This window comes from Bacillus sp. GW823-FHT06A10, assembly GCF_058795375.1.
The window spans coordinates 173015-230685 of sequence record NZ_JBXAHT010000004.1 but is presented as its reverse complement, the minus strand read 5'-3'; the positions used below and the strand labels follow the sequence as shown (position 1 = coordinate 230685).

General features: G+C 35.1%; 57 protein-coding genes and 1 pseudogene (2 of these 58 running past the window's edge). 18 read left to right on the top strand and 40 right to left on the bottom strand.

The genetic code is table 11. The features are described 5' to 3' along the window. Positions 1-97 carry the 3' portion of a YpzG family protein gene (locus AC1Q8M_RS24865; RefSeq protein WP_000122093.1) on the top strand. It extends 56 nt beyond the left edge of the window, so only the last 97 of its 153 coding nucleotides appear in the window; its start codon lies off the left edge, out of view; the stop codon is at positions 95-97. 64 nt (positions 98-161) lie between these two features. Here AC1Q8M_RS24865 and AC1Q8M_RS24860 read toward each other — a convergent pair whose 3' ends face one another. Both AC1Q8M_RS24860 and recX read right to left on the bottom strand, forming a co-directional pair. Next, positions 162-479, bottom strand: coding sequence for a YfhH family protein (locus tag AC1Q8M_RS24860; protein WP_001057023.1), 318 nt, complete (start codon positions 477-479; stop codon positions 162-164). A gap of 10 nt (positions 480-489) precedes the next feature. Next, positions 490-1302: a recombination regulator RecX gene (gene recX, locus AC1Q8M_RS24855; RefSeq protein ID WP_000268513.1), complete on the bottom strand. Its 813-nt coding sequence runs from the start codon at positions 1300-1302 to the stop codon at positions 490-492. An 81-nt stretch (positions 1303-1383) separates the two neighbouring features. Here recX and AC1Q8M_RS24850 point away from each other — a divergent pair, with 81 nt between their 5' ends. From AC1Q8M_RS24850 to AC1Q8M_RS24835, 4 genes are all read left to right on the top strand, one after another. Then, positions 1384-2289, top strand: a complete 906-nt coding sequence (locus tag AC1Q8M_RS24850; RefSeq protein WP_000684406.1) for a TIGR01777 family oxidoreductase — start codon at positions 1384-1386, stop codon at positions 2287-2289. A 139-nt stretch (positions 2290-2428) separates the two neighbouring features. Next, entirely contained in the window at positions 2429-3559 is a 1131-nt protein-coding gene (locus tag AC1Q8M_RS24845) for an amidohydrolase (protein WP_098361327.1), read from the top strand. Between the two features lie 241 nt (positions 3560-3800). Next, positions 3801-4358 carry a GNAT family N-acetyltransferase gene (locus tag AC1Q8M_RS24840; protein WP_000914737.1) on the top strand — a complete coding sequence of 186 codons (558 nt, stop codon included), beginning with the start codon at positions 3801-3803 and terminating at the stop codon, positions 4356-4358. 109 nt (positions 4359-4467) lie between these two features. Further along, entirely contained in the window at positions 4468-4587 is a 120-nt protein-coding gene (locus AC1Q8M_RS24835) for a YfhE family protein (RefSeq protein ID WP_000358482.1), read from the top strand. 374 nt (positions 4588-4961) lie between these two features. Here AC1Q8M_RS24835 and AC1Q8M_RS24830 read toward each other — a convergent pair whose 3' ends face one another. From AC1Q8M_RS24830 to AC1Q8M_RS24770, 13 genes and pseudogenes are all read right to left on the bottom strand, one after another. Continuing rightward, entirely contained in the window at positions 4962-6128 is a 1167-nt protein-coding gene (locus tag AC1Q8M_RS24830) for a diglucosyl diacylglycerol synthase (protein ID WP_000594694.1), read from the bottom strand. Positions 6129-6541: 413 nt separating this feature from the next. After that, entirely contained in the window at positions 6542-7273 is a 732-nt protein-coding gene (gene pflA / locus AC1Q8M_RS24825) for a pyruvate formate-lyase-activating protein (protein WP_098400399.1), read from the bottom strand. Between the two features lie 69 nt (positions 7274-7342). Next, positions 7343-9592, bottom strand: coding sequence for a formate C-acetyltransferase (gene pflB, locus AC1Q8M_RS24820; protein WP_000195468.1), 2250 nt, complete (start codon positions 9590-9592; stop codon positions 7343-7345). A gap of 152 nt (positions 9593-9744) precedes the next feature. After that, positions 9745-9966: a hypothetical protein gene (locus AC1Q8M_RS24815; protein ID WP_002094217.1), complete on the bottom strand. Its 222-nt coding sequence runs from the start codon at positions 9964-9966 to the stop codon at positions 9745-9747. Beyond that, positions 9935-11479 (bottom strand): glycosyltransferase family 2 protein, encoded by a 1545-nt coding sequence (locus tag AC1Q8M_RS24810; RefSeq protein ID WP_001130009.1) that lies wholly within the window; start codon positions 11477-11479, stop codon positions 9935-9937. The genes AC1Q8M_RS24815 and AC1Q8M_RS24810 overlap by 32 nt, the downstream gene beginning before the upstream one ends. Then, positions 11472-12437 carry a UDP-N-acetyl-alpha-D-glucosaminuronate decarboxylase gene (locus AC1Q8M_RS24805; protein ID WP_000037053.1) on the bottom strand — a complete coding sequence of 322 codons (966 nt, stop codon included), beginning with the start codon at positions 12435-12437 and terminating at the stop codon, positions 11472-11474. Before AC1Q8M_RS24805 ends, AC1Q8M_RS24810 begins: the two co-directional genes overlap by 8 nt. Further along, the gene (locus tag AC1Q8M_RS24800; RefSeq protein WP_000994262.1) at positions 12434-13678 is read right to left on the bottom strand and encodes a nucleotide sugar dehydrogenase; all 1245 of its coding nucleotides are present in this window, start codon (positions 13676-13678) and stop codon (positions 12434-12436) included. Before AC1Q8M_RS24800 ends, AC1Q8M_RS24805 begins: the two co-directional genes overlap by 4 nt. Continuing rightward, the gene (locus AC1Q8M_RS24795; RefSeq protein WP_025118422.1) at positions 13668-15215 is read right to left on the bottom strand and encodes a glycosyltransferase family 2 protein; all 1548 of its coding nucleotides are present in this window, start codon (positions 15213-15215) and stop codon (positions 13668-13670) included. Before AC1Q8M_RS24795 ends, AC1Q8M_RS24800 begins: the two co-directional genes overlap by 11 nt. A 13-nt stretch (positions 15216-15228) precedes the next feature. Continuing rightward, positions 15229-15423 (bottom strand): LSm family protein, encoded by a 195-nt coding sequence (locus AC1Q8M_RS24790; RefSeq protein WP_000899476.1) that lies wholly within the window; start codon positions 15421-15423, stop codon positions 15229-15231. 16 nt (positions 15424-15439) lie between these two features. Then, the gene (locus tag AC1Q8M_RS24785) at positions 15440-15841 is read right to left on the bottom strand and encodes an LSm family protein (protein WP_000335542.1); all 402 of its coding nucleotides are present in this window, start codon (positions 15839-15841) and stop codon (positions 15440-15442) included. 154 nt (positions 15842-15995) lie between these two features. Next, a complete protein-coding gene (locus AC1Q8M_RS24780) occupies positions 15996-17243 on the bottom strand; it encodes a serine hydrolase domain-containing protein (protein ID WP_000371817.1) in 1248 nt (415 codons plus the stop codon). Positions 17244-17495: 252 nt separating this feature from the next. Next, positions 17496-18998 carry an N-acetylglucosamine-specific PTS transporter subunit IIBC gene (nagE, locus tag AC1Q8M_RS24775; protein ID WP_000938908.1) on the bottom strand — a complete coding sequence of 501 codons (1503 nt, stop codon included), beginning with the start codon at positions 18996-18998 and terminating at the stop codon, positions 17496-17498. A 141-nt stretch (positions 18999-19139) separates the two neighbouring features. Then, positions 19140-19252: pseudogene (locus AC1Q8M_RS24770) on the bottom strand (transcriptional regulator). Positions 19253-19321: 69 nt separating this feature from the next. On the opposite strand from AC1Q8M_RS24770, the gene glsA reads away from it, so the two are divergent. Together glsA and AC1Q8M_RS24760 are read left to right on the top strand one after the other, a co-directional pair. Beyond that, a complete protein-coding gene (gene glsA, locus AC1Q8M_RS24765; RefSeq protein ID WP_001149850.1) occupies positions 19322-20251 on the top strand; it encodes a glutaminase A in 930 nt (309 codons plus the stop codon). Between the two features lie 174 nt (positions 20252-20425). Further along, the gene (locus AC1Q8M_RS24760) at positions 20426-20767 is read left to right on the top strand and encodes a DUF3969 family protein (protein WP_000766603.1); all 342 of its coding nucleotides are present in this window, start codon (positions 20426-20428) and stop codon (positions 20765-20767) included. A 118-nt stretch (positions 20768-20885) separates the two neighbouring features. On the opposite strand, the gene ytaF is transcribed toward AC1Q8M_RS24760, so the two are convergent. Further along, complete coding sequence (ytaF, locus tag AC1Q8M_RS24755) at positions 20886-21497, bottom strand: sporulation membrane protein YtaF (RefSeq protein ID WP_065481910.1); 612 nt, start codon at positions 21495-21497, stop codon at positions 20886-20888. A 130-nt stretch (positions 21498-21627) separates the two neighbouring features. Between ytaF and AC1Q8M_RS24750 the strand changes: the two genes are divergently transcribed. Next, complete coding sequence (locus AC1Q8M_RS24750; RefSeq protein ID WP_001262770.1) at positions 21628-22281, top strand: DUF1232 domain-containing protein; 654 nt, start codon at positions 21628-21630, stop codon at positions 22279-22281. A gap of 99 nt (positions 22282-22380) precedes the next feature. Here the strand turns inward: AC1Q8M_RS24750 and AC1Q8M_RS24745 are convergent, their stop codons facing one another. From AC1Q8M_RS24745 to AC1Q8M_RS24735, 3 genes are all read right to left on the bottom strand, one after another. After that, positions 22381-23655, bottom strand: coding sequence for an acetylornithine deacetylase (locus tag AC1Q8M_RS24745; RefSeq protein WP_098855527.1), 1275 nt, complete (start codon positions 23653-23655; stop codon positions 22381-22383). A 95-nt stretch (positions 23656-23750) separates the two neighbouring features. After that, positions 23751-25172, bottom strand: coding sequence for an amino acid permease (locus AC1Q8M_RS24740; RefSeq protein WP_097946541.1), 1422 nt, complete (start codon positions 25170-25172; stop codon positions 23751-23753). 106 nt (positions 25173-25278) lie between these two features. Beyond that, positions 25279-25533 carry a biotin/lipoyl attachment domain-containing protein gene (locus AC1Q8M_RS24735; protein ID WP_000859489.1) on the bottom strand — a complete coding sequence of 85 codons (255 nt, stop codon included), beginning with the start codon at positions 25531-25533 and terminating at the stop codon, positions 25279-25281. 293 nt (positions 25534-25826) lie between these two features. Between AC1Q8M_RS24735 and AC1Q8M_RS24730 the strand changes: the two genes are divergently transcribed. Both AC1Q8M_RS24730 and AC1Q8M_RS24725 read left to right on the top strand, forming a co-directional pair. Then, entirely contained in the window at positions 25827-27230 is a 1404-nt protein-coding gene (locus tag AC1Q8M_RS24730; RefSeq protein WP_089170367.1) for a sigma-54 interaction domain-containing protein, read from the top strand. An 83-nt stretch (positions 27231-27313) separates the two neighbouring features. Further along, the gene (locus AC1Q8M_RS24725) at positions 27314-27517 is read left to right on the top strand and encodes a hypothetical protein (RefSeq protein WP_000063861.1); all 204 of its coding nucleotides are present in this window, start codon (positions 27314-27316) and stop codon (positions 27515-27517) included. A 45-nt stretch (positions 27518-27562) separates the two neighbouring features. Here AC1Q8M_RS24725 and truA read toward each other — a convergent pair whose 3' ends face one another. The 6 genes from truA to AC1Q8M_RS24695 form a co-directional block, all read right to left on the bottom strand. After that, positions 27563-28300, bottom strand: coding sequence for a tRNA pseudouridine(38-40) synthase TruA (truA, locus tag AC1Q8M_RS24720; protein ID WP_097946539.1), 738 nt, complete (start codon positions 28298-28300; stop codon positions 27563-27565). 56 nt (positions 28301-28356) lie between these two features. Beyond that, entirely contained in the window at positions 28357-29736 is a 1380-nt protein-coding gene (gene rlmD / locus AC1Q8M_RS24715) for a 23S rRNA (uracil(1939)-C(5))-methyltransferase RlmD (protein ID WP_097946537.1), read from the bottom strand. 10 nt (positions 29737-29746) lie between these two features. Then, positions 29747-30610 carry a DNA-3-methyladenine glycosylase family protein gene (locus AC1Q8M_RS24710; protein ID WP_065481908.1) on the bottom strand — a complete coding sequence of 288 codons (864 nt, stop codon included), beginning with the start codon at positions 30608-30610 and terminating at the stop codon, positions 29747-29749. Positions 30611-30669: 59 nt separating this feature from the next. Further along, entirely contained in the window at positions 30670-31452 is a 783-nt protein-coding gene (gene pdaA / locus AC1Q8M_RS24705) for a delta-lactam-biosynthetic de-N-acetylase (protein ID WP_492334205.1), read from the bottom strand. 125 nt (positions 31453-31577) lie between these two features. Beyond that, entirely contained in the window at positions 31578-33098 is a 1521-nt protein-coding gene (gene fumA / locus AC1Q8M_RS24700) for a class I fumarate hydratase (protein WP_000413530.1), read from the bottom strand. A 206-nt stretch (positions 33099-33304) separates the two neighbouring features. Continuing rightward, the gene (locus AC1Q8M_RS24695; RefSeq protein ID WP_000513558.1) at positions 33305-33487 is read right to left on the bottom strand and encodes an SE1561 family protein; all 183 of its coding nucleotides are present in this window, start codon (positions 33485-33487) and stop codon (positions 33305-33307) included. Between the two features lie 213 nt (positions 33488-33700). Between AC1Q8M_RS24695 and yfkAB the strand changes: the two genes are divergently transcribed. Further along, positions 33701-34828 (top strand): radical SAM/CxCxxxxC motif protein YfkAB, encoded by a 1128-nt coding sequence (yfkAB, locus tag AC1Q8M_RS24690; RefSeq protein ID WP_000156025.1) that lies wholly within the window; start codon positions 33701-33703, stop codon positions 34826-34828. A gap of 35 nt (positions 34829-34863) precedes the next feature. Here the strand turns inward: yfkAB and AC1Q8M_RS24685 are convergent, their stop codons facing one another. Both AC1Q8M_RS24685 and cax read right to left on the bottom strand, forming a co-directional pair. Continuing rightward, complete coding sequence (locus tag AC1Q8M_RS24685) at positions 34864-35661, bottom strand: YfkD famly protein (protein WP_002098868.1); 798 nt, start codon at positions 35659-35661, stop codon at positions 34864-34866. A gap of 81 nt (positions 35662-35742) precedes the next feature. Continuing rightward, entirely contained in the window at positions 35743-36798 is a 1056-nt protein-coding gene (gene cax / locus AC1Q8M_RS24680; protein ID WP_000482136.1) for a calcium/proton exchanger, read from the bottom strand. Between the two features lie 179 nt (positions 36799-36977). On the opposite strand from cax, the gene AC1Q8M_RS24675 reads away from it, so the two are divergent. From AC1Q8M_RS24675 to AC1Q8M_RS24665, 3 genes are all read left to right on the top strand, one after another. After that, on the top strand, positions 36978-37394 hold the full coding sequence (locus tag AC1Q8M_RS24675; RefSeq protein WP_000550219.1) for a pyridoxamine 5'-phosphate oxidase family protein: 417 nt from the start codon (positions 36978-36980) through the stop codon (positions 37392-37394). A gap of 156 nt (positions 37395-37550) precedes the next feature. Next, complete coding sequence (locus AC1Q8M_RS24670) at positions 37551-37697, top strand: BH0509 family protein (RefSeq protein ID WP_000817786.1); 147 nt, start codon at positions 37551-37553, stop codon at positions 37695-37697. Positions 37698-37906: 209 nt separating this feature from the next. Further along, positions 37907-38335, top strand: a complete 429-nt coding sequence (locus AC1Q8M_RS24665) for an EamA family transporter (protein ID WP_000100295.1) — start codon at positions 37907-37909, stop codon at positions 38333-38335. 11 nt (positions 38336-38346) lie between these two features. Here AC1Q8M_RS24665 and AC1Q8M_RS24660 read toward each other — a convergent pair whose 3' ends face one another. Continuing rightward, positions 38347-38940 (bottom strand): DedA family protein, encoded by a 594-nt coding sequence (locus AC1Q8M_RS24660; protein WP_000434876.1) that lies wholly within the window; start codon positions 38938-38940, stop codon positions 38347-38349. A 475-nt stretch (positions 38941-39415) separates the two neighbouring features. Here AC1Q8M_RS24660 and AC1Q8M_RS24655 point away from each other — a divergent pair, with 475 nt between their 5' ends. After that, positions 39416-42178: a tetratricopeptide repeat protein gene (locus AC1Q8M_RS24655; RefSeq protein ID WP_097946533.1), complete on the top strand. Its 2763-nt coding sequence runs from the start codon at positions 39416-39418 to the stop codon at positions 42176-42178. Positions 42179-42214: 36 nt separating this feature from the next. Here AC1Q8M_RS24655 and lepB read toward each other — a convergent pair whose 3' ends face one another. The 3 genes from lepB to AC1Q8M_RS24640 form a co-directional block, all read right to left on the bottom strand. Continuing rightward, positions 42215-42751: a signal peptidase I gene (gene lepB, locus AC1Q8M_RS24650; protein ID WP_000983310.1), complete on the bottom strand. Its 537-nt coding sequence runs from the start codon at positions 42749-42751 to the stop codon at positions 42215-42217. 177 nt (positions 42752-42928) lie between these two features. Further along, positions 42929-43609: a lysoplasmalogenase gene (locus AC1Q8M_RS24645; RefSeq protein WP_098855526.1), complete on the bottom strand. Its 681-nt coding sequence runs from the start codon at positions 43607-43609 to the stop codon at positions 42929-42931. A gap of 121 nt (positions 43610-43730) precedes the next feature. Further along, positions 43731-44681, bottom strand: a complete 951-nt coding sequence (locus AC1Q8M_RS24640) for a DMT family transporter (RefSeq protein ID WP_098361333.1) — start codon at positions 44679-44681, stop codon at positions 43731-43733. A gap of 271 nt (positions 44682-44952) precedes the next feature. Here AC1Q8M_RS24640 and AC1Q8M_RS24635 point away from each other — a divergent pair, with 271 nt between their 5' ends. Continuing rightward, positions 44953-46878, top strand: coding sequence for a heavy metal translocating P-type ATPase (locus AC1Q8M_RS24635; protein ID WP_098361334.1), 1926 nt, complete (start codon positions 44953-44955; stop codon positions 46876-46878). A 186-nt stretch (positions 46879-47064) separates the two neighbouring features. Here AC1Q8M_RS24635 and AC1Q8M_RS24630 read toward each other — a convergent pair whose 3' ends face one another. Genes AC1Q8M_RS24630 through AC1Q8M_RS24620 form a run of 3 tightly spaced genes read right to left on the bottom strand, consistent with a single transcriptional unit; the run spans position 47065 to position 48971 of the window. Beyond that, positions 47065-47931, bottom strand: coding sequence for a YihY/virulence factor BrkB family protein (locus tag AC1Q8M_RS24630; RefSeq protein ID WP_001226536.1), 867 nt, complete (start codon positions 47929-47931; stop codon positions 47065-47067). Positions 47932-47937: 6 nt separating this feature from the next. Next, the gene (locus AC1Q8M_RS24625) at positions 47938-48453 is read right to left on the bottom strand and encodes a DUF4075 domain-containing protein (RefSeq protein WP_001085387.1); all 516 of its coding nucleotides are present in this window, start codon (positions 48451-48453) and stop codon (positions 47938-47940) included. A 53-nt stretch (positions 48454-48506) separates the two neighbouring features. Then, a complete protein-coding gene (locus tag AC1Q8M_RS24620; RefSeq protein ID WP_000250916.1) occupies positions 48507-48971 on the bottom strand; it encodes a low molecular weight protein-tyrosine-phosphatase in 465 nt (154 codons plus the stop codon). A gap of 174 nt (positions 48972-49145) precedes the next feature. Between AC1Q8M_RS24620 and AC1Q8M_RS24615 the strand changes: the two genes are divergently transcribed. Beyond that, positions 49146-49370 (top strand): DUF1128 domain-containing protein, encoded by a 225-nt coding sequence (locus AC1Q8M_RS24615; RefSeq protein ID WP_000366196.1) that lies wholly within the window; start codon positions 49146-49148, stop codon positions 49368-49370. Between the two features lie 192 nt (positions 49371-49562). Continuing rightward, complete coding sequence (locus tag AC1Q8M_RS24610; protein ID WP_098365605.1) at positions 49563-52229, top strand: cation-translocating P-type ATPase; 2667 nt, start codon at positions 49563-49565, stop codon at positions 52227-52229. Positions 52230-52265: 36 nt separating this feature from the next. Here the strand turns inward: AC1Q8M_RS24610 and AC1Q8M_RS24605 are convergent, their stop codons facing one another. The 6 genes from AC1Q8M_RS24605 to AC1Q8M_RS24580 all read right to left on the bottom strand — a co-directional run. Then, the gene (locus AC1Q8M_RS24605) at positions 52266-53348 is read right to left on the bottom strand and encodes a toxic anion resistance protein (protein WP_001064413.1); all 1083 of its coding nucleotides are present in this window, start codon (positions 53346-53348) and stop codon (positions 52266-52268) included. An 18-nt stretch (positions 53349-53366) separates the two neighbouring features. Beyond that, positions 53367-54998 (bottom strand): YceG family protein, encoded by a 1632-nt coding sequence (locus AC1Q8M_RS24600; protein WP_065229695.1) that lies wholly within the window; start codon positions 54996-54998, stop codon positions 53367-53369. 109 nt (positions 54999-55107) lie between these two features. Further along, the gene (locus tag AC1Q8M_RS24595) at positions 55108-55899 is read right to left on the bottom strand and encodes a TerC family protein (protein WP_023520991.1); all 792 of its coding nucleotides are present in this window, start codon (positions 55897-55899) and stop codon (positions 55108-55110) included. 72 nt (positions 55900-55971) lie between these two features. Next, positions 55972-56550: a TerD family protein gene (locus AC1Q8M_RS24590; protein ID WP_000236648.1), complete on the bottom strand. Its 579-nt coding sequence runs from the start codon at positions 56548-56550 to the stop codon at positions 55972-55974. Positions 56551-56635: 85 nt separating this feature from the next. Next, the gene (locus AC1Q8M_RS24585; RefSeq protein ID WP_000146729.1) at positions 56636-57220 is read right to left on the bottom strand and encodes a TerD family protein; all 585 of its coding nucleotides are present in this window, start codon (positions 57218-57220) and stop codon (positions 56636-56638) included. A 22-nt stretch (positions 57221-57242) separates the two neighbouring features. Then, on the bottom strand, positions 57243-57671 hold the 3' portion of the coding sequence (locus AC1Q8M_RS24580) for a TerD family protein (RefSeq protein ID WP_001121581.1). The gene runs 168 nt beyond the window's last position; 429 of the gene's 597 nt are visible here — the last part of the coding sequence; its start codon lies beyond the right edge, outside the window — the gene reads right to left on this strand; it ends in the stop codon at positions 57243-57245.

Here is a 57671-nt window from a genome sequence, read left to right as displayed (position 1 = left end):
TCGTCCAAAACATGCGAAAGCGCAAGTTAACGGACAGACGCAACAAACCCAGTCTCTCATTATATTGGCAAATGAATGTAAAAAACGCCAATTTTAGAATCTCCTATCTCCTTTAACGCCTACCAAAGATGAAAACCAGAGAGATATGTGCTCTCTGGTTTTTATTTTTCTTGCAATAAGGAAATTGGTATGCCAATCTCTTCATTATCATTTTGCTTATATCCCCAAGCAAATACCCCATTGAAATACGTAATTTTAAATAATACACCAGGTTCTTCTACTAATTCATATATTTCACCAATACGGAACTTGTTTATATCCGTCATATAAGCACGAGCCATTGCCATTTTTCTCATTAATACATCAAATTCATTGACAATCCCAAGCTGCTCAGCTTTTACTGCTTGCTCCTTCAAAGCGCCAATTTCTTCCCTTAGCTCATGCGGTGTCATTTCACTGTAGCGTTTTGGCATATTCATCTTATTCTCCTCATTCCTCTTCGCGTTTCATTTGCAAAAATATCTCAATTTCATCAATAGAGAATCCTTTTCTATATAACGCTTGCTTCATCTTGTTTTCAAATGTCCATCCATCATGCTTCTTATATTTCTCATAATATTTATTCCCATGATAGTGTAACGCTTCTTGTTGCTTTTCGTCATCTCTTTCGTCTTTCAATTCTTCCAAACAAATTTGAATTACTTCTCTAGAATATCCTTTTCGAACAAGCATCTCATCTAACTTTAGCTTCATTTGTAAAAAAGAATGCTTTTGATAAGATTTTTTCTTCTTTTCTATGAGAAACAAGGCATTCTCAATTTGCTTTTCCTTCGGATATTCTTGTAAACTGTGCATAATAAGTAAATCTTGAACACCTTTATTTAACAACTCTCTTTTAATAACAGTTGGACCTTTTCGATTCACATTACTTTGCGTTCGCGTATATAAAACAGCGTACTCTTTATCATTAATATATCGGTCATGTAATAATTTCGAAACGACTTCAGAGATGATGGCCTGTCCCACTTCTTTTTTTCGTAAAAAATCTTCTATTTCTTGTTTTGTTCTCATTTGATAGGATAAATAGGAGATTGCTTGTAAATATGCTTTTTGTACCTCTTCATTGTACAAAATATTTCCTAACTCTATTTCATCAATTTCTAAGCCTTTTTGTAATCCATGTTTCATTAAGATTACTTGATCCACACTAAACCCGTACTCTTCACCTTGGCCTTTATCAATATAAATATTAAATCGTTCTTTCGATCGTTTTTGTACTTCTATTTTTGTAATGACAGCCATACTCTCACCTCTCTATTATTTTAACATAGTCGAGGAACATTTTTTCTTTTCAAGAATATATATAATGAGGAGGAAATACTTGTGAAAATCGCAATTTCTGGTGGTACAGGCTTTATCGGTAAATATCTTTCTACTTTTTTTGTTCAAAAAGGATATACTGTTTACATCCTCACACGAAAAAAAACTACTGAAACTTCCGACCCTAAACTTCAGTATGTTCAATGGACACCAGATTTACAAACCTTCCCCCTCTCTTCTATTGATGTAGTTATTAATCTAGCCGGAGAGTCTATTAATAGTAGATGGACAAAGAAACAAAAGAAAGCCATTTTAAACAGTAGAATTCAAACAACAAAAGGACTCATTAAACAATTGCAGGCACTCCATAAAAAACCACATACATTTATTAATGCAAGTGCTATTGGATACTACGGAACATCTGAAGTAGAGTCTTTTACTGAGCAACAAGAAACGCCTGGAAATGACTTTTTAGCAGAAACAGTATTTTTATGGGAACAAGAAGCAGCTAAAGCATGTTCTCTCGGAATAAGAACAATTTACACAAGATTTGGCGTTGTATTAGGTGCAGATGGCGGAGCCTTGCCAAAAATGTTACTTCCCTATCAATTCTATATCGGCGGCACCATTGGTTCTGGGAAACAATGGTTATCATGGATTCATATAGACGATGTCGTTCGTATGATGGATTTCATCATACACAAAAAAGAAATTGATGGTCCTCTTAATATGACAGCACCAACACCTATAAGAATGAAGGAATTTGGAAAGACCATCGCTGCTGCAACGAGAAAACCACATTGGCTGCCTGTCCCTTCATTTATGCTTCACGCCTTATTAGGTGAGATGAGCATACTTGTACTAGAAGGGCAACATGTATTACCTAGTAAAGCAATTAAACATGGATACCAATACACATTTCCGGCAATAGACCATGCATTACAAAATATACTTTCGCATACAATGTAGTACTTCTAAAACACAATTTTACATGGGCCCTTTTAAAACTTTCATTTTCTAGGATCCGAAGCATTACCATACAAATAACCTTTCAGTTACTTTCCCTTAACTTCCATTAGCATTATAAAGTAACAGAAATGAGGTACCTATGAAAATATTGCTCAAACAAGCCATTGTATACCCTATTACATCTCCAAAGTTTCAAGGTGATGTACTCGTTACAGGAGAGCGAATTACCGAGGTCAAACCTTTTATTCAACCTACTCAAGATATGACCGTTATAGATGCACGAGCACTCCATCTCTTACCTGGCTTTATTGATGTCCATACTCACCTTGGTCTCTATGATGAAGGTACTGGTTGGGCTGGAAATGATGCCAATGAAACATCTGAAGTTTCAACACCACATATTCGTTCTTTAGATGGAATCCATCCTCTCGATATCGCCTTTCAAGACGCTGTACAACATGGAATTACAACCGTTCACGTTATGCCTGGCAGTCAAAATATTATCGGGGGTACTACTTGTGTAATAAAAACAGCTGGAACTTGTATTGATCATATGATTATTCAAGAACCTGCTGGTTTAAAGATTGCCTTTGGAGAAAACCCTAAAAAAGTCCATAGTAATGGAACAAAAGAATCCATAACACGTATGGGGATTATGGGGTTACTTCGGGAATCATTCTATGAAGCACAACACTACGGGCACGAAGCTGATTTTCGAATGCTTCCTATTTTAAAAGCATTACGTCGTGAAATACCCGTACGTATCCACGCCCATCGAGCAGATGATATTAGTTCTGCGCTACGCTTTGCAACGGAATTCAACCTCGATCTACGTATTGAACATTGTACAGAAGGACACTTTCTTGTTGAAGAGCTTTCGAAACACAATTTGAAAGTTTCAGTTGGTCCCACTCTGACACGCCGTTCTAAAATCGAACTAAAAAACAAGACATGGGATACTTACCATATATTATCCAAAAATGGTGTGGAAGTTTCTATAACAACAGACCATCCTTATACACCCATTCAGTATTTAAATATTTGTGCTGCTGTCGCAGTAAGAGAAGGGTTAGACGAGAAAACAGCACTAGAAGGAATCACCATATTCCCAGCGCGAAATTTGCGGTTAGAGGATAGAATTGGAAGCATCGAGGTTGGAAAAGACGCCGATCTCGTGTTATGGACTCATCATCCTTTCCATTATTTAGCCAAGCCTGTACTAACTATGATTGATGGAAAAATAATTTACAAAAAAAATAAAAAAAACTAGTTTATTTTTTTGACTAGATAAAGTATTATACGATTATAAACTGAATGAAACCATAATCAATTTGTGTCGTGATTATCATTTTCAAATTGATGAATGGGGAAGGCAAATGGTGCGCCACCAGCGTTAGAAACTGGTTCTAGTGGGTTCGATTCCCACCCCGAAATTTTTTAAAGATTGATATAAAAATTTCGAGGGTGGGGTGTTTTTTCGTCATGCTACCCTCGTGTGAGGAGGAGTTAGTATGTTGAAAAAACGCGACTTACACGACAGCCACGTTCTATACGAGTTAATGGTGGATCCAGCTGTCTTCCCTTTTGTGCGTCAAAAGGCTTATTCTTATGAAGAATATTTATTCTTAACGAAACAAACGATTGAAGCTGAAGAGCGTGGTGAATTAATTTCACGCACAATTTTAGATGAATGGGGTAACCCTATCGGAACAATTACTTTATTTGATGTGCAAGAAAAAGCTGGATTTCTCGGGACATGGCTTGGCAAACCATATCATGGAAAAGGCTATAATAAATTGGCAAAAGATTCATTTTTTAGTGAACTTTTCTACGAATTAGATATTGAAACAATTTTCATGCGTATTCGTAAAATAAATATTCGTTCTATTAAAGCTGCAGAAAAACTGCAATATGTGAATCTAGCAAACGAAACAAGAAAAGCCGTATATGATGAAATTAACGCAAACGAAGAAGTATATAACTTATATGAAATTCCAAAAGATCAATACACACTTGCTACAATGCGAGATACAACCTTCCAAGATGCTCATCAATTAAAAGAAGCATAATCTAAATTTTCTGAAATGATAATCAATCATTAACATTTTCCATATGCGTATATCCCCTCATGTCTTTGGAAACGATAAATAGTAACTTTAAGACACGAGGTGATTTGTAATGGATAAAAAGAAACGTGATAAAGCAAAAAACACATTATCTAGTACACAAGAAGTTCTCTATCAACGCGAATTTCAAAAAGCAGATCGTGCAGCAGGATATCGCTCGAAAAGCATTTAAAGTGAAAATGAATAATTAGAAGTTTCCCCCCTAATTATTCATTTTCATTACATAATTTTCTCGACTGATAGAAGTAAGCAAAAAGACCCCTTATGCTTATGCATAAGGGGCCTTTTTGCTGTGGACAACTTTATCCACAAAACTGATGCAATTGTTAGTAATTTTCAAAAACACTTAATATTTTTCTATATTAAAGCATATATCAGCTGTTTTAATTGTGGATATTTTTCTAAAAATTGTGGACAATGTGGATATAGTTGTTAATATTCCGACTTTACTGTTTAATGAAAGCGCAATTACTTTGTGGATAACTGGCTAAATTTTCTTTAAAAATAATAAAGAACCCTCTTTACATATACAAAGAGGGTTTCATATTAAGTAAAAGATTGTGCAAGAGCAGGTGATTTAATAGGTATATGACGCGGTTCTGCATGATTTTCTGCCAAAATTGCATCTACAATATGACCAGCTGGCTCTGGAAGATAGATGCTTTTCATTGCTTCTTTCATTTGAAGAAGCTTCACATCATCTTGTAATAATGCCTCTGTTTTTGCGAAAACCTCACTATCATCGCGAATGACAACTGCTGCTCCTTTTTTTTCAAAGTACATCGCATTTTCATTTTCTTGTCCTGGAACAGGCTTATATAAAATGACAGGTACTTGCAACGCTGCTGCTTCACTTAATGTTATTCCGCCTGGCTTCGTAATCATACAAGAAGTAACTCGGAATAATTCATCAATATTTTCAACATACCCAAACACTTTTAATGCATCGGAATTTTGCTTCTGTAAACTTAATAAATCATGTTTTAAAGCTTCATTTTTTCCACAAACGACAACTACTTGTAAATTAGGCACTGACATAAATGATTGGCATAGTTCTTTTACATTTCCTAATACCCCATGAGCACCTGCTACAATTAGTAAAATCTTTTTATTCTTACATAACTGATATTTATTATATATGATGTCTGAATTTACCTTTAACTCAAAACTACTCCGAATTGGAATTCCTGTTTCAACAATTTGTTCCGCAGGTACACCGATATCAACCATCAATTCTTTCACGTGATCCGTTGCAACAAAATAACGATCTACTTCTCGATGAATCCATATTTTGTGCACGCAAAAATCCGTTAATACGTTATAGACAGGAATTGAAATCCCCGTTTGTTTTTTCAATTCTGGTACAGCAATAATTGGAAATGTATTAATTACAATATCAGGTTTCTCCACCTGTAACAGTGTTTTCAAACGTTTTCTTCCAAAGTTCGCATACCAAGATGCTATTTTCTTATCATAAATTTTTTCTACCCCGTAATAAAACAAACGATATAATTCTTTTCCTATTGTATAACTTTTTAAATATAGATATTTTGTAATGTCAGTTATAAATGGATGTGATTCTCCAAACAAGTCGCATACAATAACATCTTCAATTCCTTTTTGGCGAAATGTTTGTTCTAATGTTTTTGCTACTTGCACATGACCATTACCGTAATGTGCAGTTAATATTAAAACCTTGGGGTTTTTTATCAAACAAATCCACTCCTAGCTTTTTGTTTCTCCATATTGCATATACGACAATAGGAAAAACATTTTCCTTAAAAATTACATAAACAGATTCTAATAATTCCCTTTTCAGCTATGTACCTGTCGTGGATATGCAAAGCATATAAGATTGACCCCTTAATCCTATCTGTGCTCATATCTTTACATTATACTTTCCTATAAGAGCTTTCGCAATAACTTACAAATCTTCTCTATTCCATGATACTCACTCTTTTACTTCTTAATTCTTTTTACTATTTTGATTTCCCTTTACAATTATGTAAATTTATCCACTTAGTCCGTACAAAATTATGGATATTCTACTTTCAGTATACTCTTTTATCAATATATACTCTAGATTTTATTGTAAAGAAAGCAAAAAGCCTAATCCAATATTTGGATTAGACCGCTTGTAAAATATGTTTAGCATGTTCTACATTTTTCTCAGTAGGTGGTTCTACATTTGCGAGTGGGTACTTGTGTCCAAGCGCCTCCCATTTATATACACCAAGCTTATGATATGGTAACACTTCAACTTTTTGAACATTAGACAGACTTTGAATAAAGCTAGATAGTTTTTGTAGATCCTCTTCATTATCCGTAACACCAGGAACTAATACGTGTCGTACCCAAATCGCTTTATTCTTATCCGATAAATAACGAGCAAATTGTAAAATATGTTCATTTGGTTTCCCTGTTAATTTACGATGCTTTTTGGAATCGATATGTTTCAAATCCAATAAAACTAAATCTGTATAATCCATTAAAATATCTAGCTTATTTTGGAATTCTGGTTCCTCAGAATAACACCCACCAGAAGAGTCGATTGTTGTATGGATACCAGCCTCTTTACACTTTTTAAACAACTCAATTAAAAAGTCTAGCTGTAATAATGGCTCTCCACCGCTAACTGTTATACCGCCTCCGGAGGCTTCAATAAATGGAAAGTAACATGTCACATCCTGCATCACTTCTTCAACTGTTATTTCTTTACCTTTACCGATTTCCCACGTATCAGCATTATGACAATATTGACAACGTAATAAACACCCTTGTGTAAATATGACATAACGAATCCCTGGGCCATCAACAGTACCACAAGACTCTACAGAATGTATTCTTCCTTTTACCATGTTACTTCCTCCTTTATTGAAACAGCCTCCCTTCGCTATGTATTAAAAGCGAAGGGACACTTTTTTCATTTACATGCTTTCATGCATTGTACGGTTAATTACATCAATTTGTTGTTCACGAGTTAATTTAATAAAGTTTACAGCGTAACCAGATACGCGAATTGTTAATTGTGGATATTTCTCAGGATGTTCCATTGCATCCATTAATGTTTCACGATTAAATACGTTAATATTTAAGTGATGGCCTTCTTTTACTGCATAGCCATCAAGCATAGATACTAAGTTACGTACTTGTACATCATCTTCTTTACCAAGTGCTTTTGGAATAATAGAGAATGTATTAGAAATACCATCTTGTGCATCTTCATATGGTAATTTAGCTACAGATAATAATGAAGCTAATGCACCTTTTGTATCACGTCCATGCATTGGATTTGCACCTGGTGCAAATGGTTCTCCAGTACGGCGTCCATCTGGAGTGTTACCAGTTTTCTTACCGTATACAACGTTAGATGTAATAGTTAAAATTGACATTGTATGAACGGAATTACGATATGTTTTATGTTTACGCAGTTTATTCATAAATGTTTTCACGAGATTTACAGCGATCTCATCTACACGATCATCATTGTTACCGTATTTAGGGAAGTCCCCTTCAATTTCGAAGTCGACTGCAATACCATTTTCATCACGGATTGGTTTTACTTGTGCGTATTTAATTGCACTTAATGAGTCTGCTACTACAGATAGACCCGCGATACCTGTTGCCATTGTACGAAGAACATTTGTATCATGAAGTGCCATTTCAATACGTTCATAACTATATTTATCATGCATATAATGGATAACATTTAATGTGTTTAAATATAGACCCGCTAACCATTCCATTGTCATATCAAACTTATGCATAACTTCTTCGTAATTTAGTACTTCAGAAGTAATTGGTGCGTACTCAGGACCAACTTGTGCTTTTGATTTTTCATCTTTACCACCGTTAATTGCATATAATAATGCTTTCGCTAAGTTTGCACGAGCTCCGAAGAACTGCATTTGCTTACCGATTCTCATTGCAGATACACAACAAGCAATTCCGTAATCATCGCCGTAATCAGCACGCATAATGTCATCATTTTCATATTGAATTGCTGATGTTTTGATGGACATTTTCGCACAGTAGTTTTTAAAGTTCTCTGGTAATTGTTTAGACCAAAGAACTGTTAAATTCGGTTCTGGAGCTGGTCCTAAATTATCTAATGTATGCAAGAAACGGAATGAGTTCTTTGTTACTAATGGACGACCATCTAATGCCATACCACCGATAGATTCAGTTACCCAAGTTGGGTCACCAGAGAATAATTCATTATAATCAGGTGTTCTTGCGAATTTCACAAGACGTAATTTCATAATGAAGTGATCTACAATTTCTTGTACTTCTTCTTCTGTTAAAGTACCATTTGCTAAATCTCTTTCAATGTAAATATCTAAGAATGTAGAAGTACGTCCAAGACTCATTGCAGCTCCGTTTTGCTCTTTAATCGCTGCAAGATATGCGAAGTATAACCACTGGAATGCTTCTTGTGCATTTGTTGCTGGTTTAGAAATATCGAAACCATGAGAAGCAGCCATTTGTTTTAGTTCTTGAAGTGCACGCATTTGCTCAGATAACTCTTCGCGTAAACGCATTGTATCTTCGCTCATTACACCACCAGTTAAATTCAAATCAGCTTTTTTCGCTTCAATTAAATGATCAATACCATATAATGCTACGCGTCGATAGTCACCGATAATGCGTCCACGACCGTATGCATCTGGAAGACCAGTAATAACACCTGATTTACGTGCATTTCTCATTTCTGGTGTATAAGCATCAAATACACCTTGGTTATGAGTCTTTCTCCAATCTCTAAAAATACGACTAAGTTCTTTGTCCATTTCGTATCCATAAGATTCACAAGCTTGTTCTGCCATACGAATACCACCATATGGTTGTAAAGAACGTTTAAATGGTTTATCAGTTTGGAAACCGACTACTTTTTCAATATCTTTATTTAAGTATCCTGGGTCATGTGATGTAATAGAAGAAACAATTTTTGTATCCATATCAAGAACGCCACCGTTTTCACGTTCTTTTGTTGTTAAATCCATTACTTGATCCCAAAGTTGTTTCGTTGCTTCAGTTGCTTCTGCTAAGAAAGATTCGTCTCCTTCGAAAACGTTTACATTATTTAAAATGAAATCGCGAACATCAATCTCTGCTTTCCATTTTTCACCTTTAAAGTTTTCCCATGCGTTTTTAACATTTTCTAATACTTGAGTCATCCTAATCTCCTCCATTTTTGATTAGTACAGGACTAAGATTTTTTATATAACAGCTTACACACTTAGAATACTACTTTTTTACGAAAGTGAACGAAATAGTTGTGACATGTTTGTGAAATGTTGAGCAAACTACTATATATATAGTGTTAACTTCATTTAAAAGTCTTTAAAATTAACCCTTTCCTTAATTGTATTTTTTTGGTATCCTTATATACGAGTCCTATTTTGTAATATAAGAACAATACCCATTGTAGAGCTGTAATACTCTTATCTCCTAATCTGTTATAGTTTTTATAACAGAACAAAAAAGTGTACACATGTTGTACACTTTTTTTGTTACTTCTATAAAACATCTCTTTTTCTATTGCCATCATAGAATCCGCCACGATTGTCTGTTGATGCAATTATTTGCTCTAGTCCTTCTATATGATCACCTATAATTCGAAGTACAGCTGGAGGATGACCTATTTTTGCAAAATGTTCACTGGGACGAATACGGTTCATCTTATCAACCTCAACACGACATACACATGCAATTTCAAATCCAGAAAGAAGAGCCTTCACCTGTGCTACACAAGGTGACAATAAAGATTTGTATCCAATTGCTTTCAAACACTTGTGGCTAAATGCATTAGGTACCGCAATAAGTGAGCCTACCCCTAAATCCTTTCTATCACAAGCTAAATTTAGTGCATACTTAAATGCAGTTACAAGATGAAGTGGTACTCTTAAATCTAAATAATGATTTAAATCATTTAATGCGACGTCCTTTCCATCTGCAATAGCTTTTGCAAAAGGATATAGTTCACTAGCTGGAATAACAAAATCACCATCTATAAATAACACAATTTCTCCTTTTGCAAAATAAGTTCCAAGTGAACGCCCTACATCGTTTCCAAGGGCTTCTTTATATACAATGGTTGTTGCGCCTTTGTCTTTTGCAATCGTTGCTGTTTTATCTGACGAACCATTTACGACAACGATGATTTCAAAAGGTTCAATTTTACGAAGCTCTTCTATAACCTTTCCAATTGTTTTCTCTTCATTTTGTACAGGAATAACAACCGATAGTTGCTTTTCTCTATACAAATTGGATGTAACGCCCCATCCTTGATAAAAATCTTCGAAATTTAAAGTATGATAGACGCTATCCCTTTTCCTATTTCCATCATAATATCCCCCGCGTATATCACTGCTTACTATTCGTTCTGCAACTGCTTCTATATGATCACCTATCATTCGTCTTTCAGATTGAGAAAGGTTCGTTCCATATGCAGCATGTTCAATCGGTCGAAATTTATTCGGCGTAATAACATCAATAGCACAATGACGGTTAATTCTCCATTTACTTTGTGCTATACGTAAATGAGCTACAATAGGATTAACTAAACATTCATATCCAATACTTTGGACGACTTCTTTCGTCAACGCATGAGGTACAGATAATAAAGAATCTATCTTTAATTCTTCACGCTCTAACATTGCATTTAATATTTGACGCCACACTGTAACGGAATGGGGTTTTTGTTTCTTTAAAAACAATGCGTCCAAATTATTTAAAACGATGTCAGTCTGATCATGTAAAATTGGATTAAGAAACAATTGTAATTTGGAAGTTGGAATAGCAAAGTCCCCATCTATAAATAGTAATACATCACCTATCGCATGTTTTGCGCCAACTGCACGCCCAACATCGTTTCCTAATAGTTCTGTATACCTGATTACTTTACAACCTAACCGATTAGCAACCTCTTCTGTACCATCATTACAACCATTTGCTATGACAATAATCTCTACTGGATTTAACGGTTTGACCGATTGAATAACGTCTGAAATCGTATCTACTTCATTACTTGCAGGAATAATAACTGATAGCGACTTAGCCATTGTTTTCTTCACGAAACCATTTAATAGTTTCTTTCAATCCTTGTTCCCACGTTACTGTCGCTTGAAATTGAACAAGTTCTCTTAACTTCTTTACGTTCGGCCTTCTATTCGGAATTTCTTCAAAGCCATGTGGATATACTTCCTCAAAAGGAACTTGTACAATTTTCGAAGAAGATTTCGTTAGTTTTTTAATTGTTTCTGCTACTTCTTTTATACTCTGTTCGTTCTCAGAACCTATATTAATAATCTCACCATTTACCTTCTCATCCATTGCCCGAATTGTTGCTTCTACCGCATCACTCACATACGTAAAGCAACGTGTCTGCTTTCCATCTCCATATACGAGAATGTCTTCTCCTTGCAAAGCTGCACGGATAAATCGCGGGATTACCCCTGCATATGGACCATCTTTCGCTCTTGGACCATAAATATTAAAATAACGAACAATCGTTACAGGTAAGCCTTCTAATGCGTATCCTAAACATAATGTTTCTTCTAACGTTTTACAAACTGCATAACTCCAACGAATTTTAGAAGTTGCCCCATACAATCGATCTCCTTCTTCAGAGAAAGGCGGTTTGCCTTTACCATACACTTCTGAAGTAGATGCAAAAACTACTTTCTTCTTTCCTTTTAATGCTGCTTGTAAAATATTTCTCGTTCCGTCAAAATTCGTTTCAATGAGCTCTATACTTTTTTCCATTGTCGTTTTAACACCTAAAATTGCTGCTAAATGAAACACTACATCATGTTGATTTACTAATTCATAAATAGAATTTTTATCTAAAACACTTATTGGAATAACTCGAATCTCTCTCATTAGCTCATTATGATACTTATTTTTCCCTTTATAGAAGTTATCCACAATTGTGACTTTATAACCCCTTCTCACCAACTCTTCAGCTAAATGAGATCCAATAAATCCGGCCCCACCTGTAATTAAACATTTCTTACTCATACACTCACCTTCTTTATAATTCCCCTTGTATCTATTACTCGGTTCATTCCTTTAAAAAGCTTCCAATCGATATTAGAGTGGTCAGTTAAAATTAAAATACAACCTGCCTCTTTAACTGTTTGTTCATCCAAAGCAACAGATTGATACACCTTATCTCCAATTTCCGCGGAAGAAATATATGAATCATGGTATTTTATCTCGTATCCTTCTTTTATTAGTAATTGAATAATTGGCAAAGCCGGTGATTCTCTCAAATCATTTACATCTTTCTTATATGCGATTCCTACAATTAAAACTAGTCCGGGTGATTGCACCATACCCTTTACTTTCCGGACTATTTTCTCTGGCATTTCTTCATTAATTACATGTGCCGCCTCAATTAATTGACTAATTGCCCCATTCTTTTTTATTCTCCATTGAAAATATAAGGGGTCTACGGGAATACAGTGCCCCCCTATCCCTGGTCCTGGCCAATACGGAGTAAATCCAAAAGGTTTTGTAGATGCCGCTTCAATGGCCTCATAAAAATCAATCCCTAAACTTTCACATAATGTGTTTAACTCATTTACTAAAGAGATGTTAACTAAGCGCTGAATATTTTCAAATAGCTTACACATCTCTGCTACTTTCGGCGAACTAACAGGTACAACTACGTCAAAAATGGTACTATATAAATCCTGTACTTTTTGTTTACACTTTTCTGTTTGTCCACTAATAACTTTTGGAATAGATTGAACTGAATATTGACTATTTGCTGGATCAATTCTCTCAGGGGAATATCCGATATAGAAATCTTCTCCTACCTTTTGGCCAGCTTGAGAAATAATAGGAATAATAACTTCCTCAAGTGTGCCTGGATATGTGGAACTTTCAAAAATGAAGGTTTGTCCTTTTTGGAGATTTTGTTGTATATAATGCGAAGCTGAAATGAGGGCACTTAAATCTGGTTCTCTTCGTTCATTAATTGGAGTTGGGACAGTAACAATAACATAATCACTACTTTGGAAATCAGTAATACCTTTATCTGGTGTATTTACTATTAATTTATTTTTAGTCAATAAACTTTGCAACACTTTAGAAGAAACATCTGGAATATAACTTTCTCCTTTTATAATCGATTCTATTTTTCTAGTATCTTTATCTAATCCAAGTACGGTATGTCCTCTTTCTGCAAAATGTACTGCCAAAGGAAGACCAACATACCCTAATCCAATAATAGCTACTTTACTACTAGCATTCATCTGTATTCTTTTCTTCCTTTCTCAATTGTTGAATAGTGTCTCTATCGCGATCTCCATCTGTAAAACTCCCACGTTCGTCTGTATATTGTAATAGATAAGCAATCGCCTCAAGTTGATCACCGAAAATACGGTCAAATGCCGGAATACGTCCATTTACAAATCCATGTTGCTCCGGGCGTACCCGATTGGTTTTTATAACATCTACAAATTCTACTGCTGTAATAGAAAAAACCTCCAAAATAGCTTTCATTTGAGCTAATGGCGGAATAACAAGCGAGTCATATCCTATTTTCTCTATTACCCTTTTATGCATAGCATGTGGTACTGCCGTTAATGAGTTATTCCATAAATCCGGTCTTTTCGCTACTAAATTCACAAAATATTTCCCCATACTAATTGGATCTGCAGGATGAAACATATCTAATAAGCATTGTAAATCATTTAAAACCACGTCACTTCCATCTTCAACAGCTTGCAAAAATGGAGTGAGCTTTTTTGCTGGAATAACAAAATCACCATCAACGAATAAACAAATATCTGCCGTAGCATGCATGGCACCTATCGCTCGTGCTACATTATGTCCAAGCGCCTCCCCGAATTCAACAACAATAACATTCTCTAGCTTTGCCTGTTTAACAGTCTCAAAATCTGCTCCATTCGCGACAACAATAATTTCATCTACCCCTGCTTTTTTTACTTCTTGTATAACAAATCTTATCGTCATTTTTTCTTCTGACACTGGTATAATCGCACTATATTTCGCTTTTTCCTTCTTTAATACAACTGGTTTATAGTTCCCTATAAACTCCCTATCCCTGTTTCCCTCCGAAAAACCGCCGCGTTTACCATATGTTTCGATTACATATTGCAAAGCACGTAAATGATCACCCATAATACGGCTAGTCGCTTTCGGATAAGGAGAACCAGGTGATGTTCCTGTATGCACAGGACGAACCTTATTTGTGTGAATTACATCGACCGAAGCCGTATCAACAATATCTACTCCTCTAGACATCGCTATCGCTTGAAATAGTGCTGGATCTGCTAAATTCCACCACCCAAGTTTCTCGATAACTTCCCTGCTCATCGCATGTGGAATTGCAATTAAAGATCCAACAACAAGCTCCTTTTTATTCAAATAACGATTCAACATGAACTTTCCAACTGTCGTATAATGTGGTCTCATCTTTAAATAAACCGACCATGTTAAATTATTCACAACAATTTGATGCCCTTGTCGAATTCCTTTCACGAAACGTTGTAACTCTTTACTATCAATAACAATATCACCATCTAAAAACAAAACAATTTCACCTTTTGCTTCTCTAGCTCCAATAGCCCGTCCAACATCATTGCCAAGAGAATGTTTATAATAAATCACGTGACAATGATGTTGTAACGCTATGTCTTTCGTTCCATCTGTCGAGCCATTATCTACTACAATAATTTCGTAAGGCTTGAGCTTCTCCACTTCTACTAAAACTTGTGATAAAGTACTCGCTTCATTGTGCGCTGGAATAACAACTGATACTCTCATACTTGTATCACGCTTACCCTTCCAAGCGAACATAAGCAATAATAGGAGTACGCACAATTACATCTTCCGGTGGTCCATAAGAAGGAGAAGTACGAACACTTACCGCCCCATCTGTCACAGATAAAAGAATGCCTGTAACAATTTCTACAGCTGTCACAACTTGCACTAATTCACCAACATGGTTACGTAATTCATCAGTAAATAACATATATAGCTCTCCTTTCTTACACTTCTTTAATTGATATAATACTTGTAAATGGTAATAAAACTTCAGTTCCTATACCTTCTTGCAATGTTAAGAAATCATCACCGACTGCTACAATAACGCCTGTTAATTGTCCAACTGTCACCGTAATTTCAACATTTTTACCTAAATACTGCTTTGCAATTTCTTTAAAAGGTGATGTATTGCATTCTTTTAAAATGTTGCAAATAATAGATTGAAATTGGCTTGATTTTATAAATTCTTCCGTAGCTTGCTTAGAGTTTCTTTGAATAAACCTTGCAAAGTTTTGCGAAAATAAAAGTCGTTCCACAGCAGGCAATAATTTATCATCTAAAAAATAGCTTAATTGTCTATTAAACAATCTTGATAATTTATGCCAATATTTTCTGAACAGACACATACACTTCTCCTCCTATTATTTTTAGATTATAAAATTTTACATCCATACATCTTAATGTATACAAAATAGATATTTTTGTGATAGGTAAGGCATACATTTTCTAAAAGAAATATTTGTTTCAGGGCAAAAAAAAACTATCCAAAAGGATAGTTTCTTACACTTCAATATTTCGCAACATCGTATAAATGTCATTATTCACTTTACCAAATGATTTAATGTTGTTTTGAATGTTAGATAATAAAACAACATACACACTACCATTTTTACTAAATCCATTTAAACAATTCCAACCTGGCATTACACCGTGATTCGAATAGCTTCCTGGGTCTACGTACCAGCCAAATCCGTAATCTTTTTTCACGGCTGTAAACATTTGATCATAACTCGCTTTTGAAATTAACTTTCCAGAGTATAACGCTTCGTTAAATAAATATAAATCATGTGCACTCGTATATATATCACCACAACCATATAGTTGTGACATGCTCGGAATATTAGGTGTTGTCATATTATTATTTACTATTTTATAACCCGTTGATGGGAATCTTGTTTGTTCTAACGCTGTGCCAAAACCAGAATGTTTCATACCGGCAGTAGCAAAAATATGTTGTTTAATATATTCTTCAAGCGACTGTCCACTTACCTTCTCGGCAATGTATGCAAGTATAGAGTAGTTCGAATCGGAATACTTCCACTTCTCTCCTGGACCACCAATACGCTTTTGATTTCCTATCCGCTTTATCAGTTCTTCATGGGAAATATCTTCTTTTCCTTGCTCATATTCTGGAATCCCTGATGTATGTGTTAATAGATGTTTTAGCTGAATACTATTACCTTGTGGAAAATCTGGAATATACTTCGCAACAGTATCTTCAACTTGTAATTTATTTTGATCTTTCAATTGCATAATAGCAGTTGCTACAAACGCCTTTGAAATAGAACCAATATAAAAAGTCGTCTCTGAATTATTCGGTACTTGCTGCTCTTTATTTGCCATACCGTACCCTTTATTCAGAAGAACTTTTCCGTTCTTCACAATAACAGCTGTCCCGCTAAATCCTGCGTTTTGTAAATACTGGTCCAATTGAGCGTTTTCATTAATTTCTTGAGGTGGTCCTTCAACAGGCTGTTCCGCAGCTTGCGCTTGCTTCACTTGTTCTTCCTGCTCTTTTTGTTTTTGCTTTTGTACTTCTTGTTTCTTTTTTTCTTCTTTCTTTTTTAGCTCTTCTTGTTTCTTCATTTCTGCTGCCGCTTTTAAAGTTTCTTCTTTCTTATTATGCGCAACAATTTTTGTATACATGAAATATACAAGTGATAATAGTAAGACGAAAATGATTGTCCTTTTTATGTATACAATCGGCCGATTTGCTTTCCCATTCGCATTATTTTTTTCCTGATCCATAATTGCTTTTTTCCCCTTACTCACCAATAATTTAATTCCTCTACTAAAGATTTATTTTAGTAGATTATGGATAATCCATTCTATATCATCCCTACTTTATCACGCACTACACATATTACCAACCCATATGTACAAAAAAGAAAAAGAAAATTTACAAAAGTAAGATTCCCGTTAAATTGTTAACAAAAAAAGAGGATATCCTGTAAAAAATTGATGTTATCAATCTTTTTGGACATCCTCTTATCTCATTATTTATACGTGTTTTTTCATATCATCGGCAACAGATTCAACATTTGTACCTACGATAACTTGTACACTTGTATTACTTAATTTCATAACACCTTTTGCACCAGCACGTTTTAATGCTGCTTCATTTACTTGACCAGCATCTTTTACTTGTAAGCGTAGACGTGTTGCACAGTTATCAATAACTGTTAAGTTTTCTTTTCCACCTAAAGCTGCTACGTAAGTTTCACCAATTGAACCTGCAACTGGAGCTTCTTCACCTTCAGCTACTTCCTCTTCGTCTTCACGACCAGGAGTTTTTAAATCGAACTTCTTAATTAAGAAGTAGAATACAACGAAATAAATTACTGCGTAAATTAAACCGACTCCCGCAAGTAATACTGGTTTTGTTGCAATACCAAAGTTTAAGAAGTAATCGATTGCACCGGCACTAAATGTGAAACCATCGTGAATGCCAAGTGTTGTTGTAATGAATAGAGACAGACCTGTTAATACAGCATGAATACCATATAATACTGGTGATAAGAACATGAATGAGAATTCAATTGGTTCTGTAATACCAGTTAAGAATGAAGTTAATGCTAGACCACCTAACATACCTGTAACCATTTTACGTTTTTCTGGTTTAGCAGCCGCAATCATTGCGAAACATGCAGCTGGTAAACCGAACATCATAACTGGGAAGAAACCAGTCATAAACATACCCGCTGTTTTATCTCCGGCAAGGAAGCGAGCAATATCACCGTTTACAACATTACCTGCTGCATTTGTAAAGTCACCAAGTACGAACCAGAAGTATGTGTTCATTACATGATGTAAACCGATTGGAATTAATAGACGGTTTAATAAACCAAATAGACCTGAACCAACTGCCCCTAAATTAACAATTCCATGAGCTAATGCATCGATAGCATTTTGAATTGCTGGCCAAATTTGTGCGAATAGAATTCCTAATATTAACATCACAACCGATGTAACAATTGGGACGAAACGTTTTCCAGCAAAGAACCCTAACCATTCTGGAAGTTTAATCTTATGGAATTTATTATAAAGAAGTCCCGCTATAACACCAACAATAATACCACCTAAAACTTTCATATCCACTTTAGTCGATAATTCGGCTGCCTTAGATACTTGTGTCATTGTATCTGCAAGCTTAGATGGATCAACATTAGCGCTATTACCTATTAAATCTTGGACTTTGCCTAATTTATCTTGTAATTCTACAGTAGAATATCCCTTACTAAGTGCATCAATACTGTTTTTCATAACTAGATAACCAATTGCACCTGCAAGACCTGCTGCACCACTACCATCAACTGAAAGACCGATTGCAATACCAATTGCAAAAATGAGTGCTAAATTATCAAAAACTGCTGCACCGGCCTGTGCCATAACAGGAATATCAAATACATCTGGTTGCCCTAAACGAAGCAATAATCCTGCTGCTGGTAGTACGGCGATTGGAAGCATTAACGCTTTACCAATACGTTGTAAAAACTGCAACATTTTAATTCCCCCTATCAAATTTATGAAATCGTTATCATTATAAGTACGCCTTAGAAAACGCTTTCTATTTACATAACCATAATAACATATAGTTGTATAGATGTGTAGTTTTTATTTTCGAATTTTTTATGGATAAATCTCCTATTTCCAAACTGTTATATAAAAGGGAAATTCTCCTTTTTTAATACAAAGGACTTGAAAGAACGACCTACTATAGAACATATAACTTTCGTTTTATCATTCCACTTTTTCATGTTATTATTTATTTCCGAGCATATCGGGAAAAGTAAACTTAGTTAATTCGAAATAGGAGCGTTGGTACTATGCAGTGCATTGAAACAAACAACTTACAACAGTTGTTAGAACAAGTAAAACCATATACGAAAAAAGGAAAACTTGCTACTTATATCCCCGAACTAGGAAATGCAAATCCAGACGATTTAGGGATTGCCATTTTCCATAAAGAAACAGAATATATCCATGCAGGCAACTCACAAACACTATTTACTCTTCAAAGTATTTCCAAAGTAATTACACTTGCCCTTGCCCTTTTAGACCGTGGTGAAGAATATGTATTTTCTAAAGTTGGAATGGAACCAACGGGTGACCCATTTAATTCTATTATTAAGTTAGAAACGACAAGTCCATCCAAACCCCTTAATCCAATGATAAATGCAGGAGCATTAGCTATTACAAGCATGTTAGCAGGAAAAGATAACGAGGAAAAAATGGAACGTATTCTTCATTTTGTACGTGAAATAACAGATAACCCTACTATTAATTATTCCTCTAAAGTTGCCGATTCAGAATTAGAGACAGCTTATCTAAATCGTTCGCTTTGCTATTATATGAAACAAAACGGTATTATCGATTGTGATATTGAAGAACTTATGGATTTATATACTCGTCAATGCGCAGTTGAAGTAAACTGCATTGATTTAGCACGTATCGGCTTAATTTTTGCAATGGATGGATATGATCCATATAAAAAGAAACAAATCATCCCTAAACATATTACAAAAATTTGCAAAACATTTATGGTCACATGTGGTATGTATAACGAATCTGGTGAATTTGCAATACGCGTTGGTATCCCTGCAAAAAGTGGTGTAGCGGGTGGTATTTTCGGCTGCGTAAAAGGCGATATGGGAATCGGCATTTTCGGACCAGCTTTAGATGCAAACGGAAATAGTATTGCTGGTTTTAAAATTCTTGAACTTCTTTCTGCTCAAGAAGGCTGGAGTATTTTTTAATCGCGAGTTATCCTGCTATACTAGCAGGATTTTTTATTTCACCAAAACCTCACTTTTGTCAGTTATCAATCCTCTTACAAAAACAGTGCTGAAAGTTTCTCTATATCATGCATATTTGTTCCCCCCTCCTGAATAATATAGTACAACCTAGCGCTATATGTGGAGGTGTGAAAGATGAAACTAATATTTCAAATGGGAAAACAACCTGTTCTTGAAAAAACAATCCTTCTTTTTATATTGAGTATTGTAGAAAGCTTGAAGTTAAAAGTTGTTTCACTCGACGAAGCTCACCGATACATATTCAATTTAGAAGTACTTGAATTATTAATGGATCGGAACATCGATGATCAAGTACTTGAACTTATTCATTTCGGGATGGGACTTGAAGACATTCATCATGTGCTTCCTGAAGAACTTGAGCATACTATCGAGGAATTAAAATGGCTTTGCATCCAAGTGTTAAGTGAATACAGTATGCATGAAGAATCAGAGCAATTAATTGAAGACATACGCTAAAAAGCACCTATGTAGTATGTAGGTGCTTTTTATTTATTAAGAAGTAAATATCCGATGTCGATATATGCAATTTATTCAAGTATTTCCGAGGAAATGCTCGAACATTGCTTTTCTATTTTCACAACAACTGATCAATCCCAATAAGTATTAATAACACTCCTGCAATAACCGTCGCCCATTTCCCTAAGTATGCTGCTAAATATCGTTTCCCTACATATGCAAAACCACTTATGCAAATAAAACTAAACACCCCAGAAATAGTCGCTGTAAGCCAAAGATTTAAATTTGTTACCCCAGCATCAAACCCACCTGCAATATTATTAATAGATAATGCAACTCCTAAAACAAGTGCTTCAGAAAAACTAATTGTTTTAGAGCCATCAAAATCTGCTTTTTCTGGATCACGTAAAATTCCCATAAGTACATTATCACCTTTAGAACCTACAGTATTTTTTTGACTCAAGAAAGGCTGACATAAAATAAACACCCCGATTATCCCTAAAACGATTGCTCCAATCAGGTTTGCTGTAAACTCTGAAATAAATAACGCAATCCAGTTCCCAAAAAATCCAGCTAGTAAAGTAAATAAAAACCCGAAGAATGCGATGATAAAATTGTTAAACCACGAAATACGAATTTTACGAATGCCATACGCAATTCCAACACCTGCATTATCTAAATTAGAAGCGATCCCGATTAAAAAAATTGAAAATAAGCCTGCCGTACTCATAAATAGTCACCCCTTTTTCTCACTTTTCAATGCATATTATGAAAATGTTGAGCAACTGTGCCTGTCTGTTTCATATACTTGTAATAAATGCTCAACATTTTTTCAACACTAAAAAAGGAGTGCCTACACTATGGCTAATGAAAACCCGAATGATCGGCTTGGTAAATTAATAAAAAAACTTTTAAAAGAACGCGCCCTATCTATGCGCCAACTAGGAATACTTACAAATATTGATCCTGCAACAGTCTCAAGAATTATTAATGGCAAACAACCGCCAAAACAAAAACATCTACAAAAATTTGCAGAATGTCTTCAAGTTCCACCCCAATTGTTATTTGATGAAATGTACCCTGATTCTCCTCACATAAATAAAGAAAAAACGGATATGTACACATCTCTTGATACCATTCAGCAAACTTTACAATCCTCTAACTTATTCGATTTCGATTACACTACAACTCGCGTAAAACAAGAACTCGAAAATTACGAACGCTATGCCCAGACAACAGAAGGCGAAAAACGTATTCATGACAGTTTTGCAAGCAAATTAGAGCAAATTGATAGTGCTGGTCCTTTTATTGAACAATTAACAGATATGTATCAACAATTTTGTAATGAAGCCATTTCAAAAGAAGAACGTGCAGTTCTTGGGAGCGCATTACTTTATTTCATATTATCGACAGATATTATTCCCGACTATCTCTTTCCAATTGGCTATTTAGATGATGCGATTGCCGTTGAATTAGCGAAAGAGAAATTAATTGAAATGAAACGAAAGACATAGCAAAATAAAGAACTATTTCAGTTGTTTATATTCAACTCTGAAATAGTTCACTAAAAAATCGTACAAGTATACATACTCGTACGATTTTACTATACAAATCTATTTTTTCGTGTGGCACCATTCATATATAAATGTTATTATCACTTTTGTAAATTCAATTAACTGTTCAATTTCAACTTTCTCATTTACAGAATGTGCTTCTTCTAATGTACCTGGTCCATATATAATCGCTGGAATGTGAAACTCACTAAACCAACCACCATCAGTTACCGTTGCAGACATATCTAAAATTGCATTTTTTGATAGAATAGACTCGTGTACTGAGCTAAGTTTTTTTACAGCTTTATGTTCACTATCTACTTCTAATGAAGGGAAAATTTCCCCACGATCTACAATCATTGATTCTCCGCCCCACTTAAATTGTGGCGGATTTTCACTTAACCATGGATCGGCAGCTGCCACCTTTCCAATATACTCTTCAATTTCGTTTATTATTTGTTCATGTGTTTCATTCGGATAGAAGTGCACTGTTATCCACAATCGGCACTCATCCGCAATAAACGCCGCATGCCTTCCTCCCTCAATAACAGCTGGATTAATTGTTGTTGTTCCAGATGGATAGCCTTCATATGTTTTCATAACTGCCCAGTGGCGCTCTAATTCTTGTAAGCTTTGTACAATTTTCATCATTTTTTCAATCGCACTCGCTCCAAATAAACGTCCTCCAGCATGGATCATTTGTCTGCGCGTTGCATCATGAAACGTTTGCGGACTTTTCACTGTAATCCATCCAGTAATGACACCGCCTTGCCCTTGCATATGTAAATCACTCGTATCCACTACGACTGCAAAATCAGCATCGTAACCCCTTTTGCAGCATTGAAGTGTACCTGCTTCTCCAACTTCTTCTCCAATTACCGATTGAAAAGTTAAATCTCCAGGTAATTCAATACCAGCTTCTTGTAAAAGTTGAATGGCAAATAGCGCTCCAGCCAGCCCACCTTTCATATCTGCTGCGCCACGTCCAACTAACCAGCCATCTTTTATAAATGGATCAAATGGATTTGTTTCCCATGCCTCATCTGCTGACACTTCGGCTACATCCATATGTCCATTAATAATAAGACTTTTATATGAGTCACTTTTTATCCCTTTTTTTACCCCAACAACATTCGGATCATTCGGATATACATCCCATTTATCAATACTAAAATTTCGTTTTCTTAAAAACTCTGCAACAAATTCTTGTGCTTCATTTGTATTTCTCGCTGGCGGTGCTGGTGTTTCAAAACGAATTAAAGTTTTTGTAAGTTCTAGTAATTCCTCTTTCCTTGAATCTATTTGTTTTAACAACTGCGAAAATTCTGGATTCATCGCTAATTCCCCTTTGCATACATAGTATGTTTCCAGCTTTATTTTCACAAAAAAAGAGACTGTTTACAATTTTACAGTCTCCTAATTAATCACTATTATAAACTCTCTACTTCCGTTGTATTTGTCTTTTTAATATGCTCTACATTACTTCCCTTATTTCTTGTAGCACGATAAAACAGTAAACAAACAATCATAAATGGAATACCACAATACAATGCCATTCTTTGTTCTGGAATAAAGGCCATGCCAACGATTACTGTTAAATTTAATACTAACGCAAGAAGTGGTACAAATGGATACAATGGTGTTTTAAATTTCAAGTCCTTAACATCCCCGCCCCGCTTCATGTATGACCTTCTAGCTAATAAATTTGATAAAGCAATAGATGCCCAAACTAGTATCGCTCCGAATCCAGCGATAGAAAGCAGCCATAAATAAACTGTATCTTCCGCATAAATACCTGATAGTAGTGAGAGACACCCTACAATTGTGCTTACGATTAATGCATAAATAGGAACACCGTTTTTAGATAACTTGCCAAAAATTGGACTAATCATTCCTTGATTAGACATAGACCATAGCATACGCGAAGTTGCATATAATCCTGAATTCGCAACGGATAGTACTGCTGTAATAATAACGAAATTTATAATATCTGCTGCATAAGGAATACCAATTTTATCAAATACAACTACGAATGGACTTTCTATTACTCCTGCTTGCTGCCAAGGGAATAGTCCAGCAAGAATAAAAATAGATAGTACAAAGAAAACAAGTATACGCCAAACTGTATTGTTAATTGCCTTCGGGATCGTTTTCTCTGGATTTTCACTCTCACCTGCTGCAATACCAACTAATTCTGTTCCTTGGAAAGAAAAATTAACTGCAATCATTGTAATTAAAATGGCTGATAATCCATTTGGAAACAATCCACCATAATCAGTAAAGCTAGAGAACATTGGCGCTGGTTCATTTCCTTTCATATCTAGAAACCCAAACATTGCTGCCCCGCCCAAAATAATAAATGCAATAATTGTAATTACTTTAATACTTGCAAACCAAAATTCCACTTCCGCAAAACTTCTTGAAGATAACGCATTAATAGCAAAGAGCAGTACCGCGAACACTACACACCAAATCCATGACGGTACATCAGGAAACCAACGTTTCATCAAAATACTAACTGCAATTAATTCAATGCCTATCGTAGCAGACCAGTTTAACCACGACATCCATCCCACTACATAACCCGCTGCAGGGGAAATATGCTTTGTCGCATACGTTTGATAAGACCCTGCGTCAGGCATCGCAACCGCTAATTCTCCAAGACAGAGCATCGTTAAATACATTACAAATCCACCGACAAGATAGGCTACAATTGCTCCTCCAGGCCCAGCTTCATGAATCGTATAACCTGATCCTAAAAAAAGTCCTGTACCAATAACTCCACCGAGTGCAATCATAAATATGTGCCTGCTTTTCAATTCTCTTTTTAATCCTTGGTTTTGATCCATCATATAAATCCCCCCTTTTCACTTTGCCAATCCATTTAATGTAAGCGTTTTTAAAATTCTTCACCGTAAAAATAATGATTTAAAATAGCAAAAATACATATCACTTACATTAATCACTGCCTGTTACTAAAAGGTCATCCCTTACTGTTATTAATAACTTTTGATCAGCAATAGCTTGTCCTTCTACTACTTCTAATGATTCAATATAACCACTGATTCCTATCTTAATTTCTACTTTCTGTTTATCTATTGTTTCAATTAACGCTAATTTCTCCCACTCGTATACGTAAGAACTTTCCGTAACAAATAACTTCTCTACTTTTCCATAACAAGGACTATACACACCTTCTATAACTGTCTTCACTTTATAAACCCCTCCCTCTTATTAATTGACACCGAAACGTTGTATATCCTGTAAAAATTCATATTCTCCCCTCTAGAGATTTCAAATATTATTTATGCAAAATGCGTACCAAGTCTCTAATTCATATATTAAATGAGAGTTTTACACAAAAAAGCGTGCACAACCGCAAAATTTTTCTATCATTTGAAAAGTTTTAAAAGGAAAATAGCAAAAAAATTTTGCGGTTTTATAAGAATTTTAATAAAATTATAAAAAGTCAGTCTTCATAGGGTGAAATGAGGAGAAGATAATCTATGCGTACAGAAGACATTAATTTTAAACAGATCATTGAAATGAACATGCTATATGAAACTTTACTCAATGAACTCGATATCGGGATTCATATTATTAATGAGGAAAGTAAAACGATTATCTATAACCGCAAAATGATGGAAATTGAATCAATGGAACGCTCAGATGTATTATATAAAAGTCCTTTAGAAATATTTGCATTTGAAGAAAATAAAAATAGTACTCTTATAGAGGCATTAAAATTAGGAAAAACAAACAAAAATATAAAACAAACGTATTTTAACAATAAAGGACAAGAAATTACAACGATTAACGATACTTTCCCTATAATAGAAAATGGAAAAATTAAAGGCGCTATTGAAATATCAAAAGAAATTAGTAACTTAAAGCAAACAATAAGAATGGGCCCTTCTCGAAAACAAAGTACTAAATTTACCTTTGATCACATAATTGGTGATTCTGAAGCTATTCAATCAATCATTACTGAAGGAAAAAGAGTAATTCGTACATCTTCCTCCATACTTCTAGTAGGAGAAACAGGCACTGGGAAAGAACTATTTGCACAAAGCATCCATAATGAAAGTCAGCGTTCAACAAAACCCTTTATTTCACAGAACTGTGCCGCTATACCTGATACACTCATGGAAAGCTTATTATTCGGTACAAACCGAGGTGCATTTACAGGAGCTATCGATAAAGCTGGTTTATTTGAAGAAGCGAACGGAGGAACTTTGTTATTAGATGAAATCAACTCATTAAGTCCAGCACTTCAAGCGAAGTTACTACGAGCTATACAAGAAAAAACAATACGAAGAATCGGAGGCACACACGAAAAAGAAATTGATGTTCGTATTATAGCAACTATCAATGAAGATCCTTTCGAAGCCATCTCACATAATCGATTAAGAGAAGACTTATATTACCGATTAAGCGTCGTTACTTTATGTCTTCCGCCTTTACGTGAAAGAAAAGAAGATATTCTAGCTCTTGTTCAGCACTTTATTGAAAAATATAATACTCAATTCGGGCTAAACGTAACCGATGTAGATGTAAATGTAAGAGAATTTTTCTATGCATACGATTGGCCTGGGAACGTACGGGAGTTGGAACATATAATTGAAGGTTCCATGAACTTAATAGAAGATGAAACCATCATTACAGCGTTTCATATGCCTACTCGCTTCCGTGAACGAATAAAAACAGAATTCAATATGCAACATGCACTAACTAATCACAATACTGATGCACCAAAAACTTTAAAACACACAATAGAAAAAATGGAAAAGAACTACATTAACCAAATTCTTAAAGAGAATCATGGCAACATCTCACAAGCTGCAAAATTTTTAGGATTAAGTAGGCAAAACTTACAATATCGAATTAAAAAACTGCATTTACACATATGAAATGAACATGTCTCCAAGTGTAAAAATAACTTGGTAAAATATGTTATAATAAACATATAACATGCTAGAAAGGGGCTATATATATGAGTAATGATAAAAAATTAAAGTTATTACAATACTTATACTTTTTCCCTGCCATGCTCTGTATGATGTTATTCATTAATGCCGATGTAAGCAGCTCTCCTTATGCAAAGCTATTAGGAACAATTTTTGGCTCCTTTGCAGCTATTATGCTTGCTGCTTTTTGGAATTTGAAGCTACGTATAAAAAACGAGAAATCTTCGTAATACTAAAAAAAATCGAGCTACTTAGCCCGATTTTTTTATTTGCCATTAAAACTCAACATTCTCTAAATACAACCCACTTGCCTCAGCAAGACAATTAATTTGATTGCGCTGCTTTTCCTCTAAAATGTTTGGAATTGCTTCAGCATCTAATTGTCCTAATCCAACTTCAATTAATGCCCCAACAATTTTCCTTACCATATTATGAAGGAAGCCGTTACCACTTACTCTAATTTGTACAAACCCTGCCTCTTCCATCACATCAAGTGTATATACTTCTCGAACCATAGATTTTTTCTTTGATTTCGCATTTGAAAAAGCAGTAAAGTCATGTGAACCAATTAAATGTTTCGCAGCTTCTTTCATGCTTTTCACATTTAATTTTTTATTCACATGCATGCTGTATTTACGCATAAATGGATTTGTATGCTCTTCATTCCAAATTTTATACAGATATGTTTTTGCTTTAGAATTGTAACGAGCATGGAAACGATCATATACTTCTTCCACATTCGTAATGCTAATATCATTAGGTAAATATTGATTTAAATATTTTTTCACTTTATGTTCCACTAACTTCTCATCACTTTGAAAGTTAGCAACTTGATTCAAAGCATGTACACCAGCGTCTGTTCTACTACAACCGATAATTTCAATTTCTTTTCCAATCATTTCAGATATGACACTTTCGATTTTTCCTTGAATTGTATTATCGTTATTACCGAGACGTTGCCATCCTTTAAAACGTGCACCATCGTACTGAATCGTTAATTTATAATTATGCATAATATTCTCCTTCATAGAAAATATTCCCTCATACCATGAGGGAATATTAATAAACTTTACTTTCTAACAAGCTTCACTACATTTTCTACGTGAGCTGTATGTGGGAACATATCAACCGGTTGCACATACTCCACTTCATAGCTCTTCATTAATGCTTGTACATCACGTGCTAATGATGAAGGATTACAAGACACGTACACAACTTGTTTCGGCTTCACTTTTAAAATTGTTTCCAGTAATTTATCATCGCAACCTGTACGTGGTGGATCGACAACAATTACATCTGGACGCCATCCTTCTTTTACCCATTTCGGTAACCATTGTTCAGCTTTACCTGCTTCATATTTCGTATTTGTAAATCCGTGGCGCTTCGCATTTTTTCTTGCATCTGCAATCGCTTCTGGAATTACATCCATACCACGTACTTCCGCTGCATCATTTGCAAGCCAAAGACCGATTGTACCAACACCACAGTAAGCATCCACAATCTTCTCGTTTCCTGTTAACGCAGCTGCTTTTTTCGCCTCATTATATAAAACAACTGTTTGTTCTGGATTCAACTGGAAGAATGCACGTGCTGATAATTCAAATGATAAATCACCAAGTGTTTCTTGAATTACTTCTTTTCCAGCTAATTTAAATGTTTTGTCTCCAAAAATAACAGATGTTTTACGCCAGTTTACATTTTGCATAATTGATTTAACCGCTGGCATCTGTTTTTGTATTTCTGCAACAAATTGTTCTTTATTTGGTAATTCTTCTTTTGTTGTAATAAGTGTAACTTGTACTTCCCCTGTTTGAACTGCAGTACGTGTTACAATTGTGCGTACTAAACCTTTTTGTTTTTTCTCGTTGTAAATAGAAACATTTAATTTTTCTAAAATACGTCTTACAACTTTTGTCGCTTCATTCGTTGCTTTATGTTGAATCATACAGTGAGCAATATCAATTAACTGATGTGAGTTTTGTTTATATAGCCCTGTAATAACCTTTTCGTCTTTACGCCCCACTTGTAATTGACTCTTATTACGGTAATGCCATGGATTTTCCATGCCAAGCGTTGGACGAATTTTCTCTTCCATACTGTTTTTCATGTACTTCTCAAATGCTTGTACAACGATATCACGCTTTTGATTCAATTGTTCTTTATAATCTAAATGTTGCAGCTGACAACCGCCACACTCCTCATATACTGGACACGGTGCTTTCACACGATGCGGTGAAGCTTTACGAACTTTTTTCACTTTCGCTTCAGCGAAGCCACGCTGAATTTTCGTTGTTTCTGCAACAACTTCTTCTCCTGGTAATGCCCCTGGAATGAAAACAACTTGTCTCTTAAAATAACCAACGCCTTCTCCGTTAATCCCAAGACGTTTAATTGTCACAGGAAACGTTTGACCAACTTCCAACTTACTCTCATGTTGCTTTTGTATCATTATTACACCTCTACTCTATACTTTTCCATAAATATAACGCTGCATAACTGCAGTATGGTTCACACTCTTGTTTCACTTTTTCTAAAAATGCATCATCAGGTTTATCATCTAATTGAAATATACCTTGCACTGCACGCTGAATCCCAATGTCCGCTTTCGGGAACATATTTTTCCGTCCAAGCCCAAACATTAAAAAGTTTTGCACTGTCCATGCACCAATTCCCCTAATTGGCAACAATTGTGCTGAAACTTCTTCTTCCGTCCCATTTTCTATACTCGCTAAATTTAATGTACCACTGACAATACTTCGACCTAATCCTACTATATATTCAGCCTTTCGCTGACTAAACTTCTGCTCTCTCAATTCTTCTATTGAAATATTTGCTACTATTTCCGGAGTGGGGAAAAAGAATACACCGTTCTTCTCTGTTCCATACCGTTTCACAAATTGTTCTGTTAACACAGTAGCAAATTTCAAATTTATTTGTTGGTGAATGATACAGCGAAGAAGACAAGCAAAATAATCAAATTCTAAAATAATTGGAGTATAAGCATATGTTTCAAATAGTGGACGTAATGATGTGTTTAAAAAATGATTTTGTATATCTTGAAACGGTTCATTCCAATGAAAAATGGCCCTCATTCGTTTCATGACTTTCTCCGGATTTCCTGTCTGACTAGAAATCCAAAACTGTGGATTTTGAACAGTACCAATCCCTTGTAAGCGAACAATAACCTGTTCCTCGTCTATACAAAGCGGGATATAAATGACTTTCTCATCTAATTGAATGACGTTAAGAGGATCAAAAGATAAACGTTTTAATACTTCTTCAAAATGATACGGATACTCTAACGTAACATGTTCGCTCCACATACGTTTCCCCATCCTTTTTACACATCATTATAGCATGAGAAAACCGTAAGCATACATGCTTACGGTTGATTGCTTTTTACTAAGTCATCTAGACTTTTAAAATGATACCCTTTCTCGCGCAAATCATCAATGATTTTTGCAAGTGCTTCTGCATTATCTTTTGATATTGCATGAAGTAATAAAATAGATCCTGGGTGAATCATCGTCATAACATTATTATGCGCATATTGCCATCCTCTTTGCTGATCCACTTTCCAATCCAAAAATGCAAGTGACCAAAATACATTATAGTAGCCCATTTCTTTCGTAAGAGCTAACGTTCTTTCACTAAATACGCCACGCGGAGGACGTACATATTTCACTTCTTTTTGCCCAGTTACTTTTTTAATTTCTTCCGTTACACTCGTTAATTCTTCACGAAGCTTCTCATCATTTACCGCTGTAAAATCAGGATGACTCCAAGAATGATTTCCAATAATGTGTCCTTCATCCTTCATTCTTAACAATAAATCTTTTTGTGTTTTAATGTAATGCCCCGTTACAAAGAAAGTTGCTGGTACTTTTTTCTCTTTTAATACATCTAAGATTTTCCCTGTGTATCCATTCTCATATCCATTATCAAATGTTAAATAAATATCTTTTTTCTTCGTATCTCCTAAATAAAACCCGCCATTTTTTTGCAGTAAATCCATATATAACTTTCCTGCATCTGGTACTGTTTCATTTTTAGGACGCGGGATTCCCCAGTTATGTGGAGTATTTGTATAAGCAAATGCCGAAACTGGAACAAGTGCCATCATAATTGAAAAAATGAGACCGATATATAACCATTTATATTTCATAAATAGTCTCCTTTCCATATATAATCGTACCTGTAGTTTCTGTTTACTTACTTACTTTCATGCTGTGCATGTTTTTCTATATATACCAAAAAATGCATCTCGAAAGATTCGAGATGCATTTTTGTTTATTTAAATACCGGCTCTTTAAAGCTCGCTAATTTTTCAAGTGATGTTTTATCAACATCTGCATGTAAACTATTACCATGAGAGTCCATTGTTACAACTGCTTTAAAACCTTCAATGCGTAAATGCCACATTGCTTCTGGAATACCAAATTGTAAGAAATCAACATCTTTCACTTCTTTAATACATTCAGCATAATATTGCGCCGCACCGCCAATTGCGTTTAAGTACACGCCGCCGTGTTCTTCTAAAGCCGCTAATGTTTTCGCACCCATACCGCCTTTTCCAATAACAGCGCGAATACCAAATTTCTTCATAATATCGCCTTGGTACGGTTCTTCACGAATACTTGTCGTTGGACCTGCCGCTTTAATTTGCCAATTGTCATTGTCATCTTTCACAACAACTGGACCACAGTGGTAAATAATTTGTCCATTTAAATCTACTGGACAATCATTATCCATTAAATGCTTATGGATTGCGTCACGACCTGTATACATCATGCCATTAATTGTTACAACATCACCAACGCGAAGTCCACGAATTTGCTCTTCTGTAATTGGTGCTTGTAATACAATCTCACGTTGCTCTGTTTTTTCTTGTGCTTCATGCTGAAGTGTATCTTCACCTTCTTGATATAACCAATCCATAATTTCACCTGTTTCAGGATGGATTGTTACACCTAGGCGGCGATATGCCCAGCAATTATACGCCACAGATACGTAGAAGCTAGCCGGCAGGCGGTTATACACGCCAATTTTACAGCCCAGTAAAGTTGTTTCTCCACCAAATCCCATTGTACCAATGCCAAGCTTATTCGCATTTTCTAATACGTACTCTTCAAGTTGTTGTAACTCTGGTACTGGATTGACGTCATCTAACGTACGGAATAATTGATTTTTTGCTAATTCATAACCTGATGTGCGGTCTCCCCCGATACCAACACCAATTACACCAGCACTACATCCTTGACCTTGTGCTTGGTATACTGCATGAAGAAGGCATTTACGAATTCCTTCTAAATCACGGCCAGCTCGTCCAAGTCCTTCTAGTTCACACGGTAAGCTATATTGAATATTTTTATTCTCACAGCCACCACCTTTTAGGATTAAACGTGCATCAATATAATCTTTTTCCCATTGTTCAAACTTAATAACCGGTGTACCTGGTCCTAAATTATTTCCACTATTGTCTCCAAAAAGAGAGTCAACAGAATTTGGACGAAGTTTACCATCTTTTGTCGCCCGCTCAAGCGCATTATAGATAGCTTCCTTCAACTTTAATTGGTTCACACCAACTGGTGTATAAATTTTAAACGTTGGCATCCCTGTATCTTGGCAAATCGGTGAGATGTTATCATCAGCCATTTTAATATTATTTGTAATTGTGCCAAGTGCCATCGCAGAACGAGTCCCTGCATTTTCTCGCTCTTTCGCTTGTTGAATCGCACGACGAACATCTTTCGGTAAGTTCGTTGACGTTTCAACAATTAGTTGATACATGCTTTCTTGAAGCTTTTCCATTGTTACTTCCCCCTCAATTGTGAACGCTACCAAAACGTTATGAGCTGAAAATTCCATTGTTATGCTCTTTAGCTTTTTATTTGTTTCACGCTATTAAAGCATAAATGAAATTTTTCACAACTTGATTATACCTCTTTTTCTATCGTCCTTCTATTATCCGCACAGAAAAAGGCTACCAAATTGGAATTGGCAGCCTTTTTAATATATTATTCGTCTTTTTTAAATTGCTCACATTTTAATTCTAATTCATCTAACATTGCAAGAAGACGATCTACATCTTCTAATTCTACTTCTTCAGGTTCAATTGTATCAATTACTTCAATGAACATATTTAAACGCTCTTTTAAATATACTAATTGTGTATCTTTATCTTGAATTGCTTTTCCCATGAAGGCACTCTCCTTTTAATTCGAGTTGCTTTTATTATACCGCAAAAATGATTGCTATGGGCATGAAATTTCATCAATTTTGTCACAGTCATCCACTATAATGTAAGCCCTCTCTCTTTGCACGCTAAAAAGTTTCACTTTATAAAAAGCACATATTCTTCTATTATAGAGAATGGACAAATTGTTATTTCAATAGTCAAAGGAGTATTTCATATGACGATATCACAAAAAATGAAGCCGATTACTCCTTCTTACGATCCATGGGAAGCGTATATGGACCTTGAAGAGTACGGCAAACTACTATTAACAAATGTTGAATTTACAACGACGACGTTATGCAATATGCGCTGTGAGCATTGCGCTGTTGGTTACACGTTACAGCCGAAAGACCCAAATCCGCTTCCGATGGATCTTTTATTAAAACGATTAGATGAGATTCCTCATTTACGTTCTTTAAGTATTACTGGCGGAGAACCTATGCTTTCAAAAAAATCCGTCGACAACTATGTAACACCACTCTTAAAATACGCCCATGAACGAGGCGTTCGCACTCAAATCAACTCTAACTTAACTATAGATTTAGCACGTTACGAACAAATTATTCCTTATTTAGACGTGTTGCATATCTCTCATAACTGGGGAACAATTGATGACTTCGTTGAAGGCGGATTTGCAATGATGGAGCGTAAACCTACTTACGAACAACGTGCAAAATTATTCGAAAGAATGATTACAAATAGTAAGGCTCTATCAGATGCAGGTGTACTTGTATCTGCCGAAACAATGTTAAACAAAAGAACTCTACCACATATTGAACATATTCACCGTCAAATCGTCGAAGAGATGGGCTGTAAACGCCATGAAGTTCACCCAATGTATCCAAGTGACTTCGCGAGTAATCTAGAGATTTTAACAAAAGCTGAAATTCGTAATGCAATTGAGCATTTACTAGAAATTCGCGATGAAAATGTATGGATGTTATTTGGAACGTTACCTTTCTATGCTTGTAGCGATGACGAGCGAGACATTGCCACATTTAAAAAATTACAAGAGAGCAAAAATGTCACTGTTCGTAATGATCCAGATGGCCGTTCTCGTTTAAATGTAAATATTTTCGATGGAAATATTATTGTGACGGACTTTGGTGATGTTCCACTTCTAGGAAACATACAAACAAACACATTACAAGAAGCATATGACAAATGGAGTGCTTCAAAAACAGCAAAATCATTAAGCTGTCACTGTCCTGCAGTAAAATGTCTTGGACCAAATGTTCTTGTAAAAAACAGCTACTATCCGACAGAAGATTTCTTATCAAAAACAGCAAACATTACATTATAAAAAAACGTCAGCTTATAAGCTGACGTTTTTTTATGTTATTGCGAGTGGGAGGAAGAAATGAATTTAAAAAATAAATAATCATGAATTGGAATCGCCGCTCCAATTCCTTGAGAAGTAATATTTTTCACAACAAGTCTTTTTTGATTTCCCTTTAATACAAGATACACTTCTCCAAATGTTACTTTTCCCTTTTCATTTACTGCTGGTGTATAAGCGTATAAATATCCGAGTTGACTCGGACTAATATTATACACACGCTCATGTCCAGTACCATAACCAATAGTTGTTTTAAACGAAAGGGGCAATTGTACTTTTTCAAGCGCTTTGAGAAGCATCATTTTTTTCACATCTGCAGCATCTTTCATATCTGCTGTTAAATCGCCTTCAACCGTCTTTTGTGTTTCTTGCTTATAGCGAAGTGGATATAAACGGTCTCCTCCGCGATTATCATACACATTTCGATTCACTTGTTTATATTCCCAATTAATCGATGTGTCTACTGATTCATAATGTAAAGCCCATTGACCTAAATAAATTTTTGCCCGGTACCCTACTGCAAGCGGCGCATTTGAAATTGTCGTTTCATTAAACATCCGAATTAAGTCTGGATTTTCAATTTTAATATTAGCTGTTTTCAATAGTTCTTGAGCAAACTTACTTGGCTGTAAACGTGGCAAATCTTGCGCATCATTTGGAAATGTATTGTCTTTTGAAATATTTAAAACAGATGAAGGCATTTTTGTTCCTACTGTTGTCTTTGCAAAACTCATGTTAGGAAATAATAAAATAAACGAGACCATAGTTGAAAGACATATGCTGTATACTCGTTTCACCTGTCTGGCTCCTTCCTATGTAAAGGTATATATACTACTTTGTTTATTGTTTTCTCTGAGCACAATTGTTATGCCTATTTTTCATAATAAATAAAAACCAATTCCCATAATGACATACGCCGCTAGTAAAGTGCCGCCTTCAAACCAGTTTGTATCTCCATCATTTGAAATCGCAATCGTTAAGAAAACGGCTGTAATCATAGATACAAGTTCTGGTATGGTAAATACTAAAGGCATCCTCTGCGCGAAGAACATAGATAGCAATACTAGTACAGGAGCAACAAACATAGCGATTTGTAATGTAGAACCTATTGCAATTTCGACTGCAATATTTACTTTATTTTTATAAGCCATAATAATTGCAGATGCATGTTCCGCTGCATTTCCAACAATTGCAACGATAATAACCCCTATAAATAATTCTGACCAACCAAATGATTTTGCAACAGTTTCAAAAGTATGCACGAGCGCCTCTGATACATAAGCTACCGCCAGTGTTGCTATCGCTAAAATAAGAAGTGCCTTCCCTTTCGACCACTCTGGCTCTTCTTCATGCGCTACTTCGTCACTTTTATGTTGATATACACCACGGTGCGTAACTAACTTAAATAGTAATGCAGCAATGTACATGATAATCATAATAATAGAAACACCTATACTTAATTGATACGTCTTGCCAACGTCCATCTTCATTGAAAAGATCTCTGGAATAACAAAGGCCACGACAACAGCAAATATTAATAAAGCTGAATTATGCCTTGCATCGTAAACGTTAAAGCTTTGCCTTTTATATTTAAGTCCACCTACAAAGAAGGATAGTCCTCCTACTAATAATAAATTTCCAAGTACAGAACCCGTTAAAGAAGCTAACACCACTTCAATTAACCCTGCTTGAAGTGCAAAAATTGAAATGATAAGTTCAACAGCATTACCGAAAGTAGCATTTAATAATCCGCCTATTCTAGGACCAGATACAATTGCTAAACTCTCTGTTGCTCTCCCCATAAAACCAGCTAACGCGATAATCGTAATACAATACACAGCGAACATAATTGTTTCTGGCCAATGAAGTGTTTTTCCAAGTACAGATAGTGGTACACCTATAAGTGCTACTATAAGAAATATTTTATTAAACATGCTTTTCACCCTTCCATCGTATGTATTTCTCCACAATATTATTATTATTCTTCTCCTAACTTGTCCGATTTCATCACAATTACGTTTAAAAAATCGGATTGAAGAAAACAGTATGAAAGATATTTAAATTATCTTGTTTAAACAGACAGAATTATAAATTGTGAAAAGGGGTTAAAATTATGCACTTAAAAGAAAAAATCGCAACTATTATTCAAGGTCAACGTACCGGTGTATTATCTACAGTACGAAATGAGAAACCTCATAGCGCCTTTATGATGTTTTTCCATGAAGATTTTGTACTGTACGTTGCAACAGATCGACAATCAAAAAAGATAACAGATATTGAAAACAATCCTAATGTCCATGTATTACTCGGACGAGAAGGAAAAAAATTAGATGAAGATTATATTGAAGTTGAAGGGTTAGCTTCAATCGAGGAAGACTCGACATTAAAAAACAAGTTTTGGAATAATAGCTTAAAACGTTGGTTACTCGGTCCTGAAGACCCTAATTACGTATTGATAAAAATCAATCCCGACACAATTTATTACATCGATGGTGCCGGTACGACGGAGCCTGAGTTTTTACGACTATAAAATAAAACAAGCCCCCCCCTTAGGTGGGCTTGTTTTGTCGAAAAGTTCTTTTGAAAAAAACAATAAAATAGGTGGAACTTTCTAAAGATTCTGTTATATAATAGCAGTAACTTAAATAAACTGTATTAAAACAGATTGAGAGGAGAAATAAAATTGATGAAGAGAGAAGAACGCAAAAACATGATTGAGTTTATTGAAAAGAAAAAAGGGATTGAGCGTGATGAATTACTGTTTATGACAGACGATGAAGTAGAACATATTTATAATGTAACGTACTTTTTATATGAGGAAATTGCAGAGTAGTATAATAATCCCCACCTTATTAAAAATATAAGGTGGGGATTATTTCGTTATTTAGCCCACTATTTGCGGGCAGTCAAACTCCCACCTTAAAATTCAGGTGGAACAAGAAGTTAAGTTGAAGTCGTGCTTCCTATAAACCTCAATTGCTTCAACTTTATACATGAGAATCATTTTCATGTATAATACTGTAAGATTGGAGGAATTTTACTATGAGTTCGTGGCTCTTATTTGCACTATTATCAGCAATTGCTGCTGCCCTTGTATCGATTTTTGGAAAGTTTGGTTTAGACGGAATCGATGCAAACGTTGCAACAACAATTCGATCTATTATTATGGCATTATTTATGATAGGCGTTATTATCATACAAGGTAAATTTCAAAATATCGGCGACGTACTGCTAAATAAAAAAGCACTGCTATTTATCACATTAAGTGGGATTGCAGGTGCTTCGTCATGGCTATTTTATTTTCTTGCCCTCAAAACAGGAAAGGTTTCACAAGTAGCTCCTGTCGATAAATTAAGCGTCGTATTTTCTATCATTCTCGCTATGATTATACTCGGTGAAAAGTTAAACTTTATGACCGGCGTTGGTGTAGTCTTTATTACAGCTGGTGTATTATTTATTGCTTTCAGCTAAAAAAACCGCTATTAGCGGTTTTTCTTTTTCTTTATATAAAACCATACAACACATGTAACAACTGCTGAAATTAATAAAATCCATATTCCATAATGATGTAAACTATACTCAACGAAGCGCCACTTCTCGCCTAACTTCCAGCCAAGCCCAATAAAAACACTTATCCAAATGAGCGCACCACCGTAAGCGTACAAACAAAAACGCCAAAGTGTCAAATTTGATACCCCAGCAAAATATGCTGTTAAATGACGTACTCCCGGTATAAAATAACCAATCATTAAAAGAAATGGCCCATATTTTTCAAATAAAATATGTGTTTTTTCAATGTGATGTTCTTTAATTCTAATTTTCGGCCCATATTTCTTTAAAACAGGGAGCCCAAGTTTTAAACCTAATATGTAGCTTAACGTGATCCCTAACATCGCACCAGCCATCCCACTTAAAAAAGCAGCAGTTCCTGACATAACTCCTTTTGAAACATTATAACCAACAAAGGTCAATAAAAACTCGTCTGGTATCGGTAATCCGACAATCCCACCAGCCAAAGCTATAACAATTCCAAAATAGCCATAATGCGCGATTAACTCGCCAATATGTTGTTCCATTCGGAAGACACATCCTATGCACGATCGTTATTCCACATTGTACCCTTTCTATCTTTAAGGCAAACATGGTATACATATTCACTATACATTGTTTTTATAATGAACTCTACTTCTATTCTTTCCTTTAACAGAGATAAAGTGAAACTTTAATCAGTGGGAGTTTTGTAATTATTAACCTATGCCAATCTTGCTTCTACAGACATCCCGACTCCCACATAACTCACTTACATTCACTAATTTTGAGATTAGATTCTTACTGCCTGCAAATGTCCTGATAAAAAATAAAAATTCATATGCGTGTTTTTTTGTTACAATAAAGGAAAGTTACTTTTCGCAACGGTTTAATTCTCAAGAAAAATGATATATCTAGCAAAAACATAGTTTGGTCTATATAATCCAACTTCTACCTATTAAAAGAACATGAACCCTTTTACATACAACATCATTTTTCTAAATTATACAGGGGGGAACGAACATGACCATTGAAAATCAATTTATTCAAAAAGTTTACTATAAAACATTTTTAACAGAAGAAACTTCTACTCCTGCATCGGAAGTACTCGGTGAAGCATATATAAATGAATCTAAAAATGAATTCTCCAACATTTCTAATATTCGATTTGCTCAAGGTGAATTTTATTATCAAAATAAAGATTTTGAAGCAGCTATATTTAAATGGGAAAAAGTTAATAATACTCTTGCACTTTGGGCAACAAAAAATATTGCAGATGCTTATTTTGAACTAGGATTCCTACCAAAGGCAGAAGAAATTTATCAATCTATTCAAACAGAAGATACAACTCTTACGATGGAAGTTTCATTACAACTTCTTTCTCTTTATATCGAACAAGATCGTTTAGGACTTGCTTTTAAGACGATTAGTGAAGCTGTTGCATTCCAACCGGATTACCCAAATATTACTGCAATTGCACGTTCTTTCTATGAAAAACAAGAAGATTGGAACAACGCTATCGAACTAGCTGTTCAAGAAGGTATTCGAACACAATCTTTACACTGGTTTGATACATTAATAAATTACATAAACAAAGGATTTACTAAAAATATTAAGCCTGAATATTTCTATGAGTCTTTAAAAGCTCTATATGCTGTTGATCAAGCTCAATTTAAAGAACTTGTTATTGCTCTTTGGAATAGCTACCAACATGAATCCTTATACCTTCCTTGGATTCAAAGTATTAATCATTTATTCTTGCATATTGAAACAGACAATAATGACGATTGGAATGAAATTTCTACTCGCTATCAAGAAACATACTTTGCATTAATTACCGGAAATCATTTTATGCATGAATTAAACGGACTTGTACCAAATCTATTAACAAATTGGTTCAGTTTAACGAAAGCAAAAGATTCTCTAGTTGTCTCTGCAGCAGTATTAGCATGGAATGAAGTCTCACCTACAACCTTAGAATCATTACTCGTAAAAAGTGCTGGATCCTTACTTTCTAATACATCAGCTGAAGCAGATGTAAATATGGAAATAGTTTCTCATTTATTCGAAACAATCGCTGTATGGGCTGAGAAAAATGATGTAGATTTAAGTCATCAATTTACGCTACTCGTCCATGAACTATGTGATTTAAATGTCACACCACTACTAATAGCTGGAACTAGTGACCATGATAAAACATCATTTGTTAATTCAATATTAGGAGAGAACATCTTAACTGAAACTTTAACAACTCCTATTCTATTTAAAGACGCTAGTCAAACTGAAATAACAGAATTTAACGAGTTAGATATTAGAAATATCTCTAACCTTGATGAATTCCATCAAATAGCGGCTACATCTGCTCAGTCAGAACTTGAGAAAAAATGTATAGAAATTAAGCTACCAAGTAGATTTTTAAGAAAAAATAAGTTTACATTTCTTATTACACCATCCATTCAAGGACAATTGGATAAAAACAATGCATACTTTGAATACTTACAAGCAGCAGATAGCCTTGTTTACGTATTAAATTCTTCTTCACCATTGCATAGTGAAGAAATTGATACGTTAATTTATTTACGTGAACAAGTACCAAACTTACAAATTCACTTCGTATTACACACAAATAATACGACTACTAATGAAAAACTAATTAGTAAACTTAAAGTACATTTTCCAGATGCACAATTCTTCCCATACTCTCCTTCGCAAGAGAGTAGTCAGCAACTTGGAGATGTAACAGAATCTATTCTCTCTAATCTTGCAAAACGCGATATAGAAAAAGAACGTATAGAAAAGCTAATATGGTTTACGCAAAAGACAATTGCTTATCTCATAAATGAACGTGTGGAATTAGAAAATACATTAGTAAAATCCGTACGCTGGAATAAACACATCTCAGTGAAACTTACTGGATTTATTAATAACCTTACTGCTCTTGAAAAAGATAAAATTCGCTCTATTACCGAATCCTATCTTTTAACGAAAGAAGAAATTACACGAGATATACATTCTCAAATTCCTGAATTATTACAGAGCTGCTCTGATCTTGTTCAAGAAGATAGTGATTTCAAACTAGTTCATGAAGAATTAAATGCTGCAATGAATGAACGAGTTCAAAAGCATGTACAACAGGTACTTCTTCCTAAATTTACTGGGTCTATTCAAGAATGGATTGAAACAGCACATAATGAATTTATTCAAGCTCAAGCTTATTTAGATGAAATGAGTGAAACGTTTAATAAATTATATAAAGAAGAACGTATGAAACTTCCTTGCGATTTCAAATTATTAGATGATTGGAATCGAGATGTTGTACGAATGACAAATCGAATTACAGTAACGAACATCAATATTTTATTACGCTTTACACCGACACAGTTTTTCTTAAAAAGTGCCGGAAAATTATTTGGTAATATGCAAAAAAACCAATCTATGCTCGCCAACAAATATAAACAATATATTGAAACAGAAGACTATACAGAAATTGCTCACACAATTTCAAAACAATTCTTCCTACAATTTGAAGTATTTGAAGGTGCATTAGAACGTGATATCATGATGTTCTTTAAAGATCCACTTAGCATATTGAAACAAAATGTGGATGCAGCTCAACTTGAGATAAAGGAAGACGAGCAAACATTAGCAACGCTAAGAAGCAATCCAGAAACATATCATGATCCTTTGGCGTTATTTAAACTACAATTGCTACAACATAAATTTGTTTTAAGTACTACAAAGAAACATGAAGATATGTTTGTATCTAACGAATCTCCTACTGTTTAACAAAAAAACCAAGCAAACTAAAATTTGCTTGGTTTTTTACTTTATTATTTTCATATGTTCAAACGGATAATAAATGCCTGCTAACTTTCCTAACACATCTTCTCTATCAATAAAACCTAAACCATTTCTACTATCTTTACTTATTAAGCGATTATCTCCCATAACAAAAATCTTATTTTTAGGAACTGTAATCGGTCCAAAGTCCTCTGTTAAATTCATAAGTTTTTTTTCTGCTTGTTTTTTATTACTATCCAAATACTCTTCATCTTTCACTTCAGAATTTACATATAATTGATCATTTCTCATCTCAATTATATCTCCAGATAATCCAATCACTCTTTTGACATAAAAATTATCTGTTTTCACAACAATAATATCTTCTCTCCCATAGCTTTCAAATTGTTTTGCTAACTTATTAACAATTACCTTATCTCCATCTTGCAACGTTGGCCTCATAGATGCTCCTTTTACAGTCGTAGGGAAAAACACAAAAATTTTCGCCAAAAACACCAATAAACATGCAATTGCAATAGTTCCAAAGAATTCACGCCAACGTTTTTTCTTTTGCATCATTTCACCATCTCATCATCTTTTTATTTTTATTATAAATAATACAACCGATATTTTTCTACAAAATTCTGAATTATAAAATTATAATATTAGAAATTTCAAAATGGTAATACTGATCAAATTAAACAAGCAAAAAAGATACTCTCAAAATAGTCTATTCACTATTTTGAGAGTATCTTTTTATAATCCCACATATACAATACACATTTGAGCAGCTACATATGTAAACCAAATCCAAAGTGGCTCATACTTCAATTTACGCCCTCCGATATCTGTCACGCCAATAATAAAATCAGAAATCACAAACAGTAAACCACCAAACGCTGGTATCCACCATATTCCTGTATTTTCATAATATAAGGCGAATGCAAAGCAAGCCATTCCTCCAACCCACAATCCGTAAATTAGAGCTCCTATCGTAAACAATTTATCCTGTTTATCATTTCGGATAAAGAAGAACCATCCTACAATTAGAAAGAGCCCATATACGAGTAAGCCAATCCAAAAACCATTCCACGAAATTCCTGTTTGCAAAAATGCTTTTACATAAAAACAATGAGCAAGAGCGAAAGTAACCATCCCACCAATTAATCGATGACCAATTGGAATCAGCCCAGCCATAAACAAATCTCCCACAGTCGATAAAGTCATACCAAGTGCAACCCACGTACTATACTCTACAGATGGATCTTGTAACCATATCCAAATTGCACTACCTGTTAAAGAAAAACTAAGAATAAGACGGATTGCTAAAGGTAACGGCATATTATCTTTCGTTCTTTTTGTCTGCCGCATTGCATAAATTGCACCAATTAAAAAAAGAAGTATTTGCACAATTAACACCACGTAAAGTAGATTCATAATATGTTCTCCTCAATAAATGCTTTTTGTATCTTTTTTCGTTACACTTAGTCTATTATCCTTTTTCTATAAAAAAAAGAAGAACAGTACTGTTCTTCCATTGTAATCGCTTTTCTGCTTTCTATGCTACTTGTTTTTCTTGCTCTATTTTTTGCTTAGCTGGCGTCCGATTTACCACAATAATTCCCGCAGCTACACATGCTAAACCGAGTAACACAAATGAATGAATTGCTTCACCTAAAATCATGCTCGATAATAACACACCAAATACGGGTATAAAGAACATATACATAGATACTTTTCCAACCTTATTGTACTTCATAATTGTATTCCAAATGCAAAAACCAGCTGCAGATAAGAAAGATAAATAAATCAGCATAAGTAGTGCATGTAGACTAAATGTAAATGGCATTACTCCAACTTGTAAAGCCCCTATACATAATAATCCTATAGAACCAAACATCATTTGGTATGCTGTCATATAGCCAACATCTAACGTTTTACTACCTTCTTTCGCTAATATGTTTCCATATGAATACAGCATTGCTGCACTAAGAAGTAATAAGCTTCCGATTCCAAAATGAAATGATAAGCTACCATCACTCGGCAAATTTACTAAAACGACGCCACAAAAGCCAATCGATACGCCAATTATTTTTCTCATATTGAGGGCATCATCTTTATATAAAAAATGGGCGAGTAAAATTTGAAAGAATGATGATGTCCCTGAAATGATAGCTCCTTCAATTCCCGAACTATAACTCATTCCAATATAAAAACAGATATATTGAAGAAACGTTTGGAATAAACCAATTTGTATTAACTGTTTCCCCGTTCCTTTTTTGAAGCTCATATCTTTTCCTAACACTTTAAAGAATAATAAGAGCATGACTCCAGATAAAAAGAAACGATAACCGGCAAATAATATTTGTTCTCCAACTTCTTGTGGTTGAATTCCAAGTTCAACATAACTTAACTTAATAAAAGGAAATGCGCTTCCCCATAAAAAAGTTGCTACTATTGCAGCAATAAATACGCCAATCGGATGGGTAAAAAATTTCTCTGTCTTCACTTGTTGTCTTCCTTTCCGACCTTTTTATGAACAATATTCATATATACCAAAGGAATTGCGAAAACACAAGTTTTCCGTTTATACTTGAAACAAAACCGTACCATCTCATAAAAACATATGATATACTATAGAATAATTACAACATAATAACTATTAAAAACAGATTCAACAGAAATGCTGCTATCCATTATGGATGGCAGCTTTCGTCGTTTTATAGGGGTTTCGATTTTGATTATTTTTCTCAATAAGAATTCGGAAGGAGCGATTAGTAATGAACTCAGAAGTAAAAACGTTACACGCAAAAGAAACAATTTCTCATCCCTCTTTATGGGACACATTAAAAAAACATTATGAACTTGTATTTGCAGTAGCATCTGGTATTTTTATTTTAGCTGGCTGGCTATTCACAAAGAACGATGCAATAAATGTAGGTATTACTTGCTATATCCTTGCTTATATAGTTGGTGGATATGCAAAAGCTAAAGAAGGCATTGAAGATACGATTGAAGAAAAAGAGCTAAATGTTGAAATGCTAATGCTCTTTGCAGCTATCGGTGCTGCAATTATTGGCTACTGGGCAGAAGGGGCTATTTTAATCTTCATCTTTGCACTCAGCGGTGCTATGGAATCTTATACGTTAAGTAAGAGCCAAAAAGAAATTTCCGCTCTTCTTGACTTACAACCTGAAGAAGCATTACGTATTTCCACCGGAACTGAGGAACGTGTTCCTGTTGGAGAGTTACAAATTAACGACATTATTTTAATTAAACCCGGTGAACGTGTTCCTGCTGACGGTACGATTCATAACGGTGAAACAAATATCGATGAGGCAGCAATCACAGGAGAACCTATCCCAAATGAGAAAAGACATGGCGATGAAGTATTTGCCGGTACTGTAAATTTACGTGGTGCTATCGAAGTTAAAATTACGAAGCCGAGCGATCAAACATTATTCCAAAAGATTATCCGTCTCGTCCAAAGTGCACAAAGTGAAAAATCACCATCACAACTATTCATCGAAAAGTTTGAAGGAACATACGTAAAAGGTGTACTACTCGTTGTTGCGCTTATGATGTTCGTTCCTCATTTCTTACTTGACTGGAGCTGGAATGAAACGTTTTATCGCGCTATGATCTTACTTGTAGTCGCATCTCCTTGTGCGCTCGTAGCTGCCATTACACCAGCTACGTTATCAGCCATTTCTAACGGAGCGAGAAACGGTATTCTCTTTAAAGGCGGTATACATTTAGAACGCCTTGCTTCTGTGAAAGCAATCGCGTTTGATAAAACAGGAACATTAACAGAAGGTAAACCTACCGTAACAGATGTATATGTTCGAGAAAATATAACAGAAAAAGAAGTACTTTCTATTACAGCATCAATTGAAAGTCACTCTACACATCCTTTAGCTGAATCCATTGTTAAATATGCACAACATGCGTACGACATTACTTTAAAAAAACCAGAAAAGGTTGAAGATGTAACTGGTTTTGGTCTAAAAGGAATATTGGAAAACAACGCTTATAAAATAGGTAAAGCTGATTTTATCGGTGAAGAAACAAAGACATTTCATAATGGTATTTCTGCCTCACTTGAAAAAGAAGGTAAAACTGTCGTTTATATTAGTGATGAGGGAGGCATTCTTGGACTTATCGCTTTAAAAGATACGCTTCGCCAAGAAACAATAGCTGCTATTCGTGATTTACAAAGCATTGGTGTCGAAGCAATTATGATTACTGGAGATAATGAAGAAACGGCAAAAGCAATTGCCTCTGAAAGTAATATAAAGGAATATTACGCATCATGCTTACCAGAAACAAAAGTTGAAACGATTAAAAAGTTAAAAGAAAAATACGGTACAGTAGCAATGGTCGGAGACGGTATAAATGATGCACCTGCACTAGCTACCGCTAGCATTGGTGTCGCAATGGGAGAAGGAACAGATGTAGCTTTAGAAACTGCAGATGTTGTACTGATGAAGAACGAACTATCTCGCCTTTCCCAAGCAATTCGTTTATCAAAACGAATGAACCGTATTGTGAAGCAAAACGTAAGCTTTTCGCTAGCCGTTATTGCCATTCTAATTTGTTCAAACTTCTTGCAATTTTTAGCTCTTCCATTCGGTGTTATTGGCCATGAAGGAAGTACGATTCTTGTCATTTTGAATGGCTTACGATTACTAAAAGGAAGCAAATAAAACGGGTCCCTCATAGAGGACCCGTTTTTTTAGTGATAGCTATTATGACCGTTCGCACTGCTACTCGTTTTATGCTTTGGATGCGAACTGCTCTTTTGTTTATTATTACTTTTATTATTATGGTTCTTTTTATTATTACTCATGAAATATCCCCCCTGTTCCTTTTTATTATGGAACAAGAACTCATTATTCATTACGGGAATTATTGTCACCTGTTCTATAATGGTGGAGTAAACCATTAATTTCACCGCCAAGTAAAATTACCCATCCAGTTAAATAAAACCATAACATTAAAATAATGATACCACCGAGACCACCATATGTATTGGCGTAATTCGCAAACTTATCTACATAATAAGCAAATGAGTAAGACACCACAATCCATCCTACAGTAGCAAATAACGCCCCTGAAATAACTTCTCTTCTTTTTAACTTTCGATCTGGTGCAAATGTATATAAGAAACTAAACAAAGCAAATAGTACGAAGAAACTCGCTACTAATCGTGTAATGCTCCATACGAAAGAAAAACTATCTGATAAACCGAGTGCTTTAAACACTGCTGCTCCAATAACTTGTCCGAATACCGGAACAATTAACGCAAAGACAATCATAAAAATAATAGCTAATGTAAACACAATTGATAACGCTCTTGTTGTAATAAAAGAACGTGTTTCCTTTACGTCATAAGCGCGGTTAAAAGCATTCATAACCGCATTAACACCATTTGAGGCAAACCATAACATGGATAATAAACCAAATGATAATAAACCACCATTTTGCTGGTTTACAACTTTATCTACATTTACCTCAATTAAGTTCATTGCATCATCTGGTACATAAACCTCTAATAAACTAAGCACATCCTCTGTTTGAATGGGAATAAATCCAAGAAGCGTAATTAAGAAAACGAGCCCAGGAAAAATTGCAAGCAAGAAGAAATAAGCGAGCTGTGCTGCCAAGCCCGCTACATCATCGCGCATCGTCCGGTCATATAAATCTTTACCAAACGAATAAGTACGATTTCTTCTCACCTTTTCTAAAATTTTTCTCATATATGTTTAAACGCTTTTCTTCTCTTCTTTATCTTGCTTTAACTCAATGTACGCTTCAGTTTTTTTTTCCACTGCATTTGAGTCTTTTATAAATAATTCACGCGCTTCTTTCATACCACCATCTTCAGCAACTACTGGCTCTTCTTCTGCTTTCAGCTCATCTACCTTTGGAGATACAGCTTGAATTTCAATCGTTTCTGGCTTTTCTTCTGGCTCAACTTTTTTCTTACTAAAAATTTCTTTCGTTTCTTTTAACGTCTCTACAACAGATGGCGTTAATTTTTTAATTTCTGCTACTTTCGCTTTTACAACATTGAAATCAGCAAGTTCGCGTCCTTTATCTGTAACAGTTTGCACTTTTTCTTTGATCTTTGCATTTTCACCAATTTCAATCATCTTTGTTTTTGCTTTTTCTGCTGTATTTTTTACTTTTTCACGGTTTTCTTTCTTTAACATGGATACCGCTACACCTGCAGCTACACCAATCGCAATGTTTCGAGCAATATTATTTTTCTTTGCCATATTCCTTCACCCTTTCATTTCTTATGTTAGAAAGTATTTCTTTCTAAGCTTCCTCATATTCCTTGTTCATTTCGAATGAAAGCTAATAGCTTTGCACACCCTTCTGTTACAAGGTCATATACTTCTTGGAAATTCCCTGTATAGTAAGGGTCAGGAACGTCTGTCCAGCCACCGTCTGGAACAAAATCGGACAGCCTACCAATATAGCCTCCAGTTTTACCTAAACTTTTTAAATCTGCTATATTCTTGTTGTCCATGGCAATAATATAATCAAACTTTGTTAAGTCTTCTTTTTCTACTTGCCTTGCTTTAATTCCTTCAAAAGTGACTGCATTTTCTTTTAAAATTTTTTGTGTTCCTTTATGTGGCGGATGGCCAACATGCCAATCTCCAGTTCCTGCAGAATCAATGACAATTTTCTCTTCAAGTCCCTCTTTTACGACAAGATTTCGAAAAATCGCTTCTGCCATCGGAGAACGGCAAATGTTCCCAAGACAAACAAACAATACTTGAACCATGTTTTTGTTTCTTCCCTTCTTGGTGCATTTCTTCATATATACTTATAGTATAAACAACCAATTATGAAATATAAAGGAAATCCCTACTAATTTAATAGGATTGAAAAGATCCATTAACGAAAATGATAAAAAATGTTAAGATAGCCTTATGTTATTTTAAAGGGGGACACTTCGGTGGATTTATCCGTAAAGTCAGAAGAAAACGTTGAATACATGGTCGAAGCTATTAAAGAAAAATTACGTATGGTTAATGCTGGAGCGATGAGAGCTGCTAGTTTTAACGAAGAAATGTACGAAGATTTACGTGATATTTATGATCATGTTATGAAACGTGAAACATTCAGCATTAGTGAAATGCAAGCTATTACAGAAGAATTAGGTACATTAATTAAAAAGTAAAAAAGCCTCTCTTATATGAGGCTCTTTTTTATTTCCAACAAATTCATGACAACTCTTCTCTTTCCCTCAACCAACTGTAAAATATTGTACAATAGAAGTAGAACCTCACCTTAGATTTTTTCTCCATACATACTACTCACAAATAATAGCAACACTACCATTGCTAACTGTTTTTACTGGAGGTGCTTACTTATGAGCAATTGGTACAGTAAGACGAAAGATCAAACATTGATTGACCTAGAAACAAACGAACAACACGGTTTAACAGATGAGATTGTAAGTGAACGTTTAAAGCAATACGGTTCTAATGAATTAGCTACAAAACAAAAACGCACTTTATGGCAGCGTATTTTCGCCCAAATTAATGACGTCCTCGTATATGTCCTTATTATTGCTGCCCTTATTTCTGCCTTTGTAGGTGAATGGGCGGATGCCAGTATTATCGCGCTTGTTGTAGTTTTAAATGCTGTTATCGGTGTTGTCCAAGAATCGAAAGCAGAACAAGCTTTAGAGGCATTGAAAAAGATGGCAACACCTAAAGCTATCGTCAAGAGAAATGGTGAACTAAAAGAAATTCCATCTGAGCACGTCGTTCCAGGGGATATCGTTATGCTCGACGCCGGACGATATATCCCATGCGATTTACGCCTTATTGAAACCGCAAATTTAAAAGTTGAAGAATCTGCTCTAACTGGTGAATCTGTCCCTGTTGATAAAGATGCAATCTACCACCCTTCCATGCAAAGTGATGAGCAAGTACCACTCGGCGATCAAAAAAACATGGCATTTATGTCCACTCTTGTAACATACGGAAGAGGCGTCGGTGTTGCTGTTGAAACTGGAATGAACTCACAAATTGGTAAGATTGCTACCCTTTTACATGAAGCAGACGATGATATGACACCACTTCAAAAAAGCTTAGCACAAGTCGGAAAATATTTAGGCTTTGTCGCTGTAGCTATTTGTATCGTTATGTTCCTCATCGGTTTTTTACAAGGCCGGGATACGTTAGAAATGTTTATGACTGCTATTAGTTTAGCCGTTGCAGCTATTCCAGAAGGCTTGCCAGCTATTGTTTCCATCGTTCTTGCAATTGGTGTGCAACGTATGATTAAACAAAACGTTATCATTCGGAAACTACCAGCTGTTGAAGCCCTCGGTTCTGTCACAATTATTTGTTCAGATAAAACAGGTACGTTAACGCAAAATAAAATGACCGTTACTCACTTTTATAGTGATAACACATACGATCGCTTAGAAAGTTTAAATGTAAATAATGATGCGCAACGTCTATTGTTAGAAAATATGGTGCTATGTAATGATGCTTCTTACACTAACGAATCACAAACGGGAGACCCGACTGAAATTGCACTTCTCGTTGCTGGAACCACTTTTAACATGCAAAAAGATCATTTAGAAAAAATACATGAACGTGTTAACGAAGTACCTTTCGATTCAGATCGTAAAATGATGTCAACCGTACATACATACGATGAAAGCTACTATAGCATGACGAAAGGCGCTATTGATAAGCTCTTACCTCGATGTACCCATATTTTTAAAAACGGCAAAATCGAGATTTTAACTAATTCTGATAAAAATCAAATATTAGAAGCTGCCGGAGCAATGTCTCAAGAAGCTTTAAGAGTACTTTCATTCGCATTTAAACAATACAATTCAAACGATGTGGATATAAATCATCTTGAAGAAAATCTTATCTTTATTGGTCTTGTCGGTATGATTGATCCACCACGAACTGAAGTGAAAGATTCAATTACAGAATGTAAAAAAGCCGGTATTCGCACAGTTATGATTACTGGTGACCATAAAGATACCGCCTTTGCAATTGCCAAAGAACTTGGCATTGCTGAAGAAATATCGGAAATTATGATTGGAACTGAATTAGATAACATTTCTGATACAGAACTAGCTAGCAAAATTAATCATTTAAATGTATTCGCTAGAGTCTCTCCAGAGCATAAAGTGAAAATTGTAAAGGCATTACGCGCGAAAGGAAATATCGTTTCTATGACTGGTGATGGCGTCAATGATGCACCATCTTTAAAGCAAGCCGATGTCGGCGTAGCGATGGGCATTACAGGAACAGACGTTGCAAAAGGGGCAGCGGATGTTGTGTTAACAGATGATAATTTTTCATCTATCGTGAAAGCTGTTGAAGAAGGTAGAAATATTTATCGCAACATAAAAAAATCAATTCTCTTCCTACTCTCTTGTAACTTCGGAGAAATTATCGCTTTATTTTTAGCAATTTTACTCGGCTGGGCAACACCACTACGACCTATTCATATTTTATGGGTGAATTTAATTACAGATACACTGCCTGCATTATCACTTGGGGTTGATCCTGAAGATCCAGATGTGATGAAGGAAAAACCACGACATGCAAAAGAAAGCTTATTTAGTGGCAGCGTTCCTTTCCTAATTTTCAATGGAGTTATCATTGGACTTTTAACGCTAATAGCTTTTATCGCCGGAGCAAAATTCTATACTGGAGATACAAATTTATTCCCTCTTTTCCCAGAGCGAATTGATGACGATGCTCTATTACACGCTCAAACGATGGCATTTGTCGTTCTTAGTTTTTCTCAGCTCGTTCATTCATTTAACTTGCGTTCAAGAACGAAATCAATTTTTTCAATTGGGATCTTTACAAATAAATATTTAGTTTTCTCCCTTCTTATCGGTGTTCTTATGCAAGTTTGTATCATCTCCATCCCGCCCCTTGCAAATATATTCGGTGTACATGCATTAACGATGCGAGATTGGGGATTTGTTCTCTTATTGAGTATCATTCCACTTATTGTGAATGAGATTATTAAATTAGTGAAGAGAAACTAAAAAGGCAATGAGGAATATTCCTCATTGCCTTTTCATTTATCCTTGTAATTCTTTTTTGATATTCTCCGTTAATGTAGCCATACGCTTGCGACTTTCTTCACGCTCACGTTTATTTTGTTCTTCAATTTGTTGTGTTTCTTGCATACCTCTTGAAATAATGTTCCAAGTTTCCTCAAGCGTTTCCATCTTAATACTAGAAGAACCTGATAATCTCGCTACTTCTACACTTTGCGTTGCGATATTTTGTGCATTTTTCTTAAGTAATTCATTTGTACGGCGATCAAGTTCAGCCATAGAATCTGCAACAAGCTTTTGACGTTTCGCATTTACTGCTTGAATGATACCATTTTTAAAGATAGGAATCGTTGTAATAAATGCTGTATTGATTTTACCAATTAATTTATTATTACCACGTTGAATCATGCGAATTTGCGGCGCTGTAAGTAGCGCAACCATACGCGCTTTTTCTAAATCATCAATACGTTGCTCTAAAATTTCAACCGAGTTTTTAAGCGACTCTAATTCAATACCTGCTAATTGATCATTATTACGCACGCGCTCTTCATACATCGGAACTAATTCTGTATTTAAACGCTCTAATAACATTTCTCCTGCTACTACATACTTCTCTAAGTCTAAATAATATTTTAAGTTTTGCTCATACAAGCCATCTAACGTTCCAATTGATTTTTTCATCTCATCTTGGTACTTCGTAATTTCCACATAAACTTTATCAATTTCGCGGCCCATCGTTTGATATTTACTAAAGATTTGTTCTATCATTTTATCCGCTTTTTTGAACATGCGCGAGAAGAAACCACTTTTTTCTTCTGCAAAGTCTTTACTATCAAATCTGTCCATAATTTTACCAAGTTGCTTTAACAATTCACCAGAATCTTCTATCTTTGATAATGACATTGTATGTAAAATTTGATCAGCAAAACGTGAAATTTCCATAGAAGGTTCTTTTCCAAGTTCAATTAATTCCAGTTGATCTTTAATATCTACTGCGTTATAAATACGTTGCACATCTGCATCTTGTCTAAGTTGCAAGCGAACATCTTGTGCGGTTTGCTCATTCAATTCAGTTTTCGAATCTAGTACGACTGGGTTATTCATATGGTATTCTCCCTTTCCTTATAAAAATGGACGAAATAGTCCTTTTATTGTTTGTGATAAATTTTTATAGGCTGATGAACCATGAAACTCAAGATCGAAATTAACTTCTTCAAGCCAATGGGAATCAAATGCTCCCGCTTCAACATATGGTTCAATATCGTTTCTGCCCGTGGGATTGAAATGGAATACATCTACTCCAATTTGATTCAAAAATAGTAATAAAACAGCGTCAGAACGAGTTAATTCTCCGCTCTTCTCATTATTAAATATAACAATTTTCGGTACATCTTGTGAATAATCAAATTTCTCAAGCTGTTCTAAAATATTGGGTGGTATTTGAGAAAGTTGTGCGAAAACATATAGCGCTACATCTTGTTTCGTCTCTTTCGCAATTGGTTTGCACATTTCACTTTCGCACGTATGGATAATCGCCTCTGCAATCCCATGTTGTAAACCTTCCGGTAAACGCTTATGCGGCCACCAATGGCTATTCATAATTAGATCAGGATGTAATTTTCCAGCTCGGTCCAATGCATCTCGATAATGATATTGGAAGTTTGCTTTTTGCTCTTTCGTAAACGGGAATGTATTAATTAATAAACTGTTATCAAATGATGTAACAGCCTTTAATCGTTGAAAATATTCTTTATCATTCTTTGAAACGCCTGATATTTTCGCAAATAAAGAAGGAATATAAATATGTTTATTTTCAACAAAGAATGTTGGACGTACAAATGCCTTTTCTTTCGTAATTAAAAAGAGTTCATCATATGTCGTTTTTAACGTACGTGCTACAGGTGTATACGAACGGAATTGCCACGGTTTATATAATAGTGAATTATCGTGGTGAAGTACTTGTTCAATTTCTTTCGAAGCTTGATACGCTACTGTTGCAACACGCTCGCGGCGGCGATCAGGGAATGGTTCAAGAGAAATGCGACCCGGATGGGACACAATAAAAGTTTTTCCCTCTTCATCAATATTTTCAAATCCATCTTTTCCTTCGGGGTGATAATAAAGCACATCACAACCGAGCATAATAAGAAAATATAAGAAATATATACGGCTTTCCTGTGCATCACCATACCAAACGATACGTGGCATCTGTTTCTTATAATTAATCGTAGAGAACCACTTCGCTACGTAATTTTCGCTTAGTTTAATTATGTCGATTAAGAAACGACGGAAGCCTTCTGTCTTTAACGACTGATTATGTTGTTTCTCATATAATTTCAATACTGCAATAAACGTCGTATGTATGTAATGCTGTAAATCAGGGTTGTCTACTTTCGGTAAAAGTTGTTTCCCAGATAAGTGTGCCACTAACCTATTTACTGTCAGACCATTTGGTGCTTCTTGATGTAATCCGAACACTTCTTGAATATGACGAAGCTTTTCTGAATCAATCACTTTGTTTAAATTTTGTTCGTGTAAAACTTCGATTCCTTTCGCTTCACTATAATCAAACAGTTCATTAAAATATTCATCTACATCATTAGGAACACCAAGGATTCGACATGCTATATAACTAAATTTCATCTCATTCTCTGTCAGCTCATATTGTGGGCGTTTTTCTAAAAGCGCTTCAAATTGCTTTAAATCTGATTCATCTTTTAATGCATATGGTTGAAGTGTAAAACGTGAAAACACAACAGTTCACCTCCAAAAACATTTACGTTTTTTCTAAGTCCTTCTTCTATTATAAACTATTTTTGGTTATAAAAAATGGGCGCTCGCAAAACGAGCAAACCCATTTCAATTATTTATTGTCTTCTTTAGTAGCTGCTACTTCTTCTTTAGCTTGTCCAGAATTCTTCATGTAGTGAAGTATAAATGTTGCTCCAAATGCTACAACTAAAATAATGAAGAACACTGTATGGCTTATTTCAATATGAATAACAGACAATAACATTTTTGCTGCAATAATTAAAATTAAAATATATGCTGTCGTTTCAAGTTCTGGAATACGCTCTAACAATTTTAAAAATACACCAGCGATACCACGCATCATTAAAATACCTAGCATTCCGCCTAATAGTAAAATCCAAACTTCATTAGATACACCAAATGCAGCAAGTACGCTATCTACAGAGAATGCGATATCCATTAATTCAACCATCGCAACTGTTCCCCAGAAGACACCGAACATTCTGAAGAGAATACTATTTTGGTTCATACCATGAGATTCCTCTTCTTCTGCATTACCTTTTCTTTTATCAATGAAGTATTTAACTGAAAGCCACGCTAAGTAAAGTGCACCTAACACTTTTACCCATGCTAATTTAATTAAGAACATCCCGATTCCAATCGCAATAAAGCGGAACACATAAGCTCCAATAAGTCCATAGAATAATGCTTTTTTACGTTTTTCTTCCGGAAGGTGTTTTACCATTACCGCTAACACAAGTGCGTTATCAGCAGATAACAACCCTTCAAGTACAACAAGTGTACCTATTAATCCCCAAGATACTGGATCTTGCAACACTTTAATCCACATGTCCAAGTCGAAAAACTGAGCATACGTATCAAGGATTCCTTGCAAAATACTCATCTTACCTTTATCCCCTATTCTTTGCTAGATTTATAGAAAGGTCAAAAAAAGGAAACGAATATCGTTTCCTTTCTATGCATCCAAGCCATACGCTCTTACAAGCGCACCTAAACCACCTTGGAATCCACTTCCTACTGCATTAAACTTCCACTGTCCATTATGACGGTATAATTCACAAAAGACAACTGCTGTTTCGATGGAGAAATCTTCCCCTAAATCAAAACGAAGAACTTCTTCATTCGTCTCTTCATTTGCTAAACGAACAAACGCATTTCCTACTTGTCCAAAGTTTTGATTACGGCCTTCCGCATCATAAATTGTAACTGTAATAGCAATTTTATGAACATCTGCTGGAACCTTCTTCAAATCTACAACAAGTTGCTCATCGTCGCCTTCGCCTTCGCCTGTACGGTTATCTCCTGTATGTAAAACAGATCCACAAGGAGACTGTAAATTATTATAGAAAATAAAATCAGTTTCCTTCGTACATTTTCCGTTTGCATCTAATAAAAAGGCAGATGCATCTAAATCGAAATCTGATCCACCGTCATAAGATTTAATATCCCATCCAAGACCAATTACTGCTTTTGTTAAACCAGGGCTTGTCTTACCTAAATCGATTTTCTGTCCTTTTTGTAATTGAATAACCATCTATATTCACCTCTATATTTTTATCTTTAAAAATATATCCATCGGTATACACGCATTTCACCGATGGATATATAAATCAAATCTATTACTCTACATCTAAACCAAAATTATTACATAGAGACGCTAATCCACCTTGGAATCCACTTCCGATTGCATTGAATTTCCAGTCACCTGCATGACGATATAATTCACCTACTACTACGGCTGTTTCAATAGAGAAATCTTCTCCTAAATCGTAACGAATTAATTCTGCATTCTTTTCTTCATCTAAAATACGTACGAAAGAGTTAGAAACTTGTCCAAAGTTTTGGCTGCGTCCTTCTCCATCGTAAATCGTGATTGTGAAGCAAATACGTTCGATATGTGCAGGTACATTTTTCAAATCTACTTTAATCGATTCGTCATCGCCTTCACCTTCGCCAGTTCGGTTATCTCCTAAATGCTCTACAGCACCATTCGCACCTTTTGGGTTATTATAGAAGACGAAATCCTCTGCACCTGAAACTTTACCGTTAGCACCTACTAAGAAAATACTAACATCTAAATCGAAATCGTTTTGTCCATCATAACGATTCGTATCCCAACCAAGTCCTACAAGAACTTTTGAAAGACCTGGATTCGTTTTTGTTAAGTCTACCTTTTGTCCTTTTTTCAATGAAATTGATGCCATATACAATTCCTCCTCGGTTATTTTATTGATAACGTGATACAATCTCACTTAAGTTTTTATCTTGCGTGCCTTCTCCAACTGCTGAAAACTTCCATTCACTTCCGTGACGATACATTTCACCTGCAATTAGAGTTGTTTTGCCAGCATAATTATCCGATAAATTATAGCGTGCTAATTCTTCACCAGTTTGCGGGTTTTGAATACGAATATATGCATTACGAATCATCCCGAAATCTTGACGACGATTTACACAGTCATAAATATTTACAACGAATACTAAACGATTAATACGGCTCGGAACTTTATGTAATTCTACGAAAATTGTTTCGTCATCACCAGCGCCTTCACCTGTTAAATTATCTCCTGAATGAATAATACTACCACAAGTAGAAAGTTTATTTCCGAAGTAAACTAAATCATTTTTGTTTAAAAAACGATCTTCTTCTAACAT

What these genes read in the sequence shown, in the direction of transcription:
- AC1Q8M_RS24725 (WP_000063861.1), top strand. Translation starts at nt 27,314, where the DNA reads ATGAGTAATGATAAAAAATTAAAGTTATTACAATACTTATACTTTTTC.
- AC1Q8M_RS24590 (WP_000236648.1), bottom strand. Translation starts at nt 56,550, where the DNA reads ATGGTTATTCAATTACAAAAAGGACAGAAAATCGATTTAGGTAAGACA.
- glsA (WP_001149850.1), top strand. Translation starts at nt 19,322, where the DNA reads ATGCAGTGCATTGAAACAAACAACTTACAACAGTTGTTAGAACAAGTA.
- AC1Q8M_RS24645 (WP_098855526.1), bottom strand. Translation starts at nt 43,609, where the DNA reads ATGAATCTACTTTACGTGGTGTTAATTGTGCAAATACTTCTTTTTTTA.
- AC1Q8M_RS24610 (WP_098365605.1), top strand. Translation starts at nt 49,563, where the DNA reads ATGAGCAATTGGTACAGTAAGACGAAAGATCAAACATTGATTGACCTA.
- AC1Q8M_RS24760 (WP_000766603.1), top strand. Translation starts at nt 20,426, where the DNA reads ATGAAACTAATATTTCAAATGGGAAAACAACCTGTTCTTGAAAAAACA.
- truA (WP_097946539.1), bottom strand. Translation starts at nt 28,300, where the DNA reads ATGCATAATTATAAATTAACGATTCAGTACGATGGTGCACGTTTTAAA.
- AC1Q8M_RS24845 (WP_098361327.1), top strand. Translation starts at nt 2,429, where the DNA reads ATGAAAATATTGCTCAAACAAGCCATTGTATACCCTATTACATCTCCA.
- AC1Q8M_RS24730 (WP_089170367.1), top strand. Translation starts at nt 25,827, where the DNA reads ATGCGTACAGAAGACATTAATTTTAAACAGATCATTGAAATGAACATG.
- AC1Q8M_RS24745 (WP_098855527.1), bottom strand. Translation starts at nt 23,655, where the DNA reads ATGAATCCAGAATTTTCGCAGTTGTTAAAACAAATAGATTCAAGGAAA.
- AC1Q8M_RS24795 (WP_025118422.1), bottom strand. Translation starts at nt 15,215, where the DNA reads ATGAGAGTATCAGTTGTTATTCCAGCGCACAATGAAGCGAGTACTTTA.
- AC1Q8M_RS24665 (WP_000100295.1), top strand. Translation starts at nt 37,907, where the DNA reads ATGAGTTCGTGGCTCTTATTTGCACTATTATCAGCAATTGCTGCTGCC.
- AC1Q8M_RS24835 (WP_000358482.1), top strand. Translation starts at nt 4,468, where the DNA reads ATGGATAAAAAGAAACGTGATAAAGCAAAAAACACATTATCTAGTACA.
- pflA (WP_098400399.1), bottom strand. Translation starts at nt 7,273, where the DNA reads ATGGTAAAAGGAAGAATACATTCTGTAGAGTCTTGTGGTACTGTTGAT.
- AC1Q8M_RS24840 (WP_000914737.1), top strand. Translation starts at nt 3,801, where the DNA reads ATGTTGAAAAAACGCGACTTACACGACAGCCACGTTCTATACGAGTTA.
- AC1Q8M_RS24710 (WP_065481908.1), bottom strand. Translation starts at nt 30,610, where the DNA reads ATGTGGAGCGAACATGTTACGTTAGAGTATCCGTATCATTTTGAAGAA.
- AC1Q8M_RS24595 (WP_023520991.1), bottom strand. Translation starts at nt 55,899, where the DNA reads ATGAGTATTTTGCAAGGAATCCTTGATACGTATGCTCAGTTTTTCGAC.
- rlmD (WP_097946537.1), bottom strand. Translation starts at nt 29,736, where the DNA reads ATGATACAAAAGCAACATGAGAGTAAGTTGGAAGTTGGTCAAACGTTT.
- pdaA (WP_492334205.1), bottom strand. Translation starts at nt 31,452, where the DNA reads ATGAAATATAAATGGTTATATATCGGTCTCATTTTTTCAATTATGATG.
- AC1Q8M_RS24625 (WP_001085387.1), bottom strand. Translation starts at nt 48,453, where the DNA reads ATGGCAAAGAAAAATAATATTGCTCGAAACATTGCGATTGGTGTAGCT.
- lepB (WP_000983310.1), bottom strand. Translation starts at nt 42,751, where the DNA reads ATGATGCAAAAGAAAAAACGTTGGCGTGAATTCTTTGGAACTATTGCA.
- pflB (WP_000195468.1), bottom strand. Translation starts at nt 9,592, where the DNA reads ATGACTCAAGTATTAGAAAATGTTAAAAACGCATGGGAAAACTTTAAA.
- AC1Q8M_RS24635 (WP_098361334.1), top strand. Translation starts at nt 44,953, where the DNA reads ATGAACTCAGAAGTAAAAACGTTACACGCAAAAGAAACAATTTCTCAT.
- AC1Q8M_RS24740 (WP_097946541.1), bottom strand. Translation starts at nt 25,172, where the DNA reads ATGATGGATCAAAACCAAGGATTAAAAAGAGAATTGAAAAGCAGGCAC.
- AC1Q8M_RS24605 (WP_001064413.1), bottom strand. Translation starts at nt 53,348, where the DNA reads ATGAATAACCCAGTCGTACTAGATTCGAAAACTGAATTGAATGAGCAA.
- AC1Q8M_RS24815 (WP_002094217.1), bottom strand. Translation starts at nt 9,966, where the DNA reads ATGATGGCAATAGAAAAAGAGATGTTTTATAGAAGTAACAAAAAAAGT.
- AC1Q8M_RS24675 (WP_000550219.1), top strand. Translation starts at nt 36,978, where the DNA reads ATGCACTTAAAAGAAAAAATCGCAACTATTATTCAAGGTCAACGTACC.
- AC1Q8M_RS24655 (WP_097946533.1), top strand. Translation starts at nt 39,416, where the DNA reads ATGACCATTGAAAATCAATTTATTCAAAAAGTTTACTATAAAACATTT.
- AC1Q8M_RS24785 (WP_000335542.1), bottom strand. Translation starts at nt 15,841, where the DNA reads ATGTGTCTGTTCAGAAAATATTGGCATAAATTATCAAGATTGTTTAAT.
- cax (WP_000482136.1), bottom strand. Translation starts at nt 36,798, where the DNA reads ATGTTTAATAAAATATTTCTTATAGTAGCACTTATAGGTGTACCACTA.
- AC1Q8M_RS24695 (WP_000513558.1), bottom strand. Translation starts at nt 33,487, where the DNA reads ATGGGAAAAGCAATTCAAGATAAAGATACACAATTAGTATATTTAAAA.
- AC1Q8M_RS24750 (WP_001262770.1), top strand. Translation starts at nt 21,628, where the DNA reads ATGGCTAATGAAAACCCGAATGATCGGCTTGGTAAATTAATAAAAAAA.
- AC1Q8M_RS24800 (WP_000994262.1), bottom strand. Translation starts at nt 13,678, where the DNA reads ATGAATGCTAGTAGTAAAGTAGCTATTATTGGATTAGGGTATGTTGGT.
- AC1Q8M_RS24670 (WP_000817786.1), top strand. Translation starts at nt 37,551, where the DNA reads ATGAAGAGAGAAGAACGCAAAAACATGATTGAGTTTATTGAAAAGAAA.
- AC1Q8M_RS24780 (WP_000371817.1), bottom strand. Translation starts at nt 17,243, where the DNA reads ATGGATCAGGAAAAAAATAATGCGAATGGGAAAGCAAATCGGCCGATT.
- AC1Q8M_RS24805 (WP_000037053.1), bottom strand. Translation starts at nt 12,437, where the DNA reads ATGAGTAAGAAATGTTTAATTACAGGTGGGGCCGGATTTATTGGATCT.
- AC1Q8M_RS24630 (WP_001226536.1), bottom strand. Translation starts at nt 47,931, where the DNA reads ATGAGAAAAATTTTAGAAAAGGTGAGAAGAAATCGTACTTATTCGTTT.
- yfkAB (WP_000156025.1), top strand. Translation starts at nt 33,701, where the DNA reads ATGACGATATCACAAAAAATGAAGCCGATTACTCCTTCTTACGATCCA.
- AC1Q8M_RS24790 (WP_000899476.1), bottom strand. Translation starts at nt 15,423, where the DNA reads ATGTTATTTACTGATGAATTACGTAACCATGTTGGTGAATTAGTGCAA.
- AC1Q8M_RS24810 (WP_001130009.1), bottom strand. Translation starts at nt 11,479, where the DNA reads ATGGCTAAGTCGCTATCAGTTATTATTCCTGCAAGTAATGAAGTAGAT.
- AC1Q8M_RS24585 (WP_000146729.1), bottom strand. Translation starts at nt 57,220, where the DNA reads ATGGCATCAATTTCATTGAAAAAAGGACAAAAGGTAGACTTAACAAAA.
- AC1Q8M_RS24660 (WP_000434876.1), bottom strand. Translation starts at nt 38,940, where the DNA reads ATGGAACAACATATTGGCGAGTTAATCGCGCATTATGGCTATTTTGGA.
- fumA (WP_000413530.1), bottom strand. Translation starts at nt 33,098, where the DNA reads ATGGAAAAGCTTCAAGAAAGCATGTATCAACTAATTGTTGAAACGTCA.
- AC1Q8M_RS24620 (WP_000250916.1), bottom strand. Translation starts at nt 48,971, where the DNA reads ATGGTTCAAGTATTGTTTGTTTGTCTTGGGAACATTTGCCGTTCTCCG.
- nagE (WP_000938908.1), bottom strand. Translation starts at nt 18,998, where the DNA reads ATGTTGCAGTTTTTACAACGTATTGGTAAAGCGTTAATGCTTCCAATC.
- ytaF (WP_065481910.1), bottom strand. Translation starts at nt 21,497, where the DNA reads ATGAGTACGGCAGGCTTATTTTCAATTTTTTTAATCGGGATCGCTTCT.
- recX (WP_000268513.1), bottom strand. Translation starts at nt 1,302, where the DNA reads ATGGCTGTCATTACAAAAATAGAAGTACAAAAACGATCGAAAGAACGA.
- AC1Q8M_RS24860 (WP_001057023.1), bottom strand. Translation starts at nt 479, where the DNA reads ATGAATATGCCAAAACGCTACAGTGAAATGACACCGCATGAGCTAAGG.